41 protein-coding genes, 1 rRNA gene, 1 other RNA gene and 10 pseudogenes (2 of these 53 running past the window's edge) are annotated in these 57,671 nt (G+C 38.8%); 34 read left to right on the forward strand and 19 right to left on the reverse strand.

Features of this window, described 5'->3' with window-relative positions; translation table 11 throughout:
* From GPS65_RS18615 to GPS65_RS18625, 3 genes are all read right to left on the reverse strand, one after another.
* Positions 1–227 carry the 5' end (the start) of a deoxynucleoside kinase gene (locus GPS65_RS18615; protein WP_012009063.1) on the reverse strand. The gene continues 397 nt to the left of window position 1, outside the view, so the window shows 227 of its 624 coding nt (coding positions 1–227); its start codon is at positions 225–227; the stop codon falls past the left edge of the window.
* Between the two features lie 79 nt (positions 228–306).
* Entirely contained in the window at positions 307–1,554 is a 1,248-nt protein-coding gene (locus tag GPS65_RS18620; protein WP_238389173.1) for a glycosyl hydrolase family 18 protein, read from the reverse strand.
* Between the two features lie 99 nt (positions 1,555–1,653).
* Positions 1,654–2,208, reverse strand: coding sequence for a cysteine hydrolase family protein (locus GPS65_RS18625; RefSeq protein WP_012009065.1), 555 nt, complete (start codon positions 2,206–2,208; stop codon positions 1,654–1,656).
* Between the two features lie 79 nt (positions 2,209–2,287).
* Here GPS65_RS18625 and tadA point away from each other — a divergent pair, with 79 nt between their 5' ends.
* From tadA to GPS65_RS18660, 7 genes are all read left to right on the forward strand, one after another.
* A complete protein-coding gene (gene tadA / locus GPS65_RS18630) occupies positions 2,288–2,764 on the forward strand; it encodes a tRNA adenosine(34) deaminase TadA (RefSeq protein ID WP_012009066.1) in 477 nt (158 codons plus the stop codon).
* 76 nt (positions 2,765–2,840) lie between these two features.
* Positions 2,841–3,105: signal recognition particle sRNA large type (ffs, locus tag GPS65_RS18635), an RNA gene on the forward strand.
* A 329-nt stretch (positions 3,106–3,434) separates the two neighbouring features.
* A complete protein-coding gene (gene dnaX, locus GPS65_RS18640; protein ID WP_012009067.1) occupies positions 3,435–5,147 on the forward strand; it encodes a DNA polymerase III subunit gamma/tau in 1,713 nt (570 codons plus the stop codon).
* A 26-nt stretch (positions 5,148–5,173) separates the two neighbouring features.
* Positions 5,174–5,497 (forward strand): YbaB/EbfC family nucleoid-associated protein, encoded by a 324-nt coding sequence (locus GPS65_RS18645; protein WP_008342011.1) that lies wholly within the window; start codon positions 5,174–5,176, stop codon positions 5,495–5,497.
* Between the two features lie 15 nt (positions 5,498–5,512).
* On the forward strand, positions 5,513–6,109 hold the full coding sequence (gene recR / locus GPS65_RS18650; RefSeq protein ID WP_003218094.1) for a recombination protein RecR: 597 nt from the start codon (positions 5,513–5,515) through the stop codon (positions 6,107–6,109).
* An 18-nt stretch (positions 6,110–6,127) separates the two neighbouring features.
* Positions 6,128–6,352, forward strand: a complete 225-nt coding sequence (locus tag GPS65_RS18655; protein ID WP_003218088.1) for a YaaL family protein — start codon at positions 6,128–6,130, stop codon at positions 6,350–6,352.
* A gap of 66 nt (positions 6,353–6,418) precedes the next feature.
* Entirely contained in the window at positions 6,419–6,682 is a 264-nt protein-coding gene (locus tag GPS65_RS18660) for a pro-sigmaK processing inhibitor BofA family protein (RefSeq protein ID WP_012009068.1), read from the forward strand.
* A gap of 224 nt (positions 6,683–6,906) precedes the next feature.
* Here GPS65_RS18660 and GPS65_RS18665 read toward each other — a convergent pair whose 3' ends face one another.
* Together GPS65_RS18665 and GPS65_RS18670 are read right to left on the reverse strand one after the other, a co-directional pair.
* Positions 6,907–7,071, reverse strand: a complete 165-nt coding sequence (locus GPS65_RS18665; protein WP_161985466.1) for a hypothetical protein — start codon at positions 7,069–7,071, stop codon at positions 6,907–6,909.
* 106 nt (positions 7,072–7,177) lie between these two features.
* Positions 7,178–7,972 carry a CAP domain-containing protein gene (locus GPS65_RS18670; RefSeq protein WP_012009765.1) on the reverse strand — a complete coding sequence of 265 codons (795 nt, stop codon included), beginning with the start codon at positions 7,970–7,972 and terminating at the stop codon, positions 7,178–7,180.
* Between the two features lie 336 nt (positions 7,973–8,308).
* Between GPS65_RS18670 and GPS65_RS18675 the strand changes: the two genes are divergently transcribed.
* Positions 8,309–10,432 (forward strand): peptidoglycan D,D-transpeptidase FtsI family protein, encoded by a 2,124-nt coding sequence (locus GPS65_RS18675; protein ID WP_012009766.1) that lies wholly within the window; start codon positions 8,309–8,311, stop codon positions 10,430–10,432.
* A 155-nt stretch (positions 10,433–10,587) separates the two neighbouring features.
* Positions 10,588–12,417, forward strand: coding sequence for a PAS domain-containing sensor histidine kinase (locus GPS65_RS18680; protein WP_161985467.1), 1,830 nt, complete (start codon positions 10,588–10,590; stop codon positions 12,415–12,417).
* 25 nt (positions 12,418–12,442) lie between these two features.
* Here the strand turns inward: GPS65_RS18680 and GPS65_RS18685 are convergent, their stop codons facing one another.
* The gene (locus GPS65_RS18685) at positions 12,443–13,612 is read right to left on the reverse strand and encodes an aminotransferase A (protein WP_088003942.1); all 1,170 of its coding nucleotides are present in this window, start codon (positions 13,610–13,612) and stop codon (positions 12,443–12,445) included.
* Positions 13,613–13,913: 301 nt separating this feature from the next.
* Here GPS65_RS18685 and GPS65_RS18690 point away from each other — a divergent pair, with 301 nt between their 5' ends.
* Positions 13,914–14,798, forward strand: coding sequence for a cation diffusion facilitator family transporter (locus GPS65_RS18690; RefSeq protein ID WP_161985468.1), 885 nt, complete (start codon positions 13,914–13,916; stop codon positions 14,796–14,798).
* 62 nt (positions 14,799–14,860) lie between these two features.
* On the opposite strand, the gene GPS65_RS19345 is transcribed toward GPS65_RS18690, so the two are convergent.
* Positions 14,861–15,013 (reverse strand): hypothetical protein, encoded by a 153-nt coding sequence (locus GPS65_RS19345; RefSeq protein ID WP_169056411.1) that lies wholly within the window; start codon positions 15,011–15,013, stop codon positions 14,861–14,863.
* A 301-nt stretch (positions 15,014–15,314) separates the two neighbouring features.
* Between GPS65_RS19345 and GPS65_RS18695 the strand changes: the two genes are divergently transcribed.
* The 3 genes from GPS65_RS18695 (at position 15,315) to GPS65_RS18705 (ending at position 18,275) form a co-directional block, all read left to right on the forward strand.
* Entirely contained in the window at positions 15,315–15,854 is a 540-nt protein-coding gene (locus tag GPS65_RS18695) for an RDD family protein (RefSeq protein ID WP_088003939.1), read from the forward strand.
* Between the two features lie 125 nt (positions 15,855–15,979).
* Positions 15,980–17,293 (forward strand): MFS transporter, encoded by a 1,314-nt coding sequence (locus GPS65_RS18700; protein WP_088003937.1) that lies wholly within the window; start codon positions 15,980–15,982, stop codon positions 17,291–17,293.
* A gap of 73 nt (positions 17,294–17,366) precedes the next feature.
* Positions 17,367–18,275 carry a chemotaxis protein gene (locus GPS65_RS18705; RefSeq protein ID WP_012009773.1) on the forward strand — a complete coding sequence of 303 codons (909 nt, stop codon included), beginning with the start codon at positions 17,367–17,369 and terminating at the stop codon, positions 18,273–18,275.
* Positions 18,276–18,309: 34 nt separating this feature from the next.
* Here the strand turns inward: GPS65_RS18705 and GPS65_RS18710 are convergent, their stop codons facing one another.
* Positions 18,310–18,771, reverse strand: a complete 462-nt coding sequence (locus GPS65_RS18710) for a YkyB family protein (RefSeq protein WP_012009774.1) — start codon at positions 18,769–18,771, stop codon at positions 18,310–18,312.
* Between the two features lie 621 nt (positions 18,772–19,392).
* Here GPS65_RS18710 and GPS65_RS18715 point away from each other — a divergent pair.
* The 6 genes and pseudogenes from GPS65_RS18715 to GPS65_RS18740 all read left to right on the forward strand — a co-directional run bounded on the left by GPS65_RS18715 (position 19,393) and on the right by GPS65_RS18740 (position 25,149).
* Positions 19,393–19,789: pseudogene (locus GPS65_RS18715) on the forward strand (DnaB-like helicase C-terminal domain-containing protein).
* A gap of 16 nt (positions 19,790–19,805) precedes the next feature.
* Complete coding sequence (locus GPS65_RS18720; RefSeq protein ID WP_238389174.1) at positions 19,806–20,093, forward strand: ArpU family phage packaging/lysis transcriptional regulator; 288 nt, start codon at positions 19,806–19,808, stop codon at positions 20,091–20,093.
* Between the two features lie 1,424 nt (positions 20,094–21,517).
* Positions 21,518–21,637, forward strand: a pseudogene (locus tag GPS65_RS18725) (phage holin); the annotation flags it as partial.
* Between the two features lie 378 nt (positions 21,638–22,015).
* A pseudogene (locus tag GPS65_RS18730) lies at positions 22,016–22,756 on the forward strand (peptidoglycan recognition protein family protein).
* 720 nt (positions 22,757–23,476) lie between these two features.
* A complete protein-coding gene (locus GPS65_RS18735; RefSeq protein ID WP_012009228.1) occupies positions 23,477–23,902 on the forward strand; it encodes a MerR family transcriptional regulator in 426 nt (141 codons plus the stop codon).
* A 56-nt stretch (positions 23,903–23,958) separates the two neighbouring features.
* Complete coding sequence (locus GPS65_RS18740) at positions 23,959–25,149, forward strand: MFS transporter (protein WP_119124548.1); 1,191 nt, start codon at positions 23,959–23,961, stop codon at positions 25,147–25,149.
* Between the two features lie 44 nt (positions 25,150–25,193).
* Here GPS65_RS18740 and GPS65_RS18745 read toward each other — a convergent pair whose 3' ends face one another.
* Positions 25,194–26,747 (reverse strand): ABC-F family ATP-binding cassette domain-containing protein, encoded by a 1,554-nt coding sequence (locus GPS65_RS18745; protein ID WP_012009230.1) that lies wholly within the window; start codon positions 26,745–26,747, stop codon positions 25,194–25,196.
* A 152-nt stretch (positions 26,748–26,899) separates the two neighbouring features.
* Between GPS65_RS18745 and GPS65_RS18750 the strand changes: the two genes are divergently transcribed.
* Complete coding sequence (locus GPS65_RS18750; RefSeq protein WP_012009231.1) at positions 26,900–28,042, forward strand: DEAD/DEAH box helicase; 1,143 nt, start codon at positions 26,900–26,902, stop codon at positions 28,040–28,042.
* Positions 28,043–28,275: 233 nt separating this feature from the next.
* Here the strand turns inward: GPS65_RS18750 and GPS65_RS18755 are convergent, their stop codons facing one another.
* Positions 28,276–29,280 carry an NADP-dependent oxidoreductase gene (locus GPS65_RS18755; RefSeq protein WP_012009232.1) on the reverse strand — a complete coding sequence of 335 codons (1,005 nt, stop codon included), beginning with the start codon at positions 29,278–29,280 and terminating at the stop codon, positions 28,276–28,278.
* Positions 29,281–29,388: 108 nt separating this feature from the next.
* Positions 29,389–29,778 carry a YfmB family protein gene (locus GPS65_RS18760; RefSeq protein ID WP_012009233.1) on the reverse strand — a complete coding sequence of 130 codons (390 nt, stop codon included), beginning with the start codon at positions 29,776–29,778 and terminating at the stop codon, positions 29,389–29,391.
* A 221-nt stretch (positions 29,779–29,999) separates the two neighbouring features.
* On the opposite strand from GPS65_RS18760, the gene GPS65_RS18765 reads away from it, so the two are divergent.
* The 7 genes and pseudogenes from GPS65_RS18765 to GPS65_RS19525 all read left to right on the forward strand — a co-directional run.
* Positions 30,000–30,347: a YflT domain-containing protein gene (locus GPS65_RS18765; protein ID WP_088000770.1), complete on the forward strand. Its 348-nt coding sequence runs from the start codon at positions 30,000–30,002 to the stop codon at positions 30,345–30,347.
* Between the two features lie 970 nt (positions 30,348–31,317).
* Entirely contained in the window at positions 31,318–31,974 is a 657-nt protein-coding gene (locus GPS65_RS18770; RefSeq protein ID WP_012009235.1) for a class I SAM-dependent methyltransferase, read from the forward strand.
* Positions 31,975–32,254: 280 nt separating this feature from the next.
* A complete protein-coding gene (locus GPS65_RS18775; RefSeq protein ID WP_012009236.1) occupies positions 32,255–32,980 on the forward strand; it encodes a GTP cyclohydrolase II in 726 nt (241 codons plus the stop codon).
* A 33-nt stretch (positions 32,981–33,013) separates the two neighbouring features.
* Positions 33,014–33,817 (forward strand): formylglycine-generating enzyme family protein, encoded by an 804-nt coding sequence (locus GPS65_RS18780; RefSeq protein WP_041815264.1) that lies wholly within the window; start codon positions 33,014–33,016, stop codon positions 33,815–33,817.
* Between the two features lie 4 nt (positions 33,818–33,821).
* Positions 33,822–35,579, forward strand: coding sequence for a WD40 repeat domain-containing protein (locus GPS65_RS18785; RefSeq protein WP_012009237.1), 1,758 nt, complete (start codon positions 33,822–33,824; stop codon positions 35,577–35,579).
* 276 nt (positions 35,580–35,855) lie between these two features.
* The gene (gene ribD, locus GPS65_RS18790; RefSeq protein WP_144473324.1) at positions 35,856–36,938 is read left to right on the forward strand and encodes a bifunctional diaminohydroxyphosphoribosylaminopyrimidine deaminase/5-amino-6-(5-phosphoribosylamino)uracil reductase RibD; all 1,083 of its coding nucleotides are present in this window, start codon (positions 35,856–35,858) and stop codon (positions 36,936–36,938) included.
* Between the two features lie 27 nt (positions 36,939–36,965).
* A pseudogene (locus GPS65_RS19525) lies at positions 36,966–37,925 on the forward strand (exosporium glycoprotein BclB-related protein); the annotation flags it as partial.
* Here the strand turns inward: GPS65_RS19525 and GPS65_RS18800 are convergent.
* Both GPS65_RS18800 and GPS65_RS18805 read right to left on the reverse strand, forming a co-directional pair.
* Positions 37,921–40,974 carry a non-ribosomal peptide synthetase gene (locus tag GPS65_RS18800; protein ID WP_161985469.1) on the reverse strand — a complete coding sequence of 1,018 codons (3,054 nt, stop codon included), beginning with the start codon at positions 40,972–40,974 and terminating at the stop codon, positions 37,921–37,923. The pseudogene GPS65_RS19525 and the gene GPS65_RS18800 overlap by 5 nt on opposite strands.
* A gap of 22 nt (positions 40,975–40,996) precedes the next feature.
* A complete protein-coding gene (locus GPS65_RS18805; protein WP_161985470.1) occupies positions 40,997–46,168 on the reverse strand; it encodes a non-ribosomal peptide synthetase in 5,172 nt (1,723 codons plus the stop codon).
* Between the two features lie 30 nt (positions 46,169–46,198).
* Between GPS65_RS18805 and GPS65_RS19685 the strand changes: the two genes are divergently transcribed.
* The 4 genes and pseudogenes from GPS65_RS19685 to GPS65_RS19690 form a co-directional block, all read left to right on the forward strand.
* The gene (locus GPS65_RS19685; RefSeq protein ID WP_274379573.1) at positions 46,199–47,392 is read left to right on the forward strand and encodes a hypothetical protein; all 1,194 of its coding nucleotides are present in this window, start codon (positions 46,199–46,201) and stop codon (positions 47,390–47,392) included.
* A 661-nt stretch (positions 47,393–48,053) separates the two neighbouring features.
* A pseudogene (locus GPS65_RS18815) lies at positions 48,054–48,443 on the forward strand (peptidoglycan-binding domain-containing protein); the annotation flags it as partial.
* Positions 48,444–48,553: 110 nt separating this feature from the next.
* Positions 48,554–49,731 (forward strand): annotated as a pseudogene (locus GPS65_RS18820) (IS3 family transposase).
* A 202-nt stretch (positions 49,732–49,933) separates the two neighbouring features.
* Positions 49,934–51,142: pseudogene (locus GPS65_RS19690) on the forward strand (exosporium glycoprotein BclB-related protein); the annotation flags it as partial.
* A gap of 491 nt (positions 51,143–51,633) precedes the next feature.
* Here GPS65_RS19690 and GPS65_RS19540 read toward each other — a convergent pair.
* Positions 51,634–51,824: pseudogene (locus GPS65_RS19540) on the reverse strand (hypothetical protein).
* A 420-nt stretch (positions 51,825–52,244) separates the two neighbouring features.
* Between GPS65_RS19540 and GPS65_RS18830 the strand changes: the two are divergent.
* Complete coding sequence (locus tag GPS65_RS18830) at positions 52,245–52,433, forward strand: hypothetical protein (RefSeq protein WP_144459692.1); 189 nt, start codon at positions 52,245–52,247, stop codon at positions 52,431–52,433.
* Positions 52,434–52,600: 167 nt separating this feature from the next.
* Here the strand turns inward: GPS65_RS18830 and GPS65_RS18835 are convergent, their stop codons facing one another.
* Complete coding sequence (locus GPS65_RS18835; protein ID WP_144458578.1) at positions 52,601–52,816, reverse strand: hypothetical protein; 216 nt, start codon at positions 52,814–52,816, stop codon at positions 52,601–52,603.
* 176 nt (positions 52,817–52,992) lie between these two features.
* Here GPS65_RS18835 and GPS65_RS18840 point away from each other — a divergent pair, with 176 nt between their 5' ends.
* The gene (locus GPS65_RS18840; protein WP_161985290.1) at positions 52,993–53,160 is read left to right on the forward strand and encodes a hypothetical protein; all 168 of its coding nucleotides are present in this window, start codon (positions 52,993–52,995) and stop codon (positions 53,158–53,160) included.
* Between the two features lie 298 nt (positions 53,161–53,458).
* Here the strand turns inward: GPS65_RS18840 and GPS65_RS18845 are convergent.
* From GPS65_RS18845 to GPS65_RS19920, 4 genes and pseudogenes are all read right to left on the reverse strand, one after another.
* A pseudogene (locus GPS65_RS18845) lies at positions 53,459–54,877 on the reverse strand (exosporium glycoprotein BclB-related protein); the annotation flags it as partial.
* Positions 54,878–55,148: 271 nt separating this feature from the next.
* A complete protein-coding gene (locus GPS65_RS18850) occupies positions 55,149–55,568 on the reverse strand; it encodes a hypothetical protein (protein ID WP_144497077.1) in 420 nt (139 codons plus the stop codon).
* A gap of 153 nt (positions 55,569–55,721) precedes the next feature.
* A complete protein-coding gene (locus GPS65_RS18855; protein ID WP_144458581.1) occupies positions 55,722–55,997 on the reverse strand; it encodes a hypothetical protein in 276 nt (91 codons plus the stop codon).
* A gap of 571 nt (positions 55,998–56,568) precedes the next feature.
* Positions 56,569–56,676 (reverse strand): annotated as a pseudogene (locus GPS65_RS19920) (IS3 family transposase); the annotation flags it as partial.
* A gap of 97 nt (positions 56,677–56,773) precedes the next feature.
* Between GPS65_RS19920 and GPS65_RS18865 the strand changes: the two are divergent.
* Positions 56,774–57,671: ribosomal RNA gene (locus GPS65_RS18865) — 23S ribosomal RNA — on the forward strand; it runs 2,033 nt beyond the window's last position.

Here is a 57,671-nt window from a genome sequence, read left to right on the forward strand (position 1 = left end):
TAGTTTTCTTGAATCGATTCTAACTGTTTGAACCGATTGCATAAAAAGAACATCTCAAGCTGAAAGCTCCATTGTTCCATATCTTCATAAAATTTATCTAAGAATGGATTTTCTTCTACAATCTCTTTTACTAAAGGAAATTGAAATTCCTTCGCAAGCATTGTAGCCAAAGTTGTTTTTCCGGCTCCAATTGGGCCTTCCACTGCAATAAAAGGGGCAGGATACATAGGCGTTCTCCTCTATCTATAAAGTTGTCAAACCAATGTATATTGTACCATACCCCTTCCGAGAGATAGAGCGAACGGATTACGATGTCGTTCTTTTTTCAATATTAAATTGATCTGATAATAAGAGCCAATTTTGAGGGAAGGATAGACCTAATTTCCAATAAGCAATCCCGTTCAAGCTTAACTCTTTGATGAGGTTGAACTTTGCTTGAATCGATCTAGCATCTTCGAACCATACTTCGTGCTCTTTATTATTGGCATCTGTATAACGAAAATAAGGTGCTTGAGCTGTTTCGTCATATAGAATGGAGGCATTATTATTTCTAGCAATGGCAATCGCTTGTTGGGGACTGACAGCTTTAGCGATAGGCCCGCCTTGAACGTAAGGAAGCGTCCAATCATAGCCGTATAAGTTCTGGCCCATAACAATTTTATTGGCTGGCATAACGGTCAGTGCATATTCAATGACTTCGCGGACAGGTCCAATGGGAGAGACTGCTTGCGCAGGGCCGCCGCTGTATCCCCATTCGTAGGTCATTAAGACAACATGATCGACGATATTCCCAATAGCTCCATAGTCATGAGCCTCATACCATTTTCCCTTTTGCTGACTACTTGTTTTAGGGGCAAGTGCAACAGATATTGTCCATCCTTCTTGATGGAAGCGGGTCGTTGCCTCTCTTAAAAATTGAATGTAAGCCTCTTTATCAGCGGGGCGTAAATATTCAAAATCAAAATGGATTTCTTTAAATTGATACTTTTTTGCAATACGAACGATTTCATTTAAAAATGTGGCTTTGACAGATTGGTTATTCAAAAGAATTCGCCCAAGTTCATCACTGAATTTATCATTCTCTAGATTAGTCACCACCATGGATAAAACAGTTCTGCTTTGAGCGGCTATTTGAGGTAGCTGATCTAATGGTGGTTCTTTCAGTGTTCCATCTCTTTGCGCTTGGAAACTAAAAGCGCCTAAATGCGTTAAATATGGAGAGGCCTCTCTAGCTGCTTGTTTTAAGTTTTCACTCACTTGATTTCCCCGTGGTTCAATGTAAGCATTCGAATTAATGTTCCTTTTAGGTCTTTGAGGAATATAGAGCAAGAAGCGAATAGGAAGTATGGCTTCAGGCCGTATTCTATTCACACGTGCCAGCTCTTCTACTGAAATTCGAAATCGCCTTCCAATTTGATAAAGTGTGTCATTTTGTTTGACCTCATAAAATTGTCCTCTAATTGGAATGACAATTGTTTGTCCAATGACGAGTTGATTTGGTGTTTCAATATCGTTGGTCCGGATGATTTCATTGACTGTTGTTTTAAAACGCATGGCAATTTCGTTTAAAGTATCTCCTCTTTTGACAACATAAATTTGAATAGTCAACGCCCCCTTTGTTATTGCTAACAATTTATGAGGGTTATGGATAAATCATGTTTGATTTTCATTCGTGATCTCTTTAGCAGTGGTGATTTTTGCAAGTAGAACGTTTTCCATCATCGTTAAAGCATATTCGTTGTCTCTGTCGTCATTTGATGCGATACAATCTTTAGGTACAATTAAGTTGTATTCTCGCATGTATGCGTCATTTGCAGTGAATAGAACGCAAATGTTTCCTGCAATTCCGGTCAAAATGATGTCTTGTACACCTAATTCATTTAAGAGTGTCTCTAATGCAGTACCATAGAAGGCAGAATGCTTCGGTTTAATTAAGAAATAATCATCTTTTGATGGTGCCATTTTCTCTAAAATAGCGGAGCTTCTCTCGTTTTTGCATGTTTCCATCACAGCTTGAATATCAGCCTTCCAGAGACCATAGTGGTCGTTGATATAGATGATCGGCCAATTTTCCTTGAAAGCATGATCTTTAAGAGCTAAAATCTTATTGGTCATTTGCTCTGTTTTATCAGCGAGTACATGTCCCATTTCAAAGTCAAAATTATTAATCATGTCAATAATCAGCAGTGCCTTTTGGTGCTTTTGCAAAGTAAGACCCCCTTTAAAAGATTGTGCTAATATGTTAACCTCAATATCCTTTTAAAAAACATGAAAAGAGAGCCGTGCTATGACGAGAGATGAACAGTTTATGCAAGAAGCTATTTCTGAAGCCTTAAAAGCAGAACAAATAGGAGAAGTACCAATCGGTGCCATCATCGTTGTTGATGACCAAATTGTGAGCCGCGCTCATAATTTAAGGGAAACAGAGCAACGTTCAATTGCGCATGCAGAATTACTTGCTATTGATGAAGCGTGTAAAACAACTGAAAGCTGGCGTTTAGAAGATGCTGTACTTTATGTGACGCTTGAACCATGTCCTATGTGTGCGGGAGCGATTGTTCTTTCTAGAGTGAAAAAGGTCGTTTTTGGTGCATACGATCCAAAAGGTGGATGTGCAGGTACTTTAATGAATTTACTGGATGATGAACGATTCAATCATCAGTCTGAAGTCATTGGTGGTGTACTTGAAAATGAGTGTGGTGAGTTGCTAAGTCAGTTCTTCCGAAATCTCCGTCAACGAAAGAAACAAGCCAAAAGTAAATGAATGGATGACGTTTGCAATTTCGACTATAAGAAGGTATACTTATGTCTGCGTCACTAACAATTTAATATTCATTTTGCCGTGCTAAGCGGGGAGGTAGCGGTGCCCTGTACTCGCAATCCGCTCTAGCGAGGCCGAATCCCTTCTCAAGGTTCGTTTACTTCAAGGTCTGCCTTAAATAAGTGGTGTTGACGTCTGGGTCCTGCGCAATGGGAATTCATGAACCATGTCAGGTCCGGAAGGAAGCAGCATTAAGTGAAACCTCTCATGTGCCGCAGGGTTGCCTGGGCCGAGCTAACTGTTTAAGTAACGCTTGGGGTAGCGAATCGACAGAAGGTGCACGGTAAATCAATATTAAATGTAACTCATCTAGTTAATCTAGGTGAGTTTTTTGTTGCTGTTTAAAGAATAATTCAGCTGCTTTTTTTATACAAATAGCCAAAAAAACATTTTAGAGTCCTTTTTGTTTTTTATTTTCGGAATGAGAACGAGTGTTCTTATTGGTTTTGTAGATCAATTCGAACATCTAAAAAACAGGTTTTTGATTCATAGAAAGTAGAAAACCTATAGTTGAAATCATCATTTTCGTTTATTAGAAAATAAAGGTGTGCTTTTGAATTGATCGGTGCATCATGTATAATAAAAAAGATGATAAATGGAGGAGGGCGTATTTGTGAGTTATCAAGCTTTGTATCGAGTGTTCAGACCTCAAGTTTTTGAGGATGTTGTTGGACAAGAACACATCACAAAAACGTTGCAAAATGCCCTTTTGCAGAAGAAGTTTTCTCATGCTTACTTATTTTCAGGTCCTAGAGGAACAGGTAAAACAAGTGCTGCTAAAATCTTTGCGAAGGCAGTGAACTGTGAAAAGTCACCTGTGAGTGAACCTTGTAATGAATGTGATGCTTGTAAAGGGATTACAAACGGCTCAATTTCAGATGTGATCGAAATAGATGCTGCCTCAAACAACGGGGTAGATGAAATCCGTGATATACGTGATAAAGTGAAATTTGCTCCTTCGGCTGTTACATATAAGGTTTATATTATAGATGAAGTACATATGCTCTCTATCGGGGCGTTTAATGCCCTTCTTAAAACGTTAGAGGAGCCGCCTGCTCATTGTATCTTTATTTTAGCTACCACAGAGCCTCATAAGATTCCTCTTACGATCATATCTCGTTGTCAGAGATTTGATTTTAAACGAATCACGACAAAAGATATTGTTGGAAGAATGCAGAAAATTGTAGATGCAGAAAGCCTAAATGTACAAGAGGGCTCGCTCGAGATTATCGCTAGTGCAGCTGATGGCGGTATGCGTGATGCATTAAGCCTCTTAGATCAAGCCATTTCGTTTAGTGGTGAGCAACTGACAATTGATGATGCGCTGCTCATTACAGGAGCTGTTTCTCAGCAATTCATTAGTCAGTTAGCCGAAGCAATTTTTGATCAAAATATTGCCGTGGCGTTAGATACCTTAAATGAATTACTTCAGCAGGGGAAAGATGCTGCTAAATTAATAGAGGACATGATTTTTTACTTTAGAGATATGCTGCTTTATAAAACAGCACCAGATCTGGAAGGGGTCCTTGAAAAGGTAAAGGTCGATGAAAATTTCGTGACGCTTTCGGATCGTGTGACACCTCAATTTCTATATGAAACAATTGAAGTGCTGAATAAAAGTCACCAAGAAATGAAGTGGACGAATCATCCAAGGATTTTCTTTGAGGTAGCTGTTGTCAAGCTATGTCAGGCAACGGCTGGAATACCACAAGCTCATGCTAACGCTGATTTAACGACGCTAACGGATAAAATAGACAGGTTGGAACAGGAGCTATCTAGGATCAAAGCTGAGGGTGTGCCAATGTCTCATTCTCAACATCCTCAAGAAAAAAAGGAAGCACCTCGACCACAAACGAGTAACAAAAATGGATATCGTGCACCTGTCGGCCGAATTCACGAGATTCTAAAAGAAGCAAAACGTCCAGAGTTAGAAAAAATTAAAGGCAAATGGGGAGAACTCCTTGCCCACTTGAAACAGCAGAATAAGGTGTCTCACGCTGCACTATTAACGGATAGTGAACCAGTTGCTGCGGCTACTCATGCCTTTGTTTTAAAATTCAAGTTTGAAATACATTGTAAAATGGTTGCTGAAGATAAAAGCGGTGTTCGAACTAACCTTGAGCAGCTACTAGAGTCTATGTTAGGGAAAAGAGTGGAATTAGTTGGCGTTCCTGACGCTCAATGGGGTAAAATAAGAGAAGAATTTTTAAGAGATCATCAGCCAGATGAACAGGCAGATGGTCAGGGGACTCCTGCTGAAGAGGATCCATTGATTGCAGAAGCAAAGAAGTTAGTAGGAACCGATTTAATTGAAATTAAAGATTAATAAAAATGAAAGAGAGTGGTGTTCATATGCGCGGTGGAATGGGAAATATGCAAAAAATGATGAAACAAATGCAAAAAATGCAAAAGGATATGGCTAAGGCTCAAGAAGAGCTTGCAGAAAAAGTCCTTGAAGGTACAGCTGGTGGCGGTATGGTCACTGTAAAAGTAAATGGACAAAAAGAAGTTGTCGATGTAGCAATTAATGAAGAAGTTGTTGATCCAGAAGATATCGATATGCTTCAAGATCTTGTACTTGCAGCGACAAATGATGCATTGAAAAAAGTTGATGAGTTAACAAATGAAACAATGGGTCAATTCACAAAAGGAATGAACATGCCAGGTTTATTCTAGGAGGAATAACTGAAGATGCAATATCCTGAACCAATATCAAAGCTGATTGATAGCTTTATGAAATTGCCAGGAATCGGACCGAAAACTGCGGTCCGTCTGGCTTTTTTTGTTCTTAGCATGCAGGAAGATGTCGTGCTAGATTTCGCGAAGGCGCTTGTTAATGCAAAGCGTAATTTAACTTATTGCTCAGTATGCGGCCATATCACAGATCAAGATCCTTGCTATATTTGTGAAGATACAAGAAGAGATCAATCTGTTATCTGTGTAGTACAAGATCCAAAAGATGTGATCGCAATGGAAAAGATGAAAGAATACAACGGCTTATATCATGTCCTTCATGGTGCTATTTCGCCAATGGATGGTATTGGTCCAGAGGATATTAAAATTCCTGATCTGCTAAAAAGATTGCAAGACGATCAAGTGACAGAGGTAATCCTTGCAACCAATCCCAATATTGAAGGAGAGGCTACAGCCATGTATATCTCTAGATTGTTGAAACCATCAGGAATTAAACTCTCTCGTATTGCTCACGGACTACCAGTAGGTGGAGACTTAGAGTATGCAGATGAAGTCACACTGTCTAAAGCTCTAGAGGGCAGACGTGAGATGTAGGAAGGAGAAGTACGGTACATGGGTTTTCTTCGCAGAAAATCAATTCGAAAAGAATTCGATGAGAAATTAATTCAACAGCTTTTTAAGCAAAAGGAAGAATGGAACAGACAAAAAAAGCTTGTCGCAAATAGCGTTGAGCCTTCACCGGACATTCTATTCGAATTAAAGCTTGCTCAAGCGAAGTACTTTTTCTATCTAAGAGAAGCGAAAAAGAGAAATTTACGTTTAAACAACTGGAGATAGCAGGTCTATTTTACATAGTCCTCTCATATGCTTGTACTATTCATATGAAGAGGAGATGAGAGGATTATGGAACCTGTTATTGTGATCGGGTCAATTTTGCTAGCTGTACTATTGTTGTTTATGTCAGGTGTTCAAGCGAACCCCTTCAAGTGGTTAGGGCTAATTGGAATAAAGTTTGTGGCAGGTGCTCTATTTTTATTTTGTCTTAATCTATTTGGAGAGAGTCTAGGATTACATGTATCTATTAACCCTGTAACAAGTGGCATCAGTGGTTTATTGGGCATTCCAGGCGTAGCAGCTTTAGTTGTAATTGAAAAATTTATTATTTAATGAGAAATATTGTTGACTTTGATTCTGTATGGTGGTAAATTAATATACGTCGCTGATGACGAAGAAACGAAAAAACATAATAGCAAAAAAAGTTGTTGACATTAACAATTTAAATATGGTATGATGTTCTAGTCGCTTCTGAAGCGGTAAACAAGTTCTTTGAAAACTAAACAAGACAAAACGTACCTGTTAATTCGAGTTTTTATAAAAAATCCTATGATGTTTCATAGGTAGTCAGTCAAACGCTGACGAGGCAGGAAATGATCACATGCTAAGTTCGCTACATCGTGTAGCAACGCATGTGTGATATGCATCCTGCATACCTCGGAGAGTTTGAAAGCCACTACTTCTAATTGATTTCTTCTTTCTTCTTCACGTTTCGATAACATGTTTATCCCCCACAGATTATTGTTATTACCCTTATTATACAAAAAAGCTTGTAGACTTTGTCTACAAGCTGAAACCTGTCCCATAGAGGGACAGGTTTTATTGATCTTATTTTCCGATGAATTGCTGCGTCCAGTAGTTACCAGATTTCACATAACCAACACCGATATGTGTATAGTTTTTGTTTAAGATATTGGCTCTATGACCTTCACTGTTCATCCAAGCAGTTACCACTTCTTGAGGAGATCTTTGACCTTGGGCAATGTTTTCACCTGCTGTTTTGTAAGTGATCCCGAATTGCTTCATTTGATCAAATGGAGATCCGTAAGTTGGGCTTGTGTGAGAAAAGTAGTTTTTATCTTTCATATCTTGAGATTTTGCGCGAGCAGATTTGCTTAATTTTGAATCAACAGAAAGTGCTTTTAATCCTTGCTTTGCACGCTCTTTGTTTGTAAGCTCAACGACTTCTTTTTCAAATGCATTCAAGCTGCTGTCAGCTTTTGTTGCCGTTGTGTCTTTTTGGTCAGCTTTTGTATTGTTATTTGTGTTTTGTTTTGCTGGCGTACTTGGTTTAGAAGCAGTAGGTTTTTTCACTGATTCTTGTTTTTGTTCATTTTTTGCTTTGTTTACTTCTTTCACCACTTTTGTGCCAGTAACAGGTTGACCGCTTTTGATCAACTTGTTTAAAAGAGCTTCGATCTCTTTTTGATTCGACTTGCTTAGCTTGTTTACATCTGAAGAGATATGTAATTTTGCAGCTAATGTATGAAGATCAATGGTTTGATGCTGTACTTGTATCACTTGTTTCAGGTTAAGCTCCTTCGCATCAGCTGAATGTCCCCCAGTGAACGTGATGAGTGCAGCAGCCGTTAGCGCTGAAAAAAAGAATGATTTCTTCTTCATATTGTAACTCCTCCTAAAATCTTTGTTTTGTTTTCTCACAGAAAATCATAACATGGACTTTTTGTTATAAACGTACCAGCATCCTCCATTGACAATGCCTGTTTGTCATTTTTGTTAAAGTCACAAAAAAACCCGCCTCATATCAAAGGATAGGGAATTCTACCATTTAATGAAAACGACATAAACATACCAATATTTTAAAGTGTTAGTATATTTTTTTGCATAATAGGGATTGACAGCTTTTTTTCACTTGTTTCGCTGTAACAACTATTACAAAAGTGTTACAATAATGAGTGGTAATTGTAAAAGATTGAAAGGATGAGAGGAGCTACATAAGTGGGAGAGAAACAGCATCAAGGTGGTGCCGAGCAGAAAAAAATCAAGCGCCGGAACGCCTGGAGGATTAATCTCTTTTTCTTCGCTGTCTTTAGTTTATTTGCTGTACTTGTGATCAAGCTTGGTGTGCTGCAGATCGTCAATGGTGAGGATTATAAAAAGCAGGCAAACCGAACAGAGGTCAAAACAGCATCATACCCGTCTCCGAGAGGAAAAATGTATGACGCGAGAGGAAGAGTCGTTGTTGATAATGAAAGTGTACCTGCCATCGTTTATACATCAGAAAGCGGTGTGAAAGCGGAGGATAAGATTAAAGTAGCAAGAAAACTTGCGACTTATATAAAAATGGATACTAATTTTTTAAGAGAGCGTGATATTCGAGATTTTTGGCTGGCAAGCCATCCGAAAGAAGCGGATAAGCTCATTTCAAAAGCAGAGCAAAAGAAACTTAAAGCAAAAGATGTCTATCCGCTCCAAGTCGAGCGCGTGCCTAAGGAAGAGGTCAAGTCGATCGAAAAAAATGCAGAGGAAAAAGCAGTTGCAGCGATCTATCGCAGGTTTACAGGCGGATATGCCTTTGAGCCTCAAATCGTGAAAGCAATGGACCCAAATGAAGAGAAAAAAGGGGACGAAAAAGTTGCTTTACTCGATGAAACAAAAGAGTCTAAGCAGACATCATCTGTCAGTTTGACCTATGAAGAGATTTCACTTGTGTCAGAGCATCTTGATGAACTACCTGGTGTGAATGTCATCAATGATTGGACAAGAAAATATCCTTATGAAAAAACTCTTTATAATGTACTTGGCGGTGTGACCACACCAGAGCAGGGGATTATCAAAGAGCGTGAAGATTACTATATGGCAAGAGGCTACTCACGTAATGACCGGGTAGGAAAGAGCTATTTAGAGTATCAATACGAGGATTTTCTGAACCCAGAGAAAGCGACCGTTCAGTATACGCAGGTTGGCGGGAAACTGCTCGATGAAATCAAGCGGACAGAAGGACGAAGAGGACTTGATCTTGCACTCACATTTGATATGGAGCTGCAAAAGGAAGTCGACAAAATCGTTGAATCAGAGCTAAGATCCGCTAGTGCAAGAAACTATATGATGGATCGTGCCTTTGTTGTGATGATGGACCCTAACACAGGTGATGTTCTCGCGATGTCAGGGAAGAAAATGGACGGCAGAGACGTCACAGATTATGCCATCGGAACATTTACGACCCAGTATGAAATGGGCTCTGTAGTCAAAGGAGCCACAGTACTCGGCGGTTATCAGGACGGAATGTCGCACAACCAATCCTATATGGATACACCGCTCTTTTTTGCAGGAAGTGGAAAGCCCAAGAAGTCTTACAACGATCTGGGGTGGGTCAACGATCTGCGAGCACTCCAAAAAAGTTCGAACGTCTATATGTTTCATGTAGCGATGAGAATGGCAGGTATTACCTATCAACAGAATGGTCCATTACCAGCAAGACCTGAGCATCTGCAAAAAATGAGAAACTACTATGCGCAATTCGGTCTTGGCGTGAAAACAGGGATCGATTTGCCGCAGGAATCAAGCGGGATGCAGACACATCCGAAGACGGTCGGCGGACTTTTGCTCGATGAAGCAATTGGCCAGTATGACACGTATACACCGCTTCAAGTGGCGCAGTACATGTCGACGATCGCCAATGGTGGAAATCGCGTACAGCCAAGAGTAGTGAAAAGCGTTCACCTTCCAACGAAGAAGGATGAAGTCGGCCCAGTTGTGAAAAAATATGAGCCGAAAGTGCTGAATACGATTAACAACTCGAAAGCAGATATTGACCGCGTCAAAATGGGGCTGAAAATGGTCACATCGACCGGCGGTACTGCCGCAGGCCGCTTTGGTCAGCATGATGTCGCAGGAAAAACAGGCACAGCCCAAACCTTCTACTATGGTGCCAACCGCAGCTGGTGGGGGAATGCCACGTACAATTTAACCTTTGGAGGATATTATCCATCGTCCAATCCAAAAGTGGCTTTTAGTGTCGTGACACCTTATGTCTCAGACAAAGATTCCGTCATTAAAACCATCCCAAGTAAAATTGTTGATAAGTACGTTGAATTACAAAAGAAATACGAAAAGCAGTAAACAGCAGAGAGCACAGCAAGAGAATGTGCTCTTTTTTGCTGAAAATATGGACGTTTCCCTCGATGACGGAAGGAAAATACGGGTTTTCTAGCGAATCTTTTTTATACATCAATCTAAGGACAACCCTAAAAAATGAAAAGGAGGGTCGGACGACGATGGAACAAAAAATGAAAGATTCGAATCAGCTTTATTCGAATATCGATTTACATGCCGTTCTTTCTTCTAATGGCCGCTTTCTCTACATTTCTTCTAACTGTAAGCAGCTTTTGCTCTATGAACAAAAGGATTTACTAGGGTGTTTTTTGAAAGACTTTGTTCATACCGAAGATCAATTTCTTGTCGAGAGTTATTTTTACAATCAGCACATGCTAGAGATTTGCCACTTTAGGTTGCTTAGAAGTGATCTAACAGCTGTATGGATTGAGGCTAGTATTGATTTTGTTGCTTGTGATGAGCTAGACAGTGAATTAAGTAGAGAAATGATCCTAAAAATGAGGGTGCTGGACGCTGAACCGCAAAAAGCAGTATTTCAAACAACATCAGAAGTGTCAGAACAGTCGTTAGGCAGTCTGCCGGCTTTCCAACATGTCAGTGAAGCTGAACAATTGATTGCCATGCTGCCAAATCCGTTATGTATTACGATTTTAGGGGAAATTGTTTATGCAAATGATGCGATGCTTCAATTAATGGGGGTCAGTACAAGAGATGATATGATTGGCAAAACTGCATTTGACTTTATTGCTCAGGAGTACCATGACATTGTGAGAAGCCGAATTACGAGGCTGCAAGAAGGTCTTCCAGTCGGAATGATTGAACAGATATGGAAGCGGAAAGATGGGAGCAGCATTCATATTGAAGTGAAGTCATCACCAACGATCTATCAAAATCAGCGGGCAGAGCTTTTGCTGTTAGTAGACATTTCATCCCGTAAGAAATTCCAAACCGTTCTGCAAAAAAGCCGGGAGCGGTATCAGCTGCTCATCCAAAACTCCATTGATACGATTGCGGTCATTCATGATCACAAATGGGTGTTTATGAATGAATCAGGCATTAAACTATTTGAAGCCGAGCATTACGATAAATTAATAGGAAAAGATATTTTCCATCAAATCCATTCATGTGACCAGCAAAAAGTGAAAAAGAGCATATCACGTATTATTGAAAGAGCTTCAGATTCTGAGATTGTCACGATGAGCTGTCATACGTTTAAACACAAGCTGATTTATACAGAAATGGTGTGTATCCCAACTACATTTTTTGGAGAAACAGCCGTTCAAATTATTTTAAGAGATATATCCGAACGCAAGCAGACAGAAGAGCTCATGCTTCGATCTGAAAAATTATCGATCGCAGGTCAATTGGCTGCAGGCATTGCACATGAGATTAGGAACCCATTGACTGCCATCAAAGGCTTTTTGCAGCTCATTAAACCGAAAACGAAAGATCGGGATCAATATTTTGAGATCGTTTTCTCTGAGCTGAGCCGGATAGAAATTATTTTAAGCGAGCTGCTCATGCTGGCAAAACCGCAGCAAACGGCATCCATGCAGACACTAGATTTGAAAAAAATCATCAGCGAAGTCACGGCTTTATTAGAAACACAAGCGAATTTAAATGGCATTTTAATGAACACGAGTGAGATAGAAGAGGGTCTCCTGATGAATGGGGACCAAAATCAGCTCAAGCAGGTGTTTATCAATTTAATCAAAAATGCCGTAGAATCCATGCCGGACGGAGGGAAGGTTGATATTACGGCCAAAGCAGAAAGTGATGGAATTCACGTCACCATTCGTGATGAAGGGATCGGCATTCCTGAATCGGTTATGAAGCGAATAGGAGAGCCCTTTTTAACGACAAAGGAAAAAGGGACTGGGCTAGGGCTTATGGTGACATTTAATATTTTAGAAAATCACAACGGGACGATCCGTGTGGATAGTCATCCAGAAAAGGGCACCGCATTTCACATCATGTTTCCTGCAAAATAAAAACAACGGCAGGAGAGCCGTTGTTTCAGTCTGTTAAATGAATGGAACGTTTTTCAAGAACGAATTGTTCTAGGCGATCAAGTCCTTCTTTCAGTGTTTCAAGTGAATAAGCATAGGATAGACGCACATACCCCTCGCCGAGTGGAGAGAAAGCAGACCCTGGTACAACAGCAAGTCTTGTACTTTCTAACAGCTCCATACAAAAATCAAAGGAACTCATCCCAAACGATTCAATGGATGGAAAAATATAAAAAGCGCCAGAAGGTTTAATGACCGGAAGTCCCATAGAAATGAGCCGATCATAAACATAATCGAGTCTTTTCTTATATTGCTCTCTCATGATAAGTGCATCATCCACACCATTTGTCACAGCTTCAAGTGCCGCCTTTTGTGAGACAGCCGAGGCACAAGACACGTTATATTGATGTACTTTTAATACATGTTTAGCAATTGGAGCTGAAGCAAATAAAAAGCCAATTCTCCAACCGGTCATGCTATGAGACTTAGACAGTCCGTTAATCACAATGGTCTGTTCCTTTAAGAAAGAAGCGATCGAATGATGCGGCCGGTCAAATGTCAGCTCGCTATAGATTTCATCGGATAAAATAAAGATATCTTTCCCTTCAAGTAGCTGGGCAATCTCTTTCAATTCTTCTTCTGAAAGCGTGACACCAGTTGGGTTTGAAGGATAAGGAAGAACAACACACTTTGTATTTTCCGTTAATGCATCCTCAATCAGCTTGGCATTTAATTTAAAGCCAGCATTCGTTGTATCGATATGTACTGGCTTCCCACCGCACATTCGAATGATCGGTTCATAGCCAGGGTAGACAGGTCCAGGTAAAATCACTTCGTCACCCTCTGACAAAATGGTTCGAAACGCAGCATCAATCGCTTGACTAGCACCTGTGGTCACAATGATCTCCGACTCAGCCTCATAATCAAGATTGACTTTCTTCTTGATGTAGTGCTGGATCGCTTGTCTTAGCTCTAGGAAACCAGCGTTGTGTGTGTACGAAGTGAAATTCTCGTCAATCGCTGCTTTGGCAGCTGTTTTGACATGATGCGGCGTATAAAAATCGGGCTGGCCTATCGTCAAAGAAACGACATCCTCATATGACGATACGAGATTTGAAAATGTTCGAATGCCTGAAATTTCAATATCCTTTACTCTTGGATTCAGCAAATGCTCCATTTCTCATCACCTTAAAAATTTATGTTTTTATCCTATTTTACCATTCACTGCATAAATGTCACCTGCGAAAGGCACTGGATATCATTATCTGTAGTCTATTCTTCTATTCATCACAGCATGAGTGATATATTGAAGAAAGAGCAACATTTATTATAGCGTAACCTCACGAGAAAATACAGGCTGCGATGAACATAATGAACATGATTAGAAAGCGGCAAAACTGTGTAAACTGAAAGAACGAAAGAATCAAAGTCATGGGAAGTGCTTTTATAGACATACGATCTCTTAAAGGAGGACGGTAATGGCACAATCAGCGAAGACATCGAAAATAGCGTTTCTATCCGTGATGAGTAACACATTTGTTGTCATCTTAAAAATCATTGTGGGTCTGCTCACTGGATCTGTTGCGGTGTTATCAGAAGCCATCCATTCTTTTCTCGATTTAATGGCATCTTTTATTGCATTTATCTCTGTTCGTATTTCAAGAAAGCCAGCAGATTCTAAACATCCGTATGGACACGGAAAAGTCGAAAATATTTCTGGAACGATTGAAACATTGCTGATTTTCGTTGCTGGCATTTGGATCATCTACGAATGTGTTCACAAATTAATGCATCCAGAGCCAGTCAAACTGCCTGTACTTGGCATTGTGGTGATGCTAATAGGTGCGATCATCAATTTTATCGTATCAAAAGTTGTGAACAAAGAGGCGGAAAGGGTCCATTCTGTCGCCATGAAATCGAATGCATTGCACCTGTTAACAGATGTGTATACGTCATTAGGGGTCGCATTCAGTTTATTGCTTGTCGCATTAACCGATTGGTATTTTTTAGATCCGATCATTGGGATGATACTTGCTCTCTTTATTATGCGAGAAGCGTTTAAGCTCATGAAAGAAGCCTTCCCGCCGCTCGTAGACGCCCGGCTAACGCACGAGGAAGAACAATCGATCGAAGCAATCATTCAAGGATTCAGTCAAGAGTTTATCGAATATCATGATTTTCGAACAAGACGATCCGGGGCAGAGGAGTATATTGATTTTCATTTGATTGTAGACGGCAAGACAACGATTGAAGATGTTCATCAATTATGTGATCGAATTGAAGAGAAGATTGAGAAAGAATTTCCGCATGCACAAATCTTTATTCATGTAGAACCTGAAAGTGAAAGAAGCACGCCAACGTAAAAAGGGCGATCAACCACCTTAGGTTGTATCGCCTTTTTTTACGTTTCATCTATGCAATGAAATCAATATCCATAAGCAGTATCGTAATCTTCATACCAAGAGATATAAGCTGTGTCATCATTTGACAAATCATGCTTCATGTCTAAAAAATCAGCTTCGCAAATATCTTCAATCACAGTCATTTCATTGTTCTTTAATAGTACGACAGTTCCCATCATGAACACCTTTCTTTAAAAAATCCTTGACTATTGTACCATGTGAAGAATCATTGTCAACAGCAGAATGGAAACAAGACAAAAATATCACAAAATGTTAAAAAAGCAGGAGGTAAAAGAACTAGAAGTGCCATGATTTTCACAAATTTTCAGTATTTATTCACATAAATCATTGAGGACGACCTGATCTAAAATATATGTAAAAGTGTAAAGTTACATTGATCTTGCGATATTCATAAGATATAATAACGAATGATTATAAGAAATTTATAGAAAACATACATAATAAAGGAGAAATAGGATGGAAACAAACATAACAGAACCACACATTCAAGAAAAGAAGCATCCTGAACTAGCAGGCGTAGGCTATCGTTTTCTTGCACACCTTTTAGATGGTATCATCATCGGCGTACCATATTCTTTTATCATGTTTATTTTGGCAACACTCTTTTTTGTCTCAAGTCCTGAGGCAGCAATGATGATGGATGACGACAGCTATTACTATTCAACAACTGTTATGACAGATGAAGAATGGGAAATTATTATGGGACTTATCTTCTTTTATATAGGAGCGATCTTAATCGGTATCGTGGTGACATGGCTTTATTACGCCATCATGGAATCATCAAAACTGCAAGGAACGCTTGGTAAGATGGCTCTTGGGATTAAAGTGACAAGAGTAACGGGCGAAAAAGTAACATTCGGCCGTGCAACCGGTCGCTTCTTTGCAAAAGGCTTTTTATCTCCAATCTTATGTATTGGTTATATCATTGCCTTTTTCACTGAGAAACAACAAGCACTTCACGATTTAATCGCAAGTACCATTGTTGTGAAGAAATAATGAAAAAAAGCACCTCTGCTCAAATGTAAGGGGTGCTTTTTGTATAGATTGCTTGTATGGAAGAGGGACGCATGACATAAAATAGAATGATAGTGAAAAATTAGGCGGGGAAGGGAGACAAACGATTGAAAACAGGGAAAAAGACCAAGCAGCAGAAAAAAGGAGCAGGCTTCGGGCTGTTTTTGACAGCACCCATTTTAGCCTGGGCATTGTATGACTTTGCTAATACGATATTTTCATCGAATATGATCACCATTTTCTTCCCGTTCTACTTGCAAGAAACGATCGGAGACAGTGCGAGAATGGATCAAATTGCTAGTACATTTATTTCTTATGCAAACGCACTAGCCAGTTTTTTTCTCGTCATTTTCACACCATTATACGGAGTTCTGATCGATCGGACAGGAAAAAAGAAGCGCTATATCACATTGTTTACTCTCATATGTATAGCTTGTACGTTTTTAATGGGGATCTTTGCTGGAATTGATTTCTCAAGCGAATGGTTTGGATTGCCTGTCTCTTTATTAGTCGTGGTCACCTTGTTTGTGATTGCAAAATTCTTCTATCACTCGAGCTTAGTGTTTTATGACACCATCCTGCCCGATCTTGGGACAAAGGATGAAATACCGCTTATATCTGGATTTGGCATTGCCGTTGGTTATTTAGGGACACTCGTCGGCCTCACAGTTTATTTACTTGTTGGCAATGACCAATTTCATGAAGCATTTATTCCGACAGCACTATTATTCTTTCTTTTTTTCCTGCCATTTCTCTTTTTTGTAAAAGACCCTCATCCACTGCCACAGCAAGAGAAAAAGGCGTCCTTTTTCAGTGGGTATAAAGAAATTATTCGCACGTTTAAAGAGATGAAGCATTATAAGCCGGCTTTTATCTTTATGATCGCATTCTTTTTTATGAATGATGCCTTGCAGACAGCGATTGCGATGATGGCTGTGTATGCCAAAATCATCATTGGCTTTACCGCTGGGCAATTTATCCTGCTTTATCTTGTGTCGACCATTTCAAGTATCATTGGTTCCTTTCTATTTGGATATATCACAAAAGCGATTGGGGCAAAGCGCTCGATTACAGTCGTGTATGTGATTTTGATCGTTGCTCTGATTCTGGCGGTGACAGCCAAAACGGAATGGGTCTTCTGGGTGGCCGGCAGTTTATTCGGAATTTCACTCGGCGCAAGCTGGGGGGCATCACGAATATTGATTATCGAGCTGACACCAAAGGAAAAAAGAGGACAGTTTTTTGGTCTCTTTGCATTCTCAGGGAAGGTGTCGTCCATTATTGGCCCTATCATTTATGGGTCAGTCACTCTGCTGTTTGCAGAGCACGGAAATCTCGCAAGTCGCCTTGCACTAGGGTCTTTACTCATTCTTGCAGTGATAGGACTCGTGATTCATCAATTCGTACGAGAGAAAGCGTAAAGAAACGTCAACTTTTTACCTATGCTGCCGATATAAAAAGTACAATCTTATATTGAAGAATAGAGGGATTTCCGTGGCTTTAAACAAACAAGAAATTTTACTTGACTCTGGTACCAATGAATTGGAAATTGTGAAGTTTGAAATTGGTTCAAATCAATTCGGCATTAACGTCATGAAAGTAAGAGAAATCATTCAGCCGGTTGAGGTGACGGTAGTACCGCACTCTCACCAAGATGTAGAAGGGATGATTAGTTTACGAGGCGAGATTTTACCAGTCATCAATCTATTTTCCTTTTTTAATGTCGAGTCAGATCAGTCAGAACAAGAGAAATATATTGTGACTGAATTCAACCAACGGAAATTTGTGTTCCATACAGGAACGGTATCACAAATTCACCGCGTCAGCTGGGAAGAGATTGAAAAGCCAACTGCACTCAATCAAGGGATGGATCGTCATTTAACCGGTATCATTAAGCTTGATGAAAAAATGATTTTCCTTCCAGATTACGAGAAAATCATTTATGATATTGAATCCGCTTCTGGAGTAGAAACGTATCATATGTTTGACGGTGAGAAAGACGAGAGAAGAACAGGGAAGAAGCTTTATGTCGTTGAAGACTCTCCGCTGCTCATGCGTTTATTAACAAATGAATTAACCGAAGCAGGCTATAAAAACATTGTGACCTTTGAAGACGGGAAACAGGCATATGACCACGTGATGGACCTTGTCAGCAAAGGAATTACTGTGACAGAAGAAATTGATATGATTATTACAGATATTGAGATGCCTAAAATGGATGGTCACCGCTTAACGAAATTGTTGAAGGAAAATCCTTTAACGAGTTCCATACCAATTCTCATCTTCTCTTCGCTCATCACGGAAGATTTACGCCATAAAGGGGAAACAATCGGTGCAGATGATCAAATTAGCAAGCCAGAAATTCATCAACTAATTGAAAAAGTCGATCACTTTATTATCTAAACAAAAAACCACTCGTCATGAGTGGTTTTTTTGTTTAAAAATAACTTTCCCCGAGTCGTTTGAAGACGGGCTTTGTATAATGTGATTTTTGTTTTGTGGCGGTAGGTTTTTCTTTTAAACCGACATACGTTTGAAGCAGTTGCTTTGCTCGGTTTAATGACATATTCGCTTTCGGATTGCGATATGATTGATTTAAATTTCCTAAGTGTGGCAAAAATTCGAAGTCTTCTTTAGTTGGTGGCAGGTGAAAATAATAATCTCCAATTTCAATCAGCACGTCGGACTGTTGTTGACTATATTTGGGATTGTTAGAGAAATGTAGGCCCACTTTTCTTCCTTTACCTTCTTGCAATAGTTTCTGCAGCGCACGTTTTTTCAAAAGATAAAGAAATTTGGGATTTGGTGCGGTTTTAGCATGGCGGTTAACAGTATAAATGGCTTTTGCGATGTTTTCTGCTGTAGGTTCTATGTCTTTAGTATGAGCATAATCGTCCATTTTTTCTCTCCTTTGTCTTTCGTCTTCCTGTGCTTAGTATAAATTATACGTTTTTATTAGTAAATTGCAAATAGAGTTATTGTAAAAAGAAAACCTTTCGTATAGAGGGATTAGGGAGGATTAGAAATTTAATTGTTTATAATCCCCCCAAAAACACCCCCAAAATTTAAATTCATAGCCTCTTCAAAACTTCAACTGATTCTATTTCTAATTCTTCAAAAGTATGGCTATATATATCATTAATCATTTGAGGGCTGTTCCAAAGACGATCAGCTATGACTTTGACTGGTATTCTTTTGCTTATCAGTATAGTGCATGAGTATGCCTTAAACCATGAACAGTTATTTTTTTAGTTTCTGATTATCAGCGACAGTATTTACAGCATAATTAAGTGAGTTAGGTGATATAGGTTTTCCACTTGTCCGACTGATTAATATGAAATCTTCTTCTTTTAGAGGTTGATCAAAGGAAAGCTGCAACTCTTTAAACTATTTTTTGTATATTTTTAATTGTTTATTACTTTCCTTCCGATTTTTATAGTGCGATAACTATTAATAATTTTTTGGAGCGTAAAAAGATGATGTAACTGGTATGCCGAGCGGCTTCACCGAATTGGATCGAATGACGTCGGGTTTTCAGCGGCAAGAATTTATAATCGTTGCCGCTCGTCCATCCTTAGGAAAAACCGCCTTTTGTTTGAATGTAGCAAGCAACTTCATGGAAAACCCCCTTAATTTAGGTAAAGGCGGAGCGGTTGGCATCTTCTCGCTTGAAAAAATTAATAAAACGGATGCAATCAAGCATCGGTAACATTAACGCCCAATCCATTCGTACGAGTAATTTAAACGCTGATGAGTGGGGCAGATTAAGCAAAGTGAACGGGGTTTTAGATTGTGCCACTCTTAGAATATTTGATCAACCAGGCATGACGATAAATGACATTTGGGCAAAGGCTCGTAAAATGAAACGGGAATTTGAAGGAAAGGACATGATGATCATTATTGACTGCCGGATTTAGTATCGTCCCTCCAGCTGTGAGGAACGCTTTTCATTCATCTACAGAGAGTACGGCCATGAAACGTATTGATTGGGAACAGAAACGAAATGTATATCTTGAAAGAGTGCAAAAGGCTGTCAACCGTCTTCCTGCTTATGAAAGACAAATCATTATTAAACGTTACATGCAGCAAGAATCTGTTTTCGATTACCAGGTTTATAATGAAATTGGAATGAGTGAAAGATCATATACACGCTTGAAAGGAAAGACATTCCTAGACCTGGCTTACGCGCTCAATGAAGTTGTATTTAAAGCACCCGTTTAGAGGTGTTTTTTGTTAGCAATTTTGGTTCGAATGCTGCTGACCTGTCAATATAAAAGTGGTTTAGGAAAGCAGATTATCTCATTCAGTTAGATAATGTGACCATTGTTAGCATCGTTAAAGTTAAGTGAGTGGCTAAAGGGGGGCTTAAATGGCATACTTATGGCACAACCTTGGCAAAGCATATGGTATTGGGTGTTAGGTATGTGGAAGGCCTTTTCACTAAAGCACCTCATTATACTTAAGCTAAAAATAAAACAGATCGTAGAAAAACATGAGTTTCTCTACAATCTGACCGCGCCTTATAAGTCGTTTAAAAGACTTTTGTTGATTCTACTCCTTGGTGGTGTCGTTTTGTTGCTCTATGTTTTTTAACCTGTTCTCGATCCTCGAGCCGAAAACGCAGATTACTATTAAAATTGCTATGCCTACAAATAACAAATAAAACTCCTCCTTATCTTATCGAATTAAATATTCATGAGTCTTTTAATATTATCCCATTAATTGAAATTTTATATTAATGGCAAATTTTTCTTTTAGAGGTGTCGGGTATAAAATCCTTAGATTAAAACGATTGTAAGTGTGCACGTAATTAACGAAACAATAAGAGAACTGAATACTATTAAAGATCTGTTTGGTTGATTAACGTTTAGTTTAGTACTGAATTTAGTACATGAAAATGATTGTGAGATGTATTTTATTCTTTTTGTAATCTCTAAGTATTCTTTAGGCTGCTTTTTTATCTTTGGCTTTTTATTGGCGTAAAAGTGGCGTGTTTTTGGCGTAATGTTGGCGCAGCATGACGGGAAAAAGGTTGTAGTATTGTATTATGCATAACCTAGAGGACAGAGGGGGCATATTCAATATATCGAGGGATGATTACATTGATGGAAATGGATCATTTACCTCTGTAATGACCTATAGATTATGAGTGCTTGAAAAATATAAAAAGATCAGAAATTAAGAACTTTTTCCTATTTCCCTCTTAAAATGTGTCTAAAATGTGACGGTTGTGTTTTTGGCAAACTAAATTGAGAATAGACACAGTCTATTCTACACTATGTGGATTTTTTTGAATTACATTTAAAAAGTGCTGTTGGATTTGAAATGAGTGCTTGATGAAATTATTTGCTGTAAGGCGTCTCTGTCTGTTTAAAAATTGGCGGCTAACAAACAGACAGACAGGGGCGGCTTACAGCAAATAAAAAAATGGATTCATGAAATTGGTCTATGTAGTCAATGACTATACGCAGGGACTAACCTTATTCCTCAACATAAGGAAGATGGTAAGTGGGTAACACTTAAAACGAACAGCCCAAACCCACTCAAGCCTGGTCAAAAAGATCATGATGAATGGTCTATTAAAGAAGCATTAGGGAATAAAAAAGGAACATACCGATTTAAAGTGGATGCTGAACGATATGACAATTGCTGGCTCAATGACCTTTACGATAGTAACAATCTTTGTCGCATGGTTTAAAAATAACTATGTGACCGATAAAGGTAGGCTGCAAAAAGAAGTTCTACAAAATAGATTAACAAAATAAAGAGCTGCCACATTGTTTACTTTCTTTCGCATTCGTTAAATAAACAATTAATTTTTAACGTTTTATCGGGTGAATTTCTTGAAAATTTCCCAAGCGATAATTGAAAATAAATAAATAAATCCTATACCGAGAACGATTATTAACGTTATAACTAATACACCATTCCAATTAGTCAATGAAATTTCCTACTTTCTCTTTTTGCGTATTTTCCCCAAAATCATTTTTAATATAAGTTGGAAATAGGAAACTTTTTTATGGATTTCAAAATATTTTAAAGAATCTTAGTCTTAAATCTGATCTATTGGAACGATGCCTTTACTTTTTCCAATTTAAAATAATCAGAGGAGAAAGAGTAACCGCAACAGACCAGGCAACTATATGAAACCTTTATATATTACGGTTCATAATACAGCTAACACAGCAAAAGGGGCAAACGCAGCGAGTCACGCATCGTTTGTGAAACCGATCTAGTACAGGTGTAAGCTGGCACTACACGGTGGATGATAAAGTTATCTATCAACATCTGCCGTTAAATGAAAACGGATGGCACGCAGGAACGGTAGAGGAACGGGAAACATGAAGTCAATTGGAATTGAAATTTGTGAAAACGCAGACGGTAATTTTGAGAAGGCGGTCGAGAACGCTCAAAGGTTAATTCGCCAGCTAATGAAAGAGCAAAGCATTCCATTGGCAAATGTTGTACCGCATAAGAGATGGAGTGGGAAAGAATGCCCTCGTAAGTTGCTTAATCGCTGGGACAGTTTCAAAGCCGGGATCGCCGTTGCTCACATAAGTAAAAAGCCGACTGTTAAACCAACAAAAGCAGAACCATCCAAAACAGCAGCTTCAAAGCCTGCTAAAAAATCATATGGCTTGCCAACAGGAATTTTAAAAGTTACAAAGCCTTTTACAAAGGGGACAGGCGTAAAAGCCATACAGGAAGCCCTAGCGGCGGTTTACTACTACTCCGATAAAGGCGCAAAAAGTAACGGCATTGATGGCTATTATGGTCCAAAAACAGCGAATGCGGTCAAGCGGTTCCGGCTTATGCAGGGGCTTGCTGCCGATGGCATCTATGGTCCTAAAACCAAAGTGGCTCTTAAAAAGGCATTGAAATAAGTAACAAAATGAAAAAAGACCTCACATCATAGGAGGTTCCTCTGTCATATTTTGACCAAATCTCCTAATGGTTATAACTTCTATATGTAAATAATCACTTTCCAATTCTACTTACATATATTATACAGAGCGCATGTCTTTCATTTCTCATGTTTTTCCCCATCTAGAGAAAATCTCCTCCTAGGGGGAGATTTTCTTTTTGTGTTTTTATCTTTTTTCTTGTGAAAGGGAAAAATTTATTTTAATATCTTACAAATACTTTTTTGAAAACTATATAAGAAAAAGAACATTATATACGTTATCAATAATAAAAATATTTTTATTGAACATCTTTTAATCTTAGTCTTTTTAATCATTTATGTAGAGAAACAGGAGCATATTCAGATTAGTTACATAGAGTGTTTAAGGGGTGATGTTAAAATGAGAAGATGTAAACATTGTGGAAAATTATGTACATCTCATTCAGGTTACACTAATCGGATAACTAACTCTTTTTCCCATACAAAAAACACCTCCAAATTGTTTTCAGATATGCTATACCCGATTTTCAATTTAAAGGTGTTTTTATTTGTCTCACTTTATGGGGTCAGTCCCACATTCTACAGGGTTTTTTCCTTTACCTCAAAACACGTGAGAATCAGGAACTCAAACATTTACGTTTACGTTAAGGTAATAAAGGTGTATAATAAATGATGAATTGATGAGCAGGAGGCACTGGCAATGGATTGGATGAAAATTGATCAAGTGGCGAAAAGAAGCGGACTGACGAAACGGACGATTCGTTTCTATGAAGAAATTGGTTTATTATCAGCACCAAAGCGGACAGAGGGCGGTGTCAGGCTGTACTCAGAGGACGACATGGAAGAACTAGAAAAAGTTATGCAGGCAAAAGAGGTACTCGGTTTTTCTTTACAAGAGCTTCAATCGTTTATGGAAATAGGGAAGCAGTTAGAGCTGAATAAAGAAGGCTACTTGCTGTCGCTTGATCCGAAGGAACGATTAGAAAAGCTGTTAGATATTGAGGCGCAGCTGACTGTGCAACATCAATTAATTACAAAAAAGCTTGAAACGATTCAATCCTTTAAAAAGGATCTTGAAACGATGAAAGATAGAGCGGCTCATGCGATTGAGCAACTACAAAAATAAACACCTCAGTGTGTTTATTTTATTTTGTCAACATTTGAAGGAAAGGTTCTGATGGAATGAAGGAAGAAGAAGTGTTAAAACAGCGTACAAGTCTACTTAGGCAGCCGAAGGCCGTCTGGGCTGTTGCCTTTGCATGTGTGATTTCATTTATGGGGATAGGACTTGTGGATCCAATTTTGCCGGCGATTGCATCACAATTAGATGCATCTCCAAGTCAGGTCTCTCTGTTGTTTACGAGCTACTTACTTGTGACCGGCTTTGTGATGTTTTTTACCGGCTTTCTCTCTAGTCGAATTGGTGCGAAATGGACATTATTAATCGGACTTATTTTTATTATTGTCTTTTCTGCTTTAGGTGGTACCTCTTCAACGATTAATGAATTAATCGGCTATAGAGGCGGATGGGGCATTGGGAATGCCTTATTCATTTCAACGGCTCTCTCTGTCATTGTCGGTGTGTCTGTTGGAGGAAGTGCGAAGGCCATTATTTTATACGAGGCCGCACTAGGTCTTGGGATTTCAGTTGGACCGCTGCTTGGCGGAGAGCTTGGGACGATCTCTTGGCGCGGACCATTCTTTGGTGTTGCGGTATTAATGCTTGTTGCTCTTTTAGCCATTACGTTTATGCTTCCGCCGATGCAAAAACCTCAGAAAAAGGTGAAATTATTTGAGGCTGTCGGGGCGTTAAAATATAAAGGGCTTTTAACGATGGCATCTGCCGCTTTCTTATACAATTTTGGTTTCTTTGTGCTTTTAGCGTATTCGCCATTTGTGCTTCATCTGGATGAGCATGGTCTTGGTTATGTCTTTTTTGGATGGGGGCTATTTTTGGCCGTCACATCTGTCTTCTTAGCGCCAGTCATTCATCGCAAGCTTGGAACATTGACTTCTCTTGTGGTACTTTTTGCTTCGTTTGCTGTGATTTTATTCGGTATTGGCATTTGGACTTCACATATTGTCGTCGTCATCTGCGGAATTGTCATTGCTGGGGGGATTCTTGGCATGATCAATACGGTGCTCACGACCGCTGTGATGGGATCAGCACCAGTTGAGCGTTCCATTGCTTCATCCTCTTACAGTGCTGTGCGGTTTATTGGGGGCGCGATTGCTCCTTGGATTGCCGGCGTACTTGCTGAATCTTATACAGCGAGCACCCCTTACTATGTTGGGGCGGCTGTCGTTCTGTTGGGCATGATTATCCTGCTAATTGGTCGTAAGCATCTTATCCATATTCAAGCAGGTCATTAAAAAAAAAAGCCTTATATCTTTTTCAGATATAAGGCTTTTTGCCGTTATAATACTTTTGTCGTCCAAGATTCGCAATTCCAAGTTTCAGTGGCTACATCTTGATAAAATTCAGGTTCGTGAGAGATCAATAAGACGCTCCCTTTGTATTCTTTCAATGCACGTTTTAGTTCTTCTTTCGCATCAACATCCAAGTGATTGGTCGGCTCATCGAGAACAAGTAGGTTGGTTTCTTCATTGATCAACTTACAAAGACGGACCTTTGCTTTTTCTCCACCGCTTAAAACAGACACGCGGCTTTCAATATGTTTTGTCGTTAATCCGCATTTAGCAAGGGCAGCTCTCACTTCATATTGCGTGTAAGAAGGGAAGGTGCTCCATACTTCTTCAATACAAGTGTTGCTGTTTTGTTCTTTTACTTCTTGCTCAAAGTAACCAATATGAAGGAATTCTCCGCGTTCCACCTCACCCGAAATCGGAGAAATTTCTCCAAGGAGACTTCGCAGCAATGTCGTTTTTCCAATCCCGTTAGCACCGTAAAGCGCAATTTTTTGCCCACGTTCCATTTTCAGATTCAATGGACGAGAGAGTGGTTCATCATAACCAATGACCAAATCTTTTGTTTCAAAAATCAATTTCCCAGAAGTCCGTGCCGCTTTAAAGTGGAATTCAGGCTTTGGTTTTTCTGCTGCGAGTTCAATCATATCCATCTTATCTAGTTTCTTTTGACGGGACATGGCCATATTTCTTGTGCTGACACGCGCTTTGTTTCTTGCCACAAAATCCTTTAATTCAGCGACTTCCTGTTGCTGCCTTTTGTAAGCTGCTTCAAGCTGGCTCTTTTTGACTTCGTACACTTGTTTAAATTGATCATAATCACCAACATAGCGCGTTAGCTCTTGATTTTCAACATGATAGATCAAGTTAATCACGCTGTTTAAAAACGGAATATCATGTGAAATGAGGATAAACGCATTTTCATATTCCTGTAAATAGCGCTTCAGCCACTCAATATGCTGCTCATCTAAATAGTTGGTCGGCTCATCGAGAAGGAGAATTTCTGGCTTCTCTAACAGCAATTTCGCAAGCAATACTTTTGTACGCTGTCCGCCGCTCAGCTCAGTCACATCACGGTCCAGCCCAAGATCGGTTAACCCAAGACCTCTCGCTATTTCTTCGACCTTGGAATCAATGATATAGAAATCATTGTTTGTGAGCGCATCTTGAATGACGCCCACTTCCTCTAACAGCTTTTCCAGCTCATCAGGATCGGCTTCACCCATTTTGCCGTAAATGTCATTCATCGCTGCTTCCATTGAAAATAAATAGTGGAATGCATCCTGAAGCACTTCGCGGATCGTTCGTCCCTTTTCTAGCACAGTGTGCTGATCCAGGTAACCGACACGGACATTTTTTGCCCATTCCACTTTTCCTGCATCTGGCTCCAGCTTGCCAGTAATAATATTCATAAACGTTGACTTTCCTTCACCGTTGGCGCCAATTAAACCAACATGCTCGCCTTTTAATAAACGGAAGGAGACTTCGTGAAAAATGGCTCTGTCGCCAAAGCCATGGCTTAAATCTTTAACAGATAATATCATTTTTTACACCTCAAATAGATTCAAAACGGCTAGTGCCTCTCATGATTATATCGAACTGTCCGTCTCGATAAAAGCATCAAAAGAAAAATTGCGTTTCAAAGCTGATTTTGAGATACTAAAGGATAGATTGAATGAGGATAAAGGAGATCGACATGATAGAAAATTGGGCATTTTTGAAAGAAGCAAAGCCATTTATTCAAGAGAACTTCCAATCGGCTGGCTTCGAAAAACCAACAGCTATACAAGAAAAAACAGCAGAATGGATTACGGAGAAGCGTGATGTGATCGCAGAATCGCCTACGGGAACGGGGAAGACACTGGCGTATGTGTTGCCGCTTTTAAATAAAATCGATGTGAATATCAAGCACCCACAAGTCTTAATCTTGGCACCATCAAGAGAGCTTGTGATGCAAATTTTTGATGTCGTGCAAGAGTTTAAACAAGGATCAGACATCAAAGCGGTCTCCTTGATTGGTGGAGCAAACATCAAAAAACAGCAAGAAAAACTAAAAAAACACCCGAACATCGTTGTCGCAACACCTGGGCGTGTACAAGAATTAATCAAAATGAAGAAACTGAAAATGCACGAAGTCAAAACAATCGTGCTAGATGAAGCAGATCAGCTTCTTGTGCCAGAGCATATGAAAACGATCCAAGCGATCATTAAATCCACACTAAAAGAAAGACAAATCCTTTGTTTTTCTGCGACCTTGAAAGACGAAACGGTTCAACTGATTAAAGAAATGACATCTGAACCAGAAGTATTGAAAATTGCTCGAAGTGAGGAAGAAGCGCAGAAAGTAGGACACTATTATCTGTTATGTGACCAGCGTGACAAAGTAAAACTACTGCAAAAGCTATCACGGCTTGAGGACATGCATGCGCTCGTTTTTGTGCGTGATATTACGAATCTAAGCATTTATGCAGAGAAATTAGCGTATCACCATGTCGACCTTGGTGTCCTTCATAGTGAAGCGAAAAAAGCAGAGCGAGCTATCATCTTAAAGGAATTTGAACAGCGTGAATTCCCGCTTCTTCTTGCAACAGATATCGCAGCAAGAGGGATCGATATTGACGATCTGCCTTACGTAATCCATGCCGACCTGCCAAACGAAGAAGGCTATATTCACCGTTCAGGCAGAACCGGTCGAGCAGGAAAAGAAGGAGCTGTCATCAGCCTCGTCACACCTCAAGAGCATACAACGCTCAAAAAAATGGCGAAAAAGCTACATCTTTCGCTTCAGGAAATTGTTTATAAGCAAGGCCAACTGCATCTTGCGCCGAAGCAAGCATAAAAAAGGACCCTGCCACATGGAGGGTCTCAGCGTGTAGACAAACCCTCGCATTCGGTGTCAGTCCTGCGTGCTGGTGCTCACGAATGTCAAATTCGCTCCGCGCCAGTACTCGTCCTTCCTATACTGCAAAGGTTTTCTATCACGCTGAAAAAGAGACAAAGGGCTAAAATCAAGATCATTTTAGCCCTTTGTCAACAATCTAAGGACCCTACCACATGGAGGGTCCTTTCTTTTTATGAAATTTTGACAAGCTGTTTTCCGACATTTTCTCCTTTGAATAGTCCAATGAATGCATCCGGAATGTTGTCAAAGCCTTCAATGATTGTTTCTTTATAAGTCAGTTTGTCTTCTTTTACCCATTGTGCGAGGTCTCTTGCTGCTTCTTCAAAACGATCTGAGTAGTTGGCAACAATGAAGCCTTGCATCAATGCACTTGTTTTAATAAGTTTTGTTTGCACACGCGGTCCAATGTCCTCGCTTGCGCTAATGTTATAAGACGAAATCGCGCCGCACACCGGAATACGTGCAAAGCGGTTCAAATGATTCATCACGGCATCAGATATTTCGCCGCCTACATTGTCAAAATACACATCGACGCCGTTAGGGCACGCCTTTGCAATGGCATCATCTAAATCATTTGTTGTTTTATAATTAATTGTTTCATCAAAGCCCAGCTCTTTTAAATAAGCCAGCTTATCATCAGATCCCGCAATCCCAACGACGTGAGCGCCTTTGATCTTAGCAATTTGTCCCACAACGGAACCAACAGCACCTGCGGCCCCAGAAATGACAACAGTCTCGCCTTCTTTTGGCTGACCAATCGCAAGAAGACCGAAATAAGCGGTTTGCCCTGGCATGCCTAAAATGCCTAAATAATAGGACAACGGCGCAATAGATGGATCAATTTTTGTGAGAGAATCAGCTTTGGCCGTGGAATATTCTTGCCAGCCAAGGAATCCAAGTACAAAATCACCTTTTTCAAATTGAGGCGATTTGGATTCAACGACTTCTCCGACAACACCGCCCTGAATCACTTCATTTAGCTTGAATGGAGGTGTATAGGATTTTGTATCCTGCATCCGTCCTCTCATATAAGGATCTACAGAAACATATTTCGTTTGAATCAAGACTTCACCATCTTGCGGCACAGGTATATCGACTGTTTCAAAATGAAAAACATCTTTTGTAGGTAATCCTTGTGGACGTTTGGCTAATTGAATTTGCTTTTGTTGACTCATGTCAAATCCTCCCTTTCACTTGCAGCCTAGATTTACATTAACATGATGCTTCTTTTCATTCAAAACATACGGTCTATTTCAAACACATACAAAAAAGCAGCCACCATCTTATAGATGAGGACTACTTTTTTGGAAGTCAACAGAGAGGAGCGGCGGCAGACAGCCAAACAGCTGATACACGTCCGCATCACGTTCTTTTAACAAATATTCGTTCGCATTTTGCATGGAGGCTTTCATCATATCGCGCGTCACAAAAGGATAAAGGATATTCAAGTATGAGGACAACAGGTCTTGTGGATCTTGTTCAATCGACTCGATATCTCCAATGTTAATAATGATGGAAAAGAGATAATCAATGGAGATGCGAAAGTGCTGTTCAGCAAACAATGTAAGCGGCTCTGCTTTTGCTTCTTCAGGATTCCATTTTTGAAAAAGCTGTTTCACCAAATCACTGACAACCCAAGCATTAAACTGCTGCTCCGCTGAAAAGTAATACATCAGCTCTACCTCATTTCTAGCCTCCAGTACAAGAATTGTACAATAAAACAGCAGGGATGAACATAATATTTCAGAAAATTTAGTCATTTTTACAGGCTTTTTGTCAAAAATAAGTCAATAGGCATGGTTAGTACACAATGTAATATGGATGTGCTCAAAGAAGGTTTAATGATAAAAGTGACGGGTAAAAGATTCGTAAGACGCTAAAGGAGGAATATAAAATGAAACCTGTTGTAAGAGAGTATTCAAATGATGAAACACTTCAAAGAGATGTAGAGCAATTAAAATCACTCGGTGTTGCAAGAGAGGACATTTATGTTCTGTCCCATGACGATGATCGTACAGAGCGTATTGCTGAAAATGCAGATGCCAATACGATAGGTCCAAGAGAAGTTGGCCTGAAACATGCTGTTGGGAATATCTTTAGTAAAAAGGGCGATGAGCTCCGAAATAAAATCCATGAAATTGGTTTCTCTAAAGAAGAAGCTGAGAAATTTGAAGAACATTTAGATGAAGGGAAAGTCCTTCTCTTTGTGACAGACCATGAAAAAGTGAAAACTTGGGCATAAACGCCAACTGAGAAAAAGCCTCTTACTTTCGTAAGGGGCTTTTTTTCATGCCCCCATCTTTGAAGGAGAGGTCACAACTTTTTTACTATATTTAGAAAAAACAGCAGATTGGAATAAATAGTAAAACATCTAATTGAAAATGCAGGTATACCAAAGGATATGATAGAGAATGTGAAAAAATAGTCAAAATATCACAAAAATCTATTCGGGAAATAATCAATGTATCTTTCGAATTTGTTTCAAAATGTAATAAAAACATTGTGTATTTTAGAGGATAAATATCTTAGATCTAAAGATTTATGTTGTGTTTTTATGTAGAAATAAGGGTTTTGAGGTCAAAAAGCCACGAAAAATACATGTATTTTCAATTAGAAAATTCATTTTAAAGTTTAGGAAATATATTGTTGACAAAATAATCTAAAAACAATATATTTGGCTTATTCCAGTCATTATGGAAGTAGTTGTTAAAATACTGATGGACTATTCGAGGCTTATTCTAGTGAGAGGTGGTGCATAAAACCAAGTCATTAGCGCTTTTAAGAGAAAAGTCTTGCTCGGAATATTTCTACTAAAACACAAGAAAACGGTCTTTTACTTGAAAAAGATATAGTAGCCGTTCTAAACAGTAGATTGAGCTTTCTACTATGATCACTTTGCAAGAGATATATAAAAGCCATTATGTTTTTGTACAGAAGAGAAAGCGGTTTCAATAAAGTCTGTGAGTTGATCGAGCGTTAAAGGAGGTGAACTCATATGAAAAAAAGAGAGAACAAGCTGATGCGCTGCAGCAATCCAATGGCTGCATATGAGGATGAATGTTGAAAAAGAAGAGTGAACATGTGGGATGCTTCTCTTCTTTTTCAGAAAACAGATTTTTCTAAAAAATCCATCTTTTATTTTAACATAAGGTTTTTGGCTTGAAAATGACCTTTACCTGAAAAGTCGATTTTAAAAAGAAGGAGGTCCTGTGATGAAAAAGGCTTTATACCATAAAGACAGTGGGTTGTATCTAGAAAAAATGCGTATGGCATTTCAAGAACATTATGAGAAAAGAACAGATATGTGGTCTACTGATCCATCTTTAACAGATGCAGCTGTAATGTCATTAAAAGCTTGGCGTTCAAGGGAAAAGAATGAACTTGCTTCTGTACTCGATATCGGATGCGGGAACGGCCGAGCACTTGAACATTTAAGCGGACTTTCCGAATATGTCGGGATCGACCTGTATGAGCATGAGGATTGGGAAGGATTACAGAAAAAAGAAACGGTCCCTGTCCATTTTGTTCATCAAGATTTTATGTCATGGTCGATGGAGCAGGGGCGAGAAATGCAGTTTGATTTAATTTTAGATCATGGCTGCTTTCATCACCAGCATCCTGATGATCATGAGCGTTATTTAAAACAGGTGTCCTCTTTGCTTCAAGAAGGCGGAGTCTTCTCACTTGTTGTATGGGGAGAAGAGTGGAAAACAGGGTTAATCGGAGAAGATGGCCGTTTCCACTTTTCATTTTCAGATTCTCAGCTCGGAGAAAGAATTTGTTCATCAGGTCTAGAGCTTGTATCGATTACACCATTAAAAGCAAAAGCTGGCATAAGCCAGCACCATGTCATTGCCGTCAAAATCTAGTACAAAGGTGAACGATCAAACGAAGCAGAGGTGTTCATTGTAAGAAAGAGCATATGCGCATCATGGAAGAGCAAGGCGTGATGAACCAAGATTTCTGCTCCTTTGTACTGGAAAAGACCTAGATTGAACTATCGCTAGAATAGGTGGAAGCAAGGTCTGAACGATGAGAGAAAACGCATATCCAAGTTCTTTTAAGCCATGAGTGCTGACACATATTCATCACTCCATCACTGCGCTACCTGAGTCGATTTGGGTGCAGCGATGATTAGGGGGGAGACAAATGAATAAATTTGTAGATGAATTACAATCAATGATTCATCATTTTACCTTTCAAGAAAAAAACTATTTGCTCGTGGGGCCAGTGAATCTGCCAATCTCCATTCAACATGAAGAAGTGCCATTTAAATGGTATGCCTTCGCACCAGTTGAAGGGGAGACAAAACCAACGATCGAATCTATTGTCAAAATGAGTACCGCGCAGCAAACCTTTTCGTCTTGTCTCTTATTTGGCGACTTTGAAAATGAAATGCCGCCGCTTGTGCGAATTCATAGTGTTTGCCAAACAGGGGATGTGTTTGGGTCATTGAAATGTGACTGCGGTCCACAGCTTGCGTTATCGCTGAAGAAAATCACTGATTACGGAAAAGGCATGCTTGTCTATATGGCCAATCAAGAAGGGCGGTCAATTGGGCTGATGGCGAAAGCATTGACGTATAAATTACAGGAAATGCAGCTGGATACGTTTGAAGCCAACCGCCTGATTGGATGCGGAGATGACGACCGGCATTACGAAGAGGCAGCGGCTGTTCTGCACTATTTAAACAAAGGGAAACCAATGCATCTCCTAACGAACAATCCAGATAAAGTCGACTCTATTGCTGCCTACGGCCTGCCTGTTTTGCGGTTTGATCATACCGTCGAAGCCTCTCTCTATAATGAAGCCTATTTAAAAGCAAAAGCTGCCTCAGGGCATATGGTCGATGAGAAAAAATTAATTAATCAGTAGATGAGTTTACTTTAAAGAAGGCGGGAGAAAAGCGTGAAACCTGAAATCAATTGGATTCAAATCCCAAGCGGCTATGCAACAATCGGAAGTAATGAAGAAGATATGAAAAAGGCATCAGAATTTTGGAAGGACAAGCTTCTCAATCCAACTTACGGACGTGAGAAAAAATTTCAAAAATGGCTGTACAAAGAATTTCCATCCTATCAGCCGTATATCAATGAATTTTTCATTTCAGATACGGTTGTCACCAATGAATGGTATCAAAGCTATTGTGATGAAACAGGCCAATCGTACCCGGAGAGCTTAACGAATCAAGAACTCGGTGGAGGGAAAGATCATCCGGCGTGGGGCATGGAGATCGAGGAAGCCTTCTCATTCTGTCAGTGGCTGAGCGGTAAACTCGGGATAGACGTGTCGATTCCTACGGAAGAAGAATGGGAATATGCTGCACGGGGTAATACGAGAAATCAATATCCTTGGGGAGATGAGTTTGACCCTTCTTACTGTAATACGTACGAATCAAATATCGAAAAAACGACGCCTGTTCGCCATTACGAAAAGGGAAGATCCTTATTCGGACTTTATGATATGGGGGGCAACATCGAGGAATGGGTCAACACCAAATATCATGTGTACGAAGGCGGCATTGAGGTTGTAGATGATTTAACGGAGACGCTAGGCAGTGATTACTACATTTTAAAAGGCGGCTCCTTTGCAAGAGGCGGGGATTTATGCAGAGTCGCCAGAAGACATGGGAAGCATCCAGACCCCGTTTTTCGATTTACTGGCTTTCGTGTAATGACTCGTCAAAAACAACATATAAAGGTGGGAGTGTAAAACTATGCATAGAGGACCAATTACATCTGTTTTATCAACTCAGCAGGATCAAATTGTTTACACTGGCGGCTATGACCGCTGTATATATCAGTGGAACCGAGCGACAGGAGAAGGGACGTTTATTGGAAGTCACGAGCATATCATTAACTCTTTGTCTCTTTCTGAAAATGGAAAGTACTTAGCTAGTGCTTCGTCAGACTACACCATTCAATTGTATGATACAGGCACACATACCCACATTCGCACCTTGTTTGGTCATGCTGATGATGTAGAAGCCGTTGCTTTTGCGAAGCAGGATACGTTGCTAGTCTCGGTGTCCAGAGATAGAAGATGCTTAGTCTGGGATATCGAAACAGGAGCCATCCTAAGAGAATTCCATGGACATAGCAAAGATGTATTAGCGGTATGGATACATGGCGATAAAGCTTATACAACAGGTGATGACGGCTATGTTCTTGTGTGGCTGTATGATACAGGAGAAATTGTAGGGGAAATTGGTCCGTTTGATTATGAGCTTGACACAATCAGCGGCAGCAATCAAAAAGAAGTGTTCGCTCTTGGCAGAGACGATGGCACCGTCATTATTTATGATGCGGTGACGTTACAGGAGAAAAAAATCATCAAAGCTCATTTACAGGGCGTCAAACGGGTGAACTTTTCTCCAAGCGGCAATTACTTGCTGACAGCGGGATATGACCATTTAATTAAGCTGTGGAATTACGAAACAGGGGATTTAGTCGATACGCTTCTACCTCATAAATATCAGTGGGAGCGCTCGCTTGTCTGGACGGAAGATGAGAAATCCATCCTAGGAGCCAGCTTTGGAAAAACGTATTGTGAATGGTCTATTGAAAAAGGAAAAGTGGTATCAGATGAGATTGAAATGGCGACACCATCTATTAATGATATTGCGCTGACTGATGCGGGAGATATCATCACAGCATCGGATGATGGAAAATTTAGAAAGAACGGGATTGAAATTGCTAAATCGACAGGCGTTTTAACAAATGGAGTGGCTGTCGCACGAGATGGAAGCTATTATGCGTGGGGAGATCATGCAAGTCAGTTGCATATTGTTCATGAATCATTAAAGCAAATGGTTTCATTTGATCTCAATACAGGACCGGTCAACAGTGTGTATTTTCATGAGGAGGACCGGCAATTTTATATTGGAACTTACGGCGGTTATGTGCATGTTATTTCGACAGAGCATTTAAAGGAAATGGGCCGATCCAAAGCACACGATTGTGCTGTGAAGGCATTAAAAGTAGAAGGAGATCATATCATCACAGCTGCGGTAGAAGGAACCATCTGTCTTTTAGATAAGAAGAGCTTGTCTTTAAAAGCGAAATATATCGGGGCGACAGAGCTGTTAAATGACGTATTCATTGATAGTAAAAGAGACCGTATTGCCATTGTCAGCCGTGACAAGAATGTGAGATTGTTTGATTTGCATACAGGGAGAATTTTAGACCAGCATAATGAACATCAGTATTCGATTAAATCGGTCTCTGTCACAGACTCTGGTTATATTGTGAGCGGAGATTATTGGGGCTATGTCGTAGTGTGGAATCCAGAGCTTGGGTTCAATACCGGTCCAATTAGAATTGCCAAGAATGGGATAAGTGCCATTAGACAATTAGGCAATGATGTATACGCAAGTTCCTATGATGGTGGAATTTATCATATTCGAGAAGATGGCACGTATACCGAAGTACTGCGCTTATTTGAACAATTTCCAAAAGAAGTAATCTCTCATTAAGAAAAAGAATGTAAGCGGGGGATTCTCATGATAAGTGTTTGCAAGGAACATATGAAAAAAGGCCTGACGGTACTCAATTGCCCGCATGTGCTCCTCATTAATAAATATGAATGTCGCAAATGCTGTTTTTGTAAACAACGAGCATCATATAAACTTTTTTATTCCTTGCCTTACTATGATCGATCTGAAAAGAAACGGATGGAAAAAATATGAGAATAGAACTCCTTCATTTCTTGAAGGAGTTCTTTCCCTTGAAAGAGAAGAAAGGAGACTCACATGAAAGACGATGTGTTTTATATGGAACTGGCGATTGCCAACGCAAAGGCAATGAAAGGACAAACCTCTCCAAACCCGCTTGTCGGTGCAGTCATTGTACAGCAAGGTGAAATTGTTGGAATGGGTGCGCACATGAAGGCGGGCGAACCTCATGCTGAAATTCATGCACTGCAAATGGCAAGAGAGAAGGCGAAGGGAGCTCATCTGTATGTGACGCTTGAACCTTGTTCACATTATGGGAAAACGGGTCCTTGCACAGAAGCGATTATCAAAAGTGGTGTGAAACGAGTAGTCATTGCGACGCAAGACCCGAATCCGCTTGTAGCAGGCAAGGGAATGACCATGTTGAAACAAGCTGGGATCGAAGTAGATGAAGGAATATGTAAACAGGAGGCAGACCGCTTAAACGTGCCTTTTTTTCATTTCATTCAATCAGACTTTCCCTACGTCATCTTAAAATCAGCCATTTCATTAGACGGTAAAATTGCCACAGCTGATCTTGAAAGCAAATGGATCACAGGAACAGAGGCGAGAAAAGAAGTGCAGCAATTACGCCAAGAAGCAGATGCTGTGATAACTGGTGTCGAAACGATTATTCAAGATGATGCAGGTCTTATTGTGAAAGATTCAAACATGACCCAGCCCATTCGCGTTATTTTAGATTCCACATTAAGGATTCCACTTCATGCGAAATGTTTAACAGATCGTAGGGCGGAAACCATTATTTGTATCTCGCGCATGTATGATCAAAAAAAGTATGAACTGCTGATAGAAAAAGGGCATCAAGTCTATATCACAAGCGGAGAGGAGCGGACAGATATTCACGACGTGTTAAGAATGCTGAAGGAACGTTCTGTCATGTCAGTTCTTGTAGAGGCTGGAGGTAGTGTGAGTGCGTCATTTTTAGAAGCATCCCTTGTGAACGAAGCTGTTATCTATATGGCACCTTTATTAATTGGAGGCAAGAATGCACCTACTTTTTTTGAAGGAGATGGGGTGAAAAAACTAAAAGAGGCGATCCGTCCCGCAGATGTTGAATATAGTATGGTAGGAAAAGATTTTAAAATGATGATGACATTTTAACGATGGAGAGAGGGCCTTGCACTTAAAATGCAAGACCTTTCAAATTTTTTTTATAAAAATAAAATTGTACATACACCTTTATCGATCACGATGAATACGATGGATGGGGGTGATTCTATGAGAAGATGTAAACAATGTGGAAAGACATATCCAACTCATTCGACCGACCACTACCAAAAAGGAAGCTGGTATGATGGATATAAGGATGATGGCTGGGAATGTGATAGTTGTAAGAATGGAAGACCAAGTAAGCAAGGAAAACCAGTGAAAAATCCTTGTTGCGGAAAAGATCCTTGTATTTGTGTGATTCAAGGTCCGCCAGGCGGGAGAGGAAGAAGAGGCCCAGCAGGTCCGGCGGGTGCAGTAGGTCCAGCGGGTCCAGCAGGTCCAGCAGGTCCAGCAGGCCCAACAGGCCCGGCAGGAGCAACCGGTGCCACCGGCGTAGGTTTAACTGGTATTGTGGCATTTGATCCAGCGATAGCACCTACGTATCAAGTAGGTCAAGTCGTTACATTCGAAGGAAGTACGTATGTAGTGAATACAGCGTCGCCTACAGGTACGCCAGGTACGTCACCAGATTATACATTGTTAGCATCTGCTGGTGAAACTGGTGCAACCGGCGCCACAGGAGCAACCGGTGTAACGGGTGATACGGGAGCAACAGGTATTACGGGAGCTACTGGTCTAGGTTTAACCGGTGTTGTTCCATTCGATCCAGCAGTGGCTCCAACGTATCCAGTAGGCCAAGTGGTTACGTATCCAACAGGTCAATTGATGAACTATGAAAGAGGAAACTCCCTCGTTGATACAGGAGTGCCAACATCAACGTATCTTGTCAACTCAGCACCGCCAACGGGCACACCGGATACGTCACCAGATTATACATTGTTAGCAGCTGCTGGTGAAACTGGTGCAACCGGCGCAACAGGCGATACAGGTGCGACCGGAGTCACAGGAGCAACCGGAGTAGGTTTAGACGGAGTCACAGTGTTTGATCCAGCGGTAGCTCCAACGTATCCAGTAGGTCAAGTGGTGACATATGAAGGTGGAACTTATGTTGTGAATACAGCACCACCAACAGGTACACCAGATACGTCACCAGATTATACGTTATTTCAAGTATTTCTCTCCACATCTTTTCTATGCTTTTCTCAATTTCATTTGTCGGTGCCACATACTCCTCTACTGATTGTATTTCCGGTAAAGGTAAGGCCTTTCGGTCCAACTTCCCATTTGAAGTAAGAGGTATTTTTTCCATTTCAATGATATGAGTTGGCACCATATAATGGGGAAGCCTTTCCAGAAAGTATTTCTTCCAATTAATCGTATTCTTATTAATATCCTTATGAAGTGTAATATAAGCAATTAAATTCATATCTCCTACTATGTTAATCACAGCTTCTTTTACATACGAATGTTGCAATATTAAATTTTCTATTTCTTCTATTTCAACTCTATAGCCTCGAATTTTCACTTGATTATCAATACGACCTAGAAACTCAACATTACCATCAGGTAAAAAACAGCCTAAATCTCCTGTTTTATATAAACGCGTTTTAGAATCATCAAACAAGTTTGGAATAAAATGTTTATCTGTTAACTCACTAGAATTTATATAACCTTGAGCTACTCCTCTTCCCCCTATATAAATTTCTCCTTGTATACCTCGTGGAACAGGTTTTAAATTAGAATCTAATATATATATTTGTGTATCATTTATAGGTTGTCCAATTGGTACTTTCTTTAAATTTAAAATGGAGTAATCAATTAAAAAATAAGTAGCAAAAATAGTTGTTTCTGTTGGCCCATATACATGAATTAAACGGTTTTCACCTAGTACTTTAACAGCTTTTATTACGTGCTTAATAGATGCTTTTTCTCCTCCGAACAATATATTTTTAAGGTTTTTTAAACAAGTAATGTTTAAATCTACTATTTTATTGAATAGAGCTGTTGTGATAAAAGTAATTGTAATACCTTTATTTACGATCAATTCTGATAAATAAGAAATGTTTAATAATTTATCCTCTTGAACAACTACTAGTTCTCCCCCATTTAATAAACTCGAATAAATGTCGAATGAAGAACCATCAAATGTACAATTTGACAATTGCAGAATTTTGTCCATTTCATTAATTTCTACATAATTGCTATTATAAACACGGCTAATTATATTTTGATGTGTAGTTAAAATACCTTTCGGCTTACCCGTCGATCCTGAAGTGAACATGACATACGCCAATTCATTACCGAAAATAGGTAACTGTAAATTTAATTCATTTTCTTTTTTAATATCCTCTGTATATTCATCTATATCGATTATAGTTAATTCTTTAGTATCAAGAGTTAGATCATCTTTAGTAATAAATATAGAAATTTTCGAATCTCTAACTAATTGAATTAAACGTTGTTGAGGATATGATGTGTCTACTGGTACATAGGCTGCTCCTATCTTAAGGATGGCTAGCATTCCTATATATAAATCAAAACTCCTTAACATTGAAATTCCGACTAAGTCTCCTTGACCCACACCATTATTCAAAAGAAATCGTGCAAGTTGATTAGCTCGTTTATTTAACTCATCATAAGTAAGACTCTGATCCTCAATTCTTATTGCAATTTTATTAGGAAATCTTTTAACTTGTTCTTCAAAGATTTCATGGACGCATTTATTGGTAAATTCATGATTTTTTATTTCAGAAATAGTATTTTGGGAAATTAATTCTATCTCACCAATTAATAAATTGGGATCCGATATTATCTGACTAGTTATAAACTTTATCTGATTTAAAATATCATCAATAAACTGCTCTTGATACTTTTCTCCATTAAAAATAATTTTTATTTCAAATTCATTACCAGGCAAAATCAAAATATTGAAATTATAATTGCTTTTTTCATAAACTTCAATATTTGAAACTTTAAAACCTAAGTCTTTTTGCCTGTTAAATATATTTAAATCTAAGGGATAATTTTCAAAAACAAAAATGTGATCAAAGAGTTGTCTACTCTCTAAACAATTTTGGATATCTACTATAGGAGTATAATTATATTTCTCTGAATCTAATACTCTTTTTTGAACTTCTCTCACCAAATTTTTAAAAGTTCCTTCTTGAGTTTGAATTCTAACAGGCACAGTATTTATAAATAAGCCAACCATTTTTTCTATACCACTGATTTCAGGTGATCTCCCTGAAACTACAGATCCGAAAGTCACGTCATTTGTACCATTATATCTTTGCAATAAAATACCCCATATACATTGTAGAACTGTATTTAAGGTTGCTTTTAGATCTCCAGCTAATAATTTTAAATTTCGTGTTAACTCTTCACTAAAAATGATGCTTTTCTCGGATCTTATATAAGTATGATTTTCACTTAATGAATTTTGGGCTGGTATTTGCGTATGTTGCTCAATTCCTCTTAAGTAATCTCTCCAATAATCTATAGATTCTTTATGATCTAAATTTTCTAGCCACTTAATATATTTACTATATGGGGTTGTATTATCAACATTTATTTTTTTGTTTTGAATGCTACATTTGTACATTTCAAATAAATCATTTAGGATAATTCCAAAACACCAGCCATCCATTATAATATGGTGATGACTTAGAATTAATTTAAATTTTTTCGAATCAATTTTTAAAATACTTAATCTAATCAAAGCGTCCGTTGAAAGATCAAATCCTCGCAAACGATCCTTTTCTTTAAAATCTTCTAAATATTTAACCTTTTGCTCTTTGTCCAGTTTAGAAATATCTTTATATTCTATTATATTTTTCTTATTAACCCATACAATTTGAACCGGTTTACGTAGATTGTTATAGAGAAAGTTAGTTCGTAAAACAACGTATTTTTTAATCAATCCATCAAAAGCATTCTGTATATCACTTAACGATATACCTCCTTCCAATGTCAAAGTCGTTTGTTCACAATAAAAATCTTTTTCATTAGACTCTAAATTATGATATAACATCCCTTTCTGCAAAGGTGAAAGTTCGTATATATCCTCTATATCTCTGTTATCAATCACAGCTCATCACTTCCTATAAAGTTTAAACTTCTAATTTATTGATCTCATTTAAAATTTCTTCTAGTTCAGTTGTTGACAATTTTGCACTAAAATCACTTGGAGTCGCTTCCGTTTGTTTTTTCTGGCTACAGTGTTCAATTATTTCTATTAATTGGTTTTTAAATTTTCTCAAGAGTTCTTCCATTTCCATTGTAGAATAGAAATTTTTATTAAAAATATAACTGATTTGCAGTTTATTATTGATAATTAACGCATTTATTTCTAATAGATGATCAACGACTGATAAGGGACTCATAGAATTTCCCAATGGAATAGGAGCTTCATCAAAACCATAAACATTTTGCTGATCAAATATTCCCATGTAATTAAAGATTATTTCTGGATTTACTTTAAAATCAATATTCATTTTTAATGATGGTAGTGTTAAATATTTTAGAATTCCATAACCTACTCCTTTATTAGGTATACTATTCAATGTTTCTTTAACATATTTTAAAACATCTGCTAAATCTACAGAGTTTAGTTTGAAAACACATGGATATAGCGAGGTGAACCATCCTATAGTGCGATTTAAACTATCCCCATCAATAACCGCTTCTCTTCCATGCCCCTCTAAAGTTAACGCAATATCCTTACTGTTTTTCCAATCTTTTAATATTAAAACTAAAGCAGTTATCAAAATCTGATTTAATTCGGTCCCATAGGCATTATGAACATCTTTTAGTAGAAGAGATGTGTTATATTCGTCAAATTCAATTCCAACTTTTTCATATTCTTTCAAATGAAATTTTCGATTCGCGTTTCTATTGTCTAAAAACAAGGACATTTCTTTTTCAATATTTGTCCAATAACTTAATTCCTTTATCAGTTCATTGCTATTAGCATATTTCTGTAGTTTCTCACTCCAAGTCTTATAAGATAGCATTTTTTTAGGTAATTTAATGGTACAAGAACTATTTATAGATAGTCGATTATATATTGTATTTAAATCTTCAATTAAAATTCTCCAAGAAACACCATCTATAATTATGTGATGAATAATAATTAATAAGTAACTTTCAGATTTAGTGTTAAATATAGTAACATTTATTAATGGTCCTTTTTCAAGGTTCAATTCGCTTTGTAACTGGTTAACCCCATTTTTTATTTTTAACATTATATTTTCACTCAATGTTAAATCAACAGTGTTTAATTTGAAGTGCTTCTTACTAGTATCTTGTATAATTAATTCCTTTTCTTTTGTAACTTTCATTCTTAATACGTCATGATGTTTTACTAACTGTTCAAAAGTTTGCTCAACAAGACTAGGTATCCAACCTTCTTTACTTGTTAGTAACATTGTTTGATTCCAATGATGTGGCTCATCCATATCTTTCTCAAAAAACCATTCATGGATAGGTGGTCTGGGGACTTTACCTACTACTTCATGGTTTTCTTCAGTAGGATTTTCTATTTTTTGAAGTTTCGCACTGATTTTAAATATTGTTTGGTTTTCAAATACATCCTTTACAGAGAGTTTATAATTATTTTGATAAAGCCTCGATATTACTTGCATTGCTTTTATTGAATCTCCACCCAAATCGATAAAATTATCATGTATTCCTATGTTCCTAACCATTAATACTTCTTCCCAAATTTGAACCAACATTCTTTCAATCGGAGAAATAGACTTATTTTCTGGCTTTCTCTCTTTAACACCTCTATTTATCTCTAGTAAAGCCGCCTTATCCACTTTACCATTTTTTGTAAGTGGCATCTGTTTCACTTCTGTAAGACTAGTGGGAACCATATAGTTTGGTAAGTGATTATGCAAATAATTACGTAATCGCTCACTAGTGATTTTTTCATTAGGAACAAAATATGCTGATAATATCATACGGTCTTTTTGAATTTCATCAGCAATAACTACAACTTCTTTAACTAAATTTTTGGCTAACATAAAATTTTCAATTTCTTCAGGCTCTATACGATATCCTCGTATCTTGACTTGTTTGTCTATTCTTCCTAAATAATCTATGTCACCATTCGGAAGCCATCGAGCCAGATCGCCTGTTTTATACATTTTTTCTCCTGGAATGAATGGATTTTGTATAAATTTTTCTTCTGTCAGTTCTGGTAAATTCCAGTAACCACGTGCTAACCCTTCTCCTCCAATACATAGTTCGCCAGGTACACCTATAGGTTGTAAGTTGTAGTTTTTATCGACAATATATATTTTTTTATTTGGTAGAGGTCTTCCAATTGGTGGCTTTTCCATATCTGACCTGCATGTTGCAACTGTAGAACCGACAGTAGCTTCGGTTGGCCCATATGCATTAATAAATGTTCTATTTTCCCCCCATTTTTTTATTAGATCAGGCGTACACATTTCTCCTGCTGTAATAATAGTTTTAAGAGCAGGTAAATCTTTATGTGGAAGAACCCTTAACATTGACGGAGGAAAAACAATAGACTCGATTTTCTTTTCTTCTATCCACTTTGTAAATTCATTTCCCGAAAGGACAAGTTCATTAGATACTATATAAAGAGTAGCCCCACTTAAAAGAGTAGGGAAAATTTCACCTACTGCGGCATCAAAACTAAAAGAAGAAAATTGTAATACATGGCTTCCTGCTAAAATTCCATAAATTCTACCCACCAAACAAAAATTTGTTACACTTTTATGCTCAACCATAACACCCTTAGGTTTTCCTGTGGTTCCAGAAGTATAGATAAGATAGGCTAAATCTGTGGACTCATTAATCTCTTCGAGATTCGTCCTAGGATTCTCTTTTAATGTTAAATCATCAATTTTCACAATTTCGCCAGAAAATGTTTCCGGGACGCTTATATTCCCATGGGTCAATACATATTTCGCACCACTATCCTGAAGCATATACTCAATTCGTTCACTTGGATAAGTAGGATCGAGAGGTAAATAAGCTCCACCTGCTTTTAGTACACCTAATACTCCCACAATCATCTCAACTGATCGTTCTGTCATAATGCCAATAAAATCTTCTCGTTTTACTCCTTTTTCTCTTAACTTATGGGCTAGTTGATTCGCTTTCTCGTTTAACTCTTGATAAGTTAATTCATTTTCTTCAAATACAACAGCTTTTGTTTCAGGAGATTTCTTAACTTGTTCTTCAAATTGAAACTGAAGTGTTTTATCACGTGAATAATCTACTTCATATTGATTAAATTTATTTAAAATTTTATGCTCATCATCGTCAGTTATCATTTTAATATTGGATAGTTGTATATTAGGATTAGACGTAACTTTCAAAAGAATATGTTTAAAATGAACAAACATGTTTTCTATAGTACTTCTTTTAAACAGATCTGTATTATATTCCACACTTATTTGTAATGTTTCACTCTCAACAACTTCCCAAGTCATATCAAACACAGCTTTATTTAGCTCAAAGTCATATTGTTTAAATGAAAGGTCTTGTATTTCAAAGTTTTCAATATCTATATTTTGTAATGTAAACATAGTATCAAATATAGGATTTCTACTAATATCTCTAGGAATAGAAAGTTTATTTATCAATTCCTCAAGAGAATAATCACCATGTTGATAAATTTCCAGAAATTGATTTTTAAATTGAATTAATAGATTATCAAAAGTTTGTTCTTGAGAAAGTTTAGAGCGAATAGGTAAAGTATTTACAAACATCCCCAACAGAGATTCAAAGTCTCTATTATAACGTCCCATCAAAGTCGTTCCAACAATAATATCCTCTTGTTCGGAATATTTAGACAACAAAACGTTATAAACAGCAAAAAGTAGCATAAATAATGTAACATTTCTACTTTTAACAAATAATTTCAAATCATTTGTCATCTCTTTGCTTATTTTAAAAATTAGCTTTCTTCCTTTAAATTGTTGTATTGGTGGTCTATGATAATCTGTAGGAAGTTTTAAGATGTGTAATTCATCTGAAAATTGCTGTAACCAAAATTCCTCCTTTTTTCTCCAATCAGTTTGATTTATTTTTAATTCGTTTTCCCAAACAGAATAATCCTTATATTGTAATTTTGGAGAAGGAATATCTTTTCCTTGATATAATAGAGATAATTCTTTTATAAGAATATTCTTAGACATTCCATCCATAATGATATGATGCATATCTAAAAGTAAGATGTGCTCATTGTCATTCAATTCAATTACACAGCCTCTTATTTGAGAAGCTTTTTCTAAAGTAAATGGCTTTATAAAATTACGAATTAGATTTAATGCTTGTTCTTCATTCTCACATTTTAGAGACAACCATTCAAAATCACCTTTAGAATGAATCTTTTGTACTAATTTATCGTTGTGCAGATGAAACGAAGTACGTAATATTTCATGTTTTTCAATAAGTTTAGTTAATGAACTTTCTAATAATTGTCCATTCAATTTACCATTAATTTTAAATATTAATGGTAAATTATAAGCGCACCCCACTCCTGGAAGTTGTTGTATTATATATAATCTCTTTTGTATAGTAGAAGCAGGATATAAACCTTGTTCCTCTACTTTTTTAATTGGTTGAAAAGAGGTATTCTCCATCTTACATATAACCCTAGCAAGGTCTTTTAAGGTAGGATAATCGAAAATTTCCTTTAAAGTGACGTTAACATTTAATACTTGTGAGATGCGAGATCTAAGTAATACGGCAGTTAAAGAATTCCCACCCATTGATATAAAGTTGTCATAAATACCAATTTTCCCAACAGATAATATCTCTTCTAAAATTTCCACTAATAATTTTTCAACAGAATTGGATGGTTCTACATAATTTTGATTTTTTATTTCAATTTCATTATATTTAATTAATGCTTCTTTATCTTTCTTTCCATTGTTTGTTAACGGGATTGACTTCACCTCTTGAAAAAATGATGGAACCATATGTCGTGGTAATCTATCTAATAAATAGAGACGTAAATTTTCACTTGAGCAATCCCCACTTTTAACATAATAGGCATGTAATGTTGCTTGCCCTTCTTTATTTTTATGATCTAGCACAACTGCTTCCATTATCTGTTTATGTTGTAGAAGACAATGTTCAATCTCACTTGGTTCGATACGATACCCTCTAATATTAATCTGGTCATCTATTCTTCCTACATAGTCTATTGAACCATCTGGAAGCCAGCGAGCTAGGTCACCTGTTCTATACATTTTTCCTTCTGGAATGAAAGGGTTTCTTACGAATTTTTCTTTCAAGTGGTGACGTCCAATGGAAGCACATATCTAGTGAATACGGCATCTCCAACAGGAACGCCAGGAACATCACCAGATTACACGTTGATAGCAGGTGCAGGGGCAACAGGAGCGACGGGTGTAGGTTTAACAGGAATTGTGCCATTCGATCCAGCATCAGCGCCTGGTTATCGAGTAGGTCAAGTGGTGACGTCCAATGGAAGCACATATCTAGTGAATACGGCATCTCCAACAGGAACGCCAGGAACATCACCAGATTACACGTTAATAGCAGGTGCAGGGGCAACAGGAGCCACCGGTTCTAGTGGAGCTACTGGTTCTAGCGGACCAACAGGTCCAACGGGAGTGACGGGTGTAGGTTTAACAGGAATTGTACCATTTGATCCAGCAGCAGCACCAGGTTATCCAGTTGGCCAAGTGGTGACGTCCAATGGAAGCACATATCTAGTGAATACGGCATCTCCAACAGGAACGCCAGGAACATCACCAGATTACACGTTAATAGCAGGTGCAGGAGCGACCGGCGCTACAGGTACAGGAGCCACGGGAGCAACAGGAGCGACCGGCGCTACAGGTACAGGAGCCACGGGAGCAACAGGAGCGACCGGCGCTACAGGTACAGGAGCCACGGGAGCAACAGGAGCGACCGGCGCTACAGGTACAGGAGCCACGGGAGCAACAGGAGCGACCGGAGCGACCGGTGCAACAGGTACAGGAGCGACCGGCGCTACAGGTCCAACGGGAGCCAGGGGAGCCACCGGTGCTACAGGCCCTACAGGAGCCACCGGTCCGCTTATTACCGCTAACAATGCACGTATTACTTCTCCAGCTATTGTGCAAGTAGGAGATGGGAATGCAGTTCCTCTTACTAACAATAATGTTATCAATGGAGCACTTATTTCTCATGTAGCAGGATCAACAGACATTACGTTAGCACCTAACCAGACTTATTACGTGACTTATGAGGCTGCAACAAATTTAGGATTTGCGAATCAAGGTACCTCAATATTAGAATTACAGCTGAATGGTGGTATATTAGGCGGTACACAAAGTGAATTTAATTTAGTAGGTTTAAGTCCTACTTTTCCCGTAAGCACCAGAGTATCACAAAGCTCATCAGCAGTGATCAATACAGGAGCTGGGGCAAATATTTTGACATTAGTTAATACTTCAGGTCATGATTTAAATGTCGAAGGAACCAATATTAATATTGTAAAACTTGCATAGTAGGGAAATTTATACAGGTGAAGCTGCTAGCCATTGTGAGCAGGAATAATTTATCACAGTAACAATTTTTCGAGTTGTAAAAGGTTAAATTAGGTATTACCCTAAGAGATTGTAGAGAAACTCAAGATTTTCTACAATCTCTTAAAGTATCTATGAACTTTAATTATTTATGAAAAAAGCCTACATACATTCTTCATATTCTGCCAAGAGGCTGTGAGGAGAACTTGTTCGTTCACATTTCGTTTTCCCCTCAGCCGGCTGTAGTGAAGCCCATGCATTTGTTTTGAATTTGCTAAGCTTCTCTTATTTATTCTTTTCTTGTTTTATATGGCACTTTTGAGGTACTTCAGTATTTAGAGCAGAAACAACTTTTCGCATATTCCTATATAGTATATGCAGGTGAGTATGGGAAACCATGTCGATTTGAAGAAGCTACGACTGCTTATCAAAGGTATTAGTAACACAACTCAAAATTCACAAAAAGGGGATTGTTGGTATGACTTTTAAAAAGTGTTTTACGATGATTGCTCTTACGGTGATTTTAGCTGCAGGAATGTATAGTGTTACAATTGATCGAAACACAACTATGATCGATCGAAATACAACTTTTCAAAACTAATAGGCAAAATTAAAACAGACCATGAAGTTTCTGTTTTTTATGCTGCTTAATCGTTGGGACAGTTTCAAGGTGGGTATTGAAACCGCTCATACAGGAAAAAAGGCAACAGCAAAGCCTGTGAAAGCAACACCTGTCAAAAATACACCATCCAAGCCAAAAGCGAGTAAACCTCTTAAAACATTTAACTTGCCATCTGGCATTATTAAAGTAACCAAGCCTTTGACAAAGGGCGCTGGAGTAAAAGCATTGCAGGAAGCTCTGGCTGCAGTGTTTTACTACCCTGATAAAGGAGCAAAAAACAACGGCGTCGATGGCTATTACGGACCGAAAACAGCGGATGCGGTCAAACGATTCCAATTGATGCATGGTCTTGTTGCCGACGGCATCTGTGGTCCAAAGACAAAAGCAGCTCTTCAAAGAGCATTGAAATAAAAATCAAGATAAAAGACCTCGCATCATTGATATTATCCCCTCTAAGTAGACAGAGTAAAAAGCCCAAGAACATATCTTGGCTGTTACACTATACTTGGAGGGGATTTTTTATGGCGAGAAAAGGACAACAATTTCAACACTATTCGAAAGAATTTAAGATGAAAGCTGTCAAAATGTACGAAGAAGGAAACAAAAGTTACCAGTCATTATCTGAAGAATTAGGTATTAGAAGTTCCACTCAGTTAAAAAGTTGGGTCAGAAAATATCGTGAGGGACAATCTTTTGAAGATCAAAGAGGTACATCAGTCAATCCGTTTAGGGGACACGTCCTAAGTCCATATTTAAAAGTGTAGAAGAAGAGATAGATTACTTAAAGGCACAGGTAGAATACTTAAAAAAGCGTTACCCAAATCTTCACGGGGAGGACGGATTTTAAAGAATGATCGGTTTGAGGCTGTTCACGAATTAAAGAGCTTTTTTCCGTTGACATGGCTCGTCTGTATCGCCAAAGTATCACGATCGGGGTACTATAAATGGCGTAAGAATCAAAAGATTCGAATGGAACGACAGCTGAAAGAACAAACCCTAAAAGAACACATCATGGCCATTCATCATTAAAGACCCTTCTATGGCTATCCTCGGGTGACAATCGCTTTAAAGAAAGAAGGATTTCACATCAACCATAAGCGTGTCTACAGGTTGATGAAAGAGATGAACATCCAATCAATCATTCGAAAAAAGCGTCGGTATTTTGGAAGAAAAGCTTCAGTTATCCATCCAAATAGATTAAACCGAAAATTTAAAACCAATCAATTCAATCAGTTATACGTAACTGATATTACCTATATCGCTTGCTAGCATCACTTCTCTTTCAGCTATACAAGATCTATATAACAATGAAATTGTCGCATGGAAACTGTCAAAACGAAATGATCTTGAATTGGTCATGGAGACATTAGAGAGTTTGACATCCCAACGGGATGTCAAAGGAGCTGTGCTTCATTCAGATCAAGGATTCCAATACACAACAAAAGCATATCAAAAGCGACTAGAAAATGTTGGTTTGAAGGGCAGTCATTCCCGAAGGGGAAACTGCCTAGATAATGCCTGTATCGAATCATTTTTCTCCCATCTCAAAACAGAGAACACTTACTTTTCTTCGTGTCAAACGGAAAAAGAGCTTCATAAAAGCATAGAAGATTACATTCAATTCTATAATCACGATAGATTCCAGAAAAAATTAAACCAGTGCGCTCCGGTAGAATATCGTCACACACTGGCAGCTTAGGCTTTTTATCATTGTATACTTGACAGGGGTAAGACCATTTTTATCTTTTTTCTTGTGGAAAGGAATAATTTATTTTAATTTCTTACAAGATAAAAATGATTTTATAAATCTTCTGTTAACCCTAGTCTTTTTAATCATTTATGTAGAGAAACAGGAGCATATTCAGATTAGTTACATAGAGTGTTTAAGGGGTGATGTTAAAATGAGAAGATGTAAACATTGTGGAAAATTATGTACATCTCATTCAGGAAATAATAAAAGAGGAAATTGGTATGGTTCGCATGAAGATTATGGTTGGGAGTGTGATAGCTGTAAGAGAGTAAGGAAAAACCCATGTTGTGGAAAGGATCCTTGTGTGTGTGTTATTCAAGGTCGACCAGGTAGGAGAGGTCCAGCCGGTCCAGCGGGTGCAGCAGGTCCAGCCGGCCCAGCAGGGGCAACAGGTGTAGGTCTAACAGGAATTGTAGCATTTGATCCAGCAGCAGCACCAGGTTATCCAGTTGGTCAAGTGGTGACGTCCAATGGAAGCACATATCTAGTGAATACGGCATCTCCAACAGGAACGCCAGGAACATCACCAGATTACACGTTGATAGCAGGTGCAGGGGCAACAGGAGCGACGGGTGTAGGTTTAACAGGAATTGTGCCATTCGATCCAGCATCAGCGCCTGGTTATCGAGTAGGTCAAGTGGTGACGTCTAATGGAAGCACATATCTAGTGAATACGGCATCTCCAACAGGAACGCCAGGAACATCACCAGATTACACGTTAATAGCAGGTGCAGGGGCAACAGGAGCCACCGGTTCTAGTGGAGCTACTGGTTCTAGCGGACCAACAGGTCCAACGGGAGCGACGGGTGTAGGTTTAACAGGAATTGTAGCATTTGATCCAGCAGCAGCACCAGGTTATCCAGTTGGCCAAGTGGTGACGTCCAATGGAAGCACATATCTAGTGAATACGGCATCTCCAACAGGAACGCCAGCAACATCACCAGATTACACGTTAATAGCAGGTGCAGGAGCCACCGGCGCAACAGGAGACACGGGTGCCACCGGAGTTACAGGTGCGACCGGCGTCACAGGTGTTACTGGAGCAACCGGTGTAACGGGTAATACCGGCGCAACAGGAGACACGGGTGCTACAGGAGTTACAGGAGCCACCGGAGATACAGGTGCGACCGGCGTCACAGGTGTTACTGGAGCAACCGGTGTAACGGGTAATACCGGCGCAACAGGAGACACGGGTGCTACAGGAGTTACAGGAGCCACCGGAGATACAGGTGCGACCGGCGTCACAGGTGCCACCGGAGCAACCGGTGTAACGGGTGTCACAGGAGCCACCGGACTTTTTTTTAGTAGTGCAATTGCAGGAGTACAGAACAACGATCAAACTGTCCCAGCAGGTGGTATAGTCAGTTTTAGTAACGTTGAAACTATAGGAACTGGAATTACGTTTAATGGAACAAATTCATTCACTCTTAATCAACCTGGTCTTTATCATGTAGAATATGATGTGAATACAGCAGAAAATTCTGGGAGTAGTGTTTTTAATTTAATTGGGAATAATAATATACTTTCAGCTATAGGTAATTCAGCAAGCGGAGGGAATATGGGAGGTGGAGCAGTAATTAGAGTGTTTCCAGGAACCCCAGTTAATGTCATCTTGCAAAATGGCTCAGTTGGAGCAAGGGATTTAGTAACAGTTCCTGGTATTGATGGGTCTGGTTCTGCTGCTAGTATACGGATTGTCAGATTTGCAGACGGACCAGTTTAAAACACTACTGAATTACTGGAAATTAAATGTAAAACAATTATTTAAGAGTTAATTCATTTAGAGTTCTATAAATAAAACTAGTATCTGTTTAGAAGATCCATTAGAAAAATCCATTTTAGAGCTTCTTTTTATTTGAACCGCCATTCTATTTTCTCTTTATCCCAAGCAAGTTCTTTTCGAGATATTAGATTTCTGACGGCTTTTTTTATAGATTTTTCGTCTTTACCTGTTTTTATTTTTAAGTCGTCATTGTGGGGTTCTTGCGGAATCTGCTCATATTATATATGATCCTGTATAGCTTCCTCTCAAGATCATTCATGAAATCACCACCGTGAACTATTTTATTTGAATATCTTTTTCATTAGTTTGCCACTTGCTTTACCCGCAGCCCGTCGCATAACTCGTTTTCCTATAGTACCTTTTTGAACGGCGTTGACGTCACCTAGGTATTTTGATGTCTTATAAAGGAATGATCTTATTTTGTTTATGTTCATTTTACGTCTGTCCATTATAAAAAACTTCCCCCAAAAAGAATACTATCATATAGTTGACTTTAAGAAGGTAGAATTTTTGTGAAATAGGAGAATGTCAGTCATATCAATACTTTAATTTGTCAAGAACGTACGTTTGGTAACGTGTTGGATTATTATTAGTAAATTGTAAATAGAGATATTGTAAAAAGCGATAGGACTCCTATACCTCTCTTATCTACAATAACCATTCAGGAGTGGTCTAAAACTTGTTTGGAAATAAAATATGGCAGAATGATGAGCAAAGACTTTCTGTTGAAGGTGGAAAGATACCGGTGCAGTTCATTTTATATATGCTAAAGGTGTTGTATATTCATTCTTTTAAACATATTCTTCACATAACTTGTGCTGGCGGTGCTATTGGCATTAATGGACAAAGGAGAAAAGAAATTCATTGACTGAATTGCATAATAATTGACTGAATCAAATATATATGAAGTGAACTATTAGTTCATGATAACTACCTATTTTAAATAAATGGGTAGTTTCTCAATTGTATTCATTTTGCATTTGAGACTTTACCATATGCCAGACAACATGTCGAACATATGGTTTCATCATAAGTCTATTTCTTATGATTTGAATAAGCGCAATAGAAGCAACCATTAAAATCAGTTTCATTCGTCATTTTTTTAGCTTCATCAATGGCGCTCTCACCACTCATGTGCAGACCAATCAATTTACGGCTTGCAGCATCACCTAAAAATGCACAATCCTCAGTATGTACAACATACTGACCTTGATCATCTTTTGTATGAATAAAATAATAACTTTTTAGCATACCATTCACCTCCAACCTGACTATCCTACTATAAAACTTCCAATGATGTAAAGATTTTTAATTAAAAATATTGCGATTTTATACTCATTCCTTTTATTTCATAAAAAGTAAAATATGTTATAAGATAAGGAGATTAAAGTTAATGAGAACAGAAAGGACTGTTAGGATTGAAAGATATGTTAACTCCTTTATTTGTCGCACTTGTCGTTGGAAGCATTTTGTATGTGATAGATGATCGGCCCGTTCATCCTTTGCTTCTATTCCTCCTCCTTTTTATTAGCATTTATGCAGTTGAAAGAATCATTCATTTTGCTTCCAATCATTTCGATAAGCAGAAAAAATAACCGCCATTTATGTCTCCGCCATACAAAAAGGACTTTCTATAGAAGAAAGTCCTCAGCTTGTAGAGAAACTCATGTTTTTCTACAGGCTTTTTTATTTTCATCGTAATTATGATGGATGAGATTTAATGAAAAAGGCCTCCCACACACCTAGCCTAGCTTCGCTAGGTGTGTGGCAATCTGTTGCACCTGCACCCGCTATCAACGTGTAATCTGGTGATGTTCCTGGCGTGCCCGTTGGAGACGCCGTATTCACGATATACGTACTTCCATTGGACGTCACAACTTGACCTACTGGATAACCTGGTGATGCTGTTGGATCGAATGGTACAATTCCTGTTAAGCCTACTCCGGTCGCTCCTGTTGGACCTGCTGGGCCGCTTGAACCAGTCGCTCCACTAGTACCTGTGGCTCCTGTTGCACCTGCACCCGCTATCAACGTGTAATCTGGTGATGTTCCTGGCGTGCCCGTTGGAGACGCCGTATTCACGATATACGTACTTCCATTGGACGTCACAACTTGACCTACTGGATAACCTGGTGCTGCTGTTGGATCAAATGGCACAATTCCTGTTAAACCTACACCGGTCGCTCCTGTTGGACCTGTTGGGCCGCTTGAACCAGTCGCTCCACTAGTACCTGTGGCTCCTGTTGCACCTGCACCCGCTATCAACGTGTAATCTGGTGATGTTCCTGGCGTGCCCGTTGGAGGCGCCGTATTCACTAGATACGTGCTTCCATTGAACGTCACCGCTCTACCCACTGGATAACCTGGTGCTGATGCTGGATCGAATGGCACAATTCCTGTTAGTCCTACTCCAGTCGCTCCTGTTGGACCCGTGGCTCCTGTGGATCCTGTACCTGTTGCACCGGTAGCTCCTGTAGCACCCACACCCGCTATCAATGTATAATCTGGTGATGTTCCTGGCGTGCCTGTTGGAGACGCCCTATTCACGATATACGTGCTTCCATTGGACGTCACCACTTGACCCACTGGATAACCTGGTGCTGATGCTGGATCAAATGCTACAATTCCTGTTAAACCTACACCCGTCGCTCCCGTTGGACCTGTTGGTCCGCTAGAACCAGTAGCTCCACTAGAACCAGTAGCTCCACTAGAACCGGTGGCTCCTGTTGCACCTGCACCTGCTATTAACGTATAATCTGGTGATGTTCCTGGCGTGCCTGTTGGAGGCGCCGTATTCACTAGATATGTGCTTCCATTGGACGTCACCACTTGACCTACTCGATAACCAGGCGCTGATGCTGGATCGAATGGCACAATTCCTGTCAAACCTACACCCGTCGCTCCTGTTGCCCCTGCACCTGCTATCAACGTGTAATCTGGTGATGTTCCTGGCGTTCCTGTTGGAGATGCCGTATTCACTAGATATGTGCTTCCATTGGACGTCACCACTTGACCTACTCGATAACCTGATGCTGATGCTGGATCAAATGCTACAATTCCTGTTAGACCTACACCTGTCGCTCCTGTTGCCCCTGCTGGGCCGGCTGGACCTGCTGCACCCGCCGGGCCGGCTGGACCTCTCCTACCTGGTCGACCTTGAATAACACACACACACGGATCCTTTCCACAACATGGGTTTTTCCTTACTCTCTTACAGCTATCACACTCCCAACCGTAATCTTCATGCGAGTCATACCAACTTCCTCTTTTATTAGATGGACATGATTTTCCGCAATGTCTACATCTTTTCATAAGATCACCTCAAGGCCATACTATTAAATAATATGATTTTGGTTCTGATCAATTAACCCTCATTATGTTGATTTAGACATTTTATTATTGATTAGTATGTATAATGTTCTTTTTCTTATATAGTTTATTTCTTTATTATTAAGGATCATATCTAAAATATGTAATCGTTATTTGGAGAGAGCCCGATTATAGTAAGAACACCTGAATTATTATCCTTCAATTTATCAAATGGATAATAATCATTAAATTGTAGGCTTTTATCCTTTAATTTCTAGATAATTGATTCATACATGTTTCTTAGCAACTGATTATCTGATTCCCTAAAATGAGCAATTTCATGTATTCTTTTTGGATCTTCATCAATTGCTTGAACAAATTTAGTTATAGCTTTATTCGCTGAATCATTCATAGCGCCCGAGAATTCTTTTAGTGAACCTGAATACGTTGAGAGCGAATTCGAGTATAGATGATCATACCCTTCTATGATTTTATAATCTCTAATGAGACTGTCAGATAATTTATTTCTAAAGCTATTTTCATCATAAATGTCTTTACTGATATGGAAACCACCATGTAAATAGTGAACCTCCATATTTGTTAACAATTCTATATTTTTATCATAATTAGTTGTAAATATCTCATCAAACTGTGAAAACCAATTCATTAATCCTTTTGGATATAAATGGAACAATTAGTTAATATCACCATTATTATTTATAGAATCCAGGAAAAAACATTTAAGTGCTTCTTGAAAATTAAATTTTTCTGGATTCGTTATATGATTATACCTACAAAAAAACTCATGATGCATAAAAATAGTCTTCAAAACCTATTTGGTAGTATCTCAGTTTCCTTTATGGAATCTATATCTTTGTATAAAATTACGTAATTCTGCTTCTTCCCTTTTTCCTATATGTATTTGAATTTTACTTCTTATTATTTTCGAACTAAATGCATAGAGTCTTTCAAAATATTCTTTTATTTCATAAGGATAAATATCTTCAGGAAAGTTTCCTTCTTCAATATTTTTTATCGCCCTATCTATTATATTTCTATTTGTGTATTCAACACCACCAAATTGAATACTTATTCTTTTTCCAACTAATACAATACTTCTCAATAATTTCTTCCCCTTTCTTATTTAATACAATAATTTCACTGAAATGTACAGAAGTCCGTTGAAAGTCGCGACCTATTCTTTCATTCCAATTTAGTGATAAGAGTATCTAAATTTGTCTATAGATTGTTTTAGTGAATCGTACTCGAGATCTCCTGGCTGCAGATCGATACGGGGATTATTTTGGTGCAGGGTTAATTTTATGTACGGGAATTGTTTTGATATTCATAATATATCGCCTCCAATTAAAAAACACCTTATCTCCTAAGGTGTTCAGTACTTATTTAAAAATTCTATTTAGAATTTCATCCAAGCATTCTTGTAATAATCGTTTATAAAAGCTTAATTCATTTAGTTCAACTTTATCCTTATATGTAAAGTACCCCCATAGCCCAACAGCCAAAACAGCAACAAAAATAACAACAGTAATTTGAATACGTATATCTTCTATTACTACTAGAAGATAATCATTACTATATTTTGGTTGGTTACCTAAAACGAATGCTAGGATTACATAAAAAGCTGCAGTAGTATGGGACTGACCCCCGTTTTTGAGTCAGGAATCAAAACACCTTTATACAGCCAATTGCCGATAGTTTATCGGTGATTGGTTGTTTAGTTTCGTTTGAATACGAATGTTGTTATAATAATAAATGTATTCTTTGACAGTGCGTTCTACGATGGTGTTCTTTGAAAACTAGATAACAATAAGTAATACATTCACATTGAATGCAATGCAAAGTTCATCACACATAGTGATTCTTTCTAAAGTAAGAAATGGTTAAGTTAGAAAGGGCGCACGGTGGATGCCTTGGCACTAGGAGCCGATGAAGGACGGGACGAACACCGATATGCTTCGGGGAGCTGTAAGCAAGCTTTGATCCGGAGATTTCCGAATGGGGAAACCCACTGCTCGTAATGGAGTAGTATCCATACTTGAATACATAGAGTATGAGAAGGCATACCCGGGGAACTGAAACATCTAAGTACCCGGAGGAAGAGAAAGCAAATGCGATTCCCTGAGTAGCGGCGAGCGAAACGGGAACAGCCCAAACCAAGAGGCTTGCCTCTTGGGGTTGTAGGACACTCTATACGGAGTTACAAAGGAACGATATAAGCGAAGAGGTCTGGAAAGGCCCGCCAAAGAAGGTAACAGCCCTGTAACTGAAATGTTGTTCTCTCCAGAGTGGATCCTGAGTACGGCGGAACACGTGAAATTCCGTCGGAATCCGGGAGGACCATCTCCCAAGGCTAAATACTCCCTAGTGACCGATAGTGAACCAGTACCGTGAGGGAAAGGTGAAAAGCACCCCGGAAGGGGAGTGAAATAGATCCTGAAACCGTGTGCCTACAAGTAGTCAGAGCCCGTTAAAGGGTGATGGCGTGCCTTTTGTAGAATGAACCGGCGAGTTACGATCCCGTGCAAGGTTAAGCAGAAGATGCGGAGCCGCAGCGAAAGCGAGTCTGAATAGGGCGCATGAGTACGTGGTCGTAGACCCGAAACCAGGTGATCTACCCATGTCCAGGGTGAAGTTCAGGTAACACTGAATGGAGGCCCGAACCCACGCACGTTGAAAAGTGCGGGGATGAGGTGTGGGTAGGGGTGAAATGCCAATCGAACCTGGAGATAGCTGGTTCTCTCCGAAATAGCTTTAGGGCTAGCCTCAAGGTAAGAGT

It is taken from the genome of Bacillus pumilus (genome assembly GCF_009937765.1).
Lineage (GTDB): Bacteria > Bacillota > Bacilli > Bacillales > Bacillaceae > Bacillus > Bacillus pumilus_O.

What these genes read in the sequence shown, in the direction of transcription:
- GPS65_RS18620 (WP_238389173.1), bottom strand. Translation starts at nt 1,554, where the DNA reads ATGCGTTTTAAAACAACAGTCAATGAAATCATCCGGACCAACGATATT.
- tadA (WP_012009066.1), top strand. Translation starts at nt 2,288, where the DNA reads ATGACGAGAGATGAACAGTTTATGCAAGAAGCTATTTCTGAAGCCTTA.
- GPS65_RS18645 (WP_008342011.1), top strand. Translation starts at nt 5,174, where the DNA reads ATGCGCGGTGGAATGGGAAATATGCAAAAAATGATGAAACAAATGCAA.
- recR (WP_003218094.1), top strand. Translation starts at nt 5,513, where the DNA reads ATGCAATATCCTGAACCAATATCAAAGCTGATTGATAGCTTTATGAAA.
- GPS65_RS18655 (WP_003218088.1), top strand. Translation starts at nt 6,128, where the DNA reads ATGGGTTTTCTTCGCAGAAAATCAATTCGAAAAGAATTCGATGAGAAA.
- GPS65_RS18660 (WP_012009068.1), top strand. Translation starts at nt 6,419, where the DNA reads ATGGAACCTGTTATTGTGATCGGGTCAATTTTGCTAGCTGTACTATTG.
- GPS65_RS18665 (WP_161985466.1), bottom strand. Translation starts at nt 7,071, where the DNA reads ATGTTATCGAAACGTGAAGAAGAAAGAAGAAATCAATTAGAAGTAGTG.
- GPS65_RS18670 (WP_012009765.1), bottom strand. Translation starts at nt 7,972, where the DNA reads ATGAAGAAGAAATCATTCTTTTTTTCAGCGCTAACGGCTGCTGCACTC.
- GPS65_RS18680 (WP_161985467.1), top strand. Translation starts at nt 10,588, where the DNA reads ATGGAACAAAAAATGAAAGATTCGAATCAGCTTTATTCGAATATCGAT.
- GPS65_RS18685 (WP_088003942.1), bottom strand. Translation starts at nt 13,612, where the DNA reads ATGGAGCATTTGCTGAATCCAAGAGTAAAGGATATTGAAATTTCAGGC.
- GPS65_RS18690 (WP_161985468.1), top strand. Translation starts at nt 13,914, where the DNA reads ATGGCACAATCAGCGAAGACATCGAAAATAGCGTTTCTATCCGTGATG.
- GPS65_RS19345 (WP_169056411.1), bottom strand. Translation starts at nt 15,013, where the DNA reads ATGGGAACTGTCGTACTATTAAAGAACAATGAAATGACTGTGATTGAA.
- GPS65_RS18695 (WP_088003939.1), top strand. Translation starts at nt 15,315, where the DNA reads ATGGAAACAAACATAACAGAACCACACATTCAAGAAAAGAAGCATCCT.
- GPS65_RS18710 (WP_012009774.1), bottom strand. Translation starts at nt 18,771, where the DNA reads ATGGACGATTATGCTCATACTAAAGACATAGAACCTACAGCAGAAAAC.
- GPS65_RS18735 (WP_012009228.1), top strand. Translation starts at nt 23,477, where the DNA reads ATGGATTGGATGAAAATTGATCAAGTGGCGAAAAGAAGCGGACTGACG.
- GPS65_RS18740 (WP_119124548.1), top strand. Translation starts at nt 23,959, where the DNA reads ATGAAGGAAGAAGAAGTGTTAAAACAGCGTACAAGTCTACTTAGGCAG.
- GPS65_RS18745 (WP_012009230.1), bottom strand. Translation starts at nt 26,747, where the DNA reads ATGATATTATCTGTTAAAGATTTAAGCCATGGCTTTGGCGACAGAGCC.
- GPS65_RS18750 (WP_012009231.1), top strand. Translation starts at nt 26,900, where the DNA reads ATGATAGAAAATTGGGCATTTTTGAAAGAAGCAAAGCCATTTATTCAA.
- GPS65_RS18755 (WP_012009232.1), bottom strand. Translation starts at nt 29,280, where the DNA reads ATGAGTCAACAAAAGCAAATTCAATTAGCCAAACGTCCACAAGGATTA.
- GPS65_RS18760 (WP_012009233.1), bottom strand. Translation starts at nt 29,778, where the DNA reads ATGTATTACTTTTCAGCGGAGCAGCAGTTTAATGCTTGGGTTGTCAGT.
- GPS65_RS18765 (WP_088000770.1), top strand. Translation starts at nt 30,000, where the DNA reads ATGAAACCTGTTGTAAGAGAGTATTCAAATGATGAAACACTTCAAAGA.
- GPS65_RS18770 (WP_012009235.1), top strand. Translation starts at nt 31,318, where the DNA reads ATGAAAAAGGCTTTATACCATAAAGACAGTGGGTTGTATCTAGAAAAA.
- GPS65_RS18775 (WP_012009236.1), top strand. Translation starts at nt 32,255, where the DNA reads ATGAATAAATTTGTAGATGAATTACAATCAATGATTCATCATTTTACC.
- GPS65_RS18785 (WP_012009237.1), top strand. Translation starts at nt 33,822, where the DNA reads ATGCATAGAGGACCAATTACATCTGTTTTATCAACTCAGCAGGATCAA.
- ribD (WP_144473324.1), top strand. Translation starts at nt 35,856, where the DNA reads ATGAAAGACGATGTGTTTTATATGGAACTGGCGATTGCCAACGCAAAG.
- GPS65_RS18835 (WP_144458578.1), bottom strand. Translation starts at nt 52,816, where the DNA reads ATGCTAAAAAGTTATTATTTTATTCATACAAAAGATGATCAAGGTCAG.
- GPS65_RS18840 (WP_161985290.1), top strand. Translation starts at nt 52,993, where the DNA reads ATGTTAACTCCTTTATTTGTCGCACTTGTCGTTGGAAGCATTTTGTAT.